Below are 57,671 nucleotides of genomic sequence, written 5' to 3' on the forward strand. Positions count from 1 at the left end.
AAAAAAAAAAAAAAAAGGATAAAGGGTATGCTGGTTCTAACAATCAGCAACCAAGAGTAACTAATGAAGTTGCCATGACGTTAATAGATTTGAATGCTAATTCAGAAGAAATAATGGCGATTCAAAGAGACAGAAAACCAGTCCGTTTGTTTTATTCTAAAACGTCTGCTATTAATAAAAAAGCACATATGGATGATCTTTATCGTTTGTATGAAGGTTTAAATTTTGAAGGAATTCCTTTAGGATTTATAACTGAAAATATCATTAAAAAACAGAATAATAAAAATTGGAATCTTGTTGCTGTGTATAATACTCCTTTTGTTACCAAAGATGAATTAAACGCCTTACAATCATATTTGAATAATGGAGGAACTATAATTATTGATGACATTAGTTTAGTGAAAAACGAATACGGAAACGAATTAATTGCTTTAACGAAAGGGAAGGGAACTATTATTAGATTGAATTCGGTTGCTAAAATTAGAAACGAAGTTTTATCACTCTTAAAAGAAAAAAATCTACTTTCTGATATTTCTATTGAAGAAACAAATACAGCAGATAGAAAAGGATGTATTTGGAGAGTTGTAAAAAATGAAAAAGGCAATAATGTGCTTTCTGTTGTAAATGTTGGTAAAACAGAAGCTTCTCTAAAAATTTCTTTAAAGGAGGATAAAAATATTATTTGTAAAGATTTAATAAAAGGAATAGCAGTTTCATCAACACCTATTTTAAAACCAAATGAGGTATATTTTGTTGAGGTAACACCCCAAAATTAATTTACTTTTTAGTGCACTCTTCCAAGGTTTTTTTTGACTTTGTAGATGTTTCTAAATACTTAAAAAGTGAACAAAAAGAACTTGAAAAAGAGAACAATACCTACAAGGTTTTTGAAACCTGGCAGGTAAAAAAAATAATTTTATGAAATTATCTAAAATCTTATCAGTAGTATTAATAACCGTATTTTTTTCTTGTAAAACAGTCTTAATTTCTCAAGAGAAGAAAGAAGTCCAAGTTGTTTTATTAGCAGGACAATCTAATATGGCAGGAGCAGGTAATTATGATAATTTGGATGCATCCATCAAAGTAAGAATTGAAAAAGTTGCAAATAGAGTTTTTATAAGTCAGTCTAATACAGACCAAACACCATTGTCTTGGTATAAAAATAAACCAAGTGAAAAATACGATTTTACAAAACGTTTTGGTCCGGAATTAATGATTGGTTTAACCTTGGCAGAAAAATATCCTAATAAAGAATTTTTGTTGATAAAACACGCCAAAGGAGGTACTGCTTTATATGGAGCTTGGAACCCAGATTGGACTTTAGATAAAGCGAAAGAAATAGAAAAAGGGGCAAAAAAACAAAGCTGGAATTTAGTTGAACAACACATCAATTTAATCAATGAGAATTTAGCCATTTTAAAGAAAAAAGGAAAGTCTTATAAAATTATTGGGTTTGCCTGGATGCAAGGAGAAAATGATGCTACTTTAGAAAAAGCAGCAAATAGTTACGCAAATAATTTAGAAAAATTAATAAAAAAGTACAGAATGACTTTTAATGTAGAAGAAATGCCGTTTGTTTTTGGTCAGATTAACTCTAGATACGGAATTAAAAACGGAGCAAAAATGGTTAGAGAACAGATGGAAAAAGTGCCATCAGAAGTAAAAAATGTGCGTTTAGTTAAAACAAGTACAGATACAAGTTGGTCAGATTTTCCTAAGCATACAGACAATGTGCATTACAATACAGAAGGGCAAAAAAGGTTAGGTGAACAATTGGCACAAGAATTAATAGATTTTCTAAAATAAGTTTATGAATAGGTTACTACTGAGTTTTTTGACTTGCCTTATGATTTCTTCGATAACTTTTTCTCAAGAAGAAATTCATGTTGTTTTGTTGGCAGGACAATCTAATATGGCAGGTCGTGGTGTTTCTAAAGAATTAGATGCTGCTCTTATAAAAAGAATTCAAGATGTTTCTGATAGAGTTTTAATCTCAACATCAGATATAGAAAAAAAGAAGCCAGAACCGTTATCCTCTTTTAAGAAGAATTTTGGTCCAGAATTAATGGTGGGGTTAACTTTAGCAGAAGCAAATCCAAAACAACATTATTTATTGATTAAAAAAGCTGTTGGTGGAACTTCTTTGTACGGTGCTTGGAGCACAGAATGGACAAAAGAAAAAGCAATGATTGCAGAACGAGGAGAAGAAAGACAAGCATTGCAATTATATGCTGCTCATATTAAAAATATTCATCAGAATTTAGAAGAATTAAAAGCAGAAAATAAAACCTTTAAAATCTTAGGTTTACTTTGGATGCAAGGAGAAAGTGATACCAATAAAGCCATTACAGCAACGTCTTATCAAAAGAATATTCAGAACTTGATAAATGGGTATAGAAGTGAATTAAAAATAAAAGATTTACCAATTGTAATAGGACAAGTAAATGTGCTGCCAAGAAAATATAAAATTGGCCCAACACAAGTTAGAAATGCAATGTTATCTGTAGCTAATTCTGACAAGAATATAGGAATTATAGAAACATCAACAGATGAAAATTGGTCAGATTTCCCGAAACATTCAGACAATTTACATTACAATACCATAGGGCAAAAAAGATTAGGCATTGCCTTTGCCAAAGAATTAATAAAACTTTCAAATAATTAACAAAATGAAAAAACAGTATTCTTATTTCGCAGTTAGAATTTTATGTGTTTTAATGTTAGCTACTGCTTTTGTAGCTTGTAATCAAAAAGAAAAAGCAACAAAACAAACAAAAGAAATAGTAAAAAAGCCTAATATTTTATGGGTTGTAGCAGAAGATTTATCCCCATTTATGGGTGCTTATGGAGATTCTATAAATAAAGGGCACACACCAGTAATCGATAAATTAGCATCAGAAGGCATTTTATTTAAAAGAGCCTATGCAACTGCACCAGTTTGTTCTGCAGCAAGATCTGCATTAATAACAGGTGTGTATCAAACCACAACAGGTACACATAATCATAGATCTAGTAGGTTTACAGATGGTGAAATTGTACCAGAAGAATTAAGAATACACTTGCCAGAAGGAATGAAAACGATTCCGGAATTGATGAAAGAAGCAGGGTATTTTACGTTTAATAGTGGTAAAGACGATTATAATTTTGATTACGATAGAAGAGCCTTGTATGATGTTGGAACCAAAGAAGATTATAAAGCAGGTATGAATGGTTGGCAAGGAAATCATGCTATAGACTTTATGACAGTAAAAGAGTATGTGTGGAATGCTAGAAAAGATAAAAATCAACCTTGGTTTGGACAAGTTCAAATTATGGGAGGTAAAAAAGATGCAAAATATGTAAGAGAAGGAGAAAAATTGGCTACTAATGATGTGCCTTTACCTCCGTATTTTCCAAATATAAAATCGCAAAGAGAAGCTTGGACAACACATTACAATGCAAACAGAGGTTCTGATGTTACTTTAGAAAAAGTGATAAAGCAATTAGAAGCAGATGGCGAGTTAGAGAATACCATCATCTTTTTCTTTTCAGACCATGGTAGTCCAACTTCGTTAAGACATAAACAATTTTGTTATGAAGGTGGATTGTTGGTGCCTTTAATTATTAAAGGTGATAATCCTGTTTTAAAAGCCGGAACTGTAAGAAACGATTTGGTTTCTTTGCTAGATGTTTCTGCAACTACATTAGCACTAGGTAATGCTAAAATGCCTTCTTATTTAGTGGGACAAGATTTATTTTCGAATGATTATCAAGAAAAAGAATATGTAATTGGAGCAAGAGATAGATGTGATTATACAATTGATAAAATAAGAACCGTAGTTTCTGAAGAGTACAGATATATTAAAAATTATTTTCCTGAAAGACCAATGATGCAAGCTGGTTATAGAGATAATAAAAAGATTGTAACAGATTTTAGAAAATTACATGAGGAAGGTAAATTAACACCATATCAAGAACAACATTGGTTTGGGGTTCGTCCTGTAGAAGAACTGTATGATTTGAAAAAAGATCCGAATCAAATGAATAATTTAGCATTGAATACTGAGTATTCAGAAGTTTTATTAAAACACAGAAATGTTTTAGAAAACTGGATTAAAGAAACAGGAGATAAAGGTCAGTTTCCTGAAGATGCTAAGCAACTAGAAGCAACGTACAATATGTGGAAAGACAGACCTCGCTTTAAAAATGCCAAAATAAACCCAGAATACGATCAGTTTAAAAAGTAGTAAAAACTACACATAAAGACATATTATAAACCTTAGAATACAAACAACCTATAAGTTTAAAGTTTCTTTGTTTAAAAATAAAAAAAAATGAAATCTATATTTATCAAAGGTGTAATAACGCTCTTTTTTGTTTCAATTACATTTTCAAGTTTTGCTCAAAATGATGCTTCTAAACCAAATGTACTATTCATTATGGTTGATGATTTAAATGATTGGGTGGGCGCTTTTGGAGGAAATCCGCAAACAAAAACACCAAATATAGATGCACTTGCAGATAAAAGCACCATTTTTAAAAATGCATATTGTTCTGCTCCTTTGTGTAATCCTTCTAGAGCAAGTATCATGTCTGGTTATAGACCTTCTACAACAGGTGTTTATGGTAATTCAGAGCATTTTAGAGATGTAAAAGGATTTGAGAATACAGTAACCATTCCTCAGTATTTCGAGAGAAATGGGTATAAAACAGCTGCTGCTGGAAAAATATTTCATAGTCCAAGAGGAAATGGGAAAAAACCAAGACCAGGTAGTGATCCTGGATCTTTTCAACAAGAAAGAAAAGGTGGTTTAGGAGGTGCTTTTCCGGATGATAAAGACAAACAATCTCATGGTTTAGATTTAAAAAGTTACGGAGTAAAAGGTTCTTTTTTACATTCTTTTGATTGGTTTCCTGTAGATGTAACCTTAGAAGAAAATAATGATTTTGAATCGGCGGATTATGCAGCTAAATTTTTAGAAGAAAAGCACGATAAACCTTTCTTTTTAGCTTGCGGAATTTTTAGACCGCATTTGCCTTGGTTTGCCCCGAAGGAATTTTTTGATATGTATAACCTAGAAGACATAAAGTTACCAGAAACGTTAAAAAATGATTTAGATGATGTTGGTAAAATGGGACAAAATATGGCTAAAAGAGGCGTTCATAAATCTGTTGTAGAACATGGAAAATGGAAAGAAGCGGTGAGAGCGTATATGGCTAATATTTCTTTTGCTGATGCTTGTGTAGGACATTTATTAAACGGATTAAAAGAAAGTAAATACGCAGATAATACCATTGTCGTTTTAATGGGAGATCATGGTTGGCATTTAGGCGAAAAAGAGCATTGGTCTAAAAATGTATTGTGGGAACGTTCTGCAAAAACACCTTTGTTAATTTTTGATCCAAGAGGAGATGGGAAACCAAAAGTAAGTACTTCTTTAGTTTCTTTATTAGATGTCTATCCAACGTTAGTGGAAATGGCAAACCTTCCTATAAATAAAGAATTAGAAGGGAAAAGTATCTATGATTTAGTAAAAAATCCTACGAACGTAGTTAAAGAATATGTATTAACTTCTAAAGACAAAGGAATTCATTCTTTAAGAAATAAAGATTATAGATATACCGTATATTCAGATGGTTTTGAGGAGTTGTATGATCATAGAATAGACCCGAACGAGTGGACAAACATTGCTAAAAACTCTTCTAATAAAGAGATTTTGAATGCATTTAGAAAAGAATTAAAAAGTATTTTAAAATAATATTTTAATTAAAAATAATATGACGTTTCGCTTAAAACACCTTTATGCATCAATAATCATAATTCCTTTTTTTATTTCATGCAATAGTGTAAAAAAAAAAGTTTCTAAGGATGTTAAAAAACCAAATATCATATTTGTTTTGGTGGATGATTTAGGCTACGCAGATGTTGGTTTTAATGGCTCAACCTATTTTGAAACTCCAAATATAGATGCGCTTGCAAAAGAAAGTTTGGTGTTAGACAATGCCTATATGTATCCTACATGTTCGCCTTCAAGAACTGCAATTTTTACTGGGAAACAATCATTTAGAACAGGTGTTTATACAGTTCCGGTTTTAGAAAAAGGAGATGATCAAGAAAATATTTTTTCTAGATGGACTGTGGGTAAAGAGCATCCTATTTATGCAGAACCTTTGGCTAAAGAAGGTTACAAATCTATCCATTTGGGTAAATGGCATATTGTTGGCCCTTATCCTAAGGAAGAATTGGCAATGGAATATCCGCTTAAAGAAAAATTAAAACAGCCAAATACAGGTGATTATTCTTGGGTAGCAGCTCATAAAAAGCCAGATATTCAACAATATTATCCGGAAGGAAGAGGTTTTGTAAAAAATGTTGGAGGAACTTTTAGAGGAGATCCTGCTTTAGAAGAAGGTGGTTATAAAAGTGCTGCAGGTGGTTATTGGGCTCCATTTAGCAATCCGTTTATAGAGAAAAAACCGACAGATAATTGGCTAACAGATCGTTTAACAGATGATGCTATTGAGTTTATGGCTGAACATAAAAACGAGCCTTTTTTAATCAATTTAAATTATTATGCGGTTCACAGACCTATAAAATATAGAAGTAAAGAATTGTATCAAAAATACTTTGATAAACGGGGTGATACTACTACCGGTCAAGGATTACATGCTAATAAAAAGAAGCACGAATATTTTGCAAGTTATGCAACGATGGTGGAATCTGTAGATGATAATATCAAAAGAATTACAGATTATTTAGACGCTAATAACTTAAGAGAAAATACGGTAATTATTTTCACGTCAGACAATGGTTATCATAGTATGGCAAGTGCTAATGATTTAATGCGTGGCTCAAAAGGGCATATTTACGAAGGCGGAATTAAAGTGCCGATGTTTGTAAACTGGCCCAATAAAGTAACGCCTAGAAGGAGTGAAGTTGCTGTAAGTGGTTTAGATGTTTTTCCTACGTTGATGAATTTAGCAAATATTACTGATTTTAAAGGAACTTTAGATGGAAATTCTATGACAGATTTATTTTCTTCGGATGATAAAAAGTTATCAGAAAGACCATTGTTTTGGCATTTAGCAAGTCGTTTTAAACACGGAACTTGTTCTGTTATAAGAAAAGGAGATTATAAGTTAATTCAGTTTTTGGCTGATGGAAAACTAGAATTATACAACTTAAAAACGGATCCTAAAGAATCTAAGGATTTATCGAATATAGAAGTAGAAACCACAGAAAGCTTATTAAATGAATTGGTTTCTTGGAGAAAAGACAACAAAGTTCCTTTACCACCAAATTCAATATTAGAGTTTTAAGTCCTTTTATTTTTAAGTCTAATTAATATTCTTTATCAATGAAAATAAATTCACTTTTTAGTTTCGCAATAAGTTTTTTGTTATCAACTCAATTGTTTGCTTTTCAGTCTAAGGATTTTTCAACAAAAACCAATAATATTAGAAATTCGGTTGTTGGAGAAATTAATCATAAACCCATTTTATTTGTATCAGAATTAAGTGAAAGTTTAGCTGCTTATTCTTTAGAAGGAAAAGAACTTTGGAACTATAAAATAGACCAACCTTCGGTGATTTTTGAAATTATTGCAGAAGATATTAATAATGATGGAAATGACGATTTATTAGCTGTTGCTGGTAACGGAATAGTCTATTGTATTGATAGTAATGGTAGCTTACTATGGCAATTTACTCCAAATCATAAAGTACGTTTGTCAGAAATTGCTGTGGTAAAAAATGATGGTAAAATTCAAATTTTTGCAGGTGGAAATGATTATCATTTGTATGAAATAGATACAAACGGTAAACAAGTTTCATCAACAAGAATTGAAGGAGTAGTTAGAAAAATTGAAAGAGGAGTTTTTACAGATTCCGGTAAACAATCACTTTTTTTAATGACGTATTTTCATGATAAATTCCGTTGGGAATTTATGGGAATTTTAGATGCTGATTCTAAACAAGTTTTAAAGGAAGTTAGTATTAAACAAAAAGAATTAAAGGCGTTAACCAAAACAATGGTTACAGATATTGCGATAGCCGACATCAATAATGATAAAAAAGATGATATTTTATTTTTTGCCGATAATAGTTTTAAACCTTTCTTTTCTGCTTTAGATGCTGACTTTAATGTTTTAGCAGAATATGCAGGTAATAAAAAGCAGGTGCAACGTTATGCACATTCTCAAGGAAGTTTTTTGGCAAGTAGAAACGAAATTATGTTTCAACACGGCGGTGTTTTAATTGTTTTAGATACAAAAGGAAAGTTATTAAATACAGGTGGAGAAAAATGCGGAAAGGGTGTTTATAGTGATTTTGTTTATGAACCTAAATCAAACCAATTAATAGGAACCGGAACTGTAGATGGTGGAAATAATGTAGATTTTTTTAACTTATCAAAAGATAACTGGTACAAAACTACGCATAAAAAACAAGGTAGAATGTTAGCTGTGGAGCAAAATCTAACAAAACTATACAACCAAATCTTAGAGTATAAAACACCTAGTTATCAGAAGAAATCTAACAAAGATTTTGTGATGATTACAAAAAAAGGAGCTTCTTCTAAGGTAGAAAAATTAGACGGAGGAAACGTGAAATTTGTGATTCAGAAATCTCCAAAAGAAGCTACAGACAGAACGTACTTAGTAAACAAAATTGGTGAATCGGCCTTAAAAAAAGACAAACGAGGAAAGTACCAAGATTCTAGAGAAGATATCATTCAAATGGCTAGAGATTACGAAGCAAAAGGGCAACCTTTTACTTTTTGGGCAGGTCATGGTAATGATCCTTTTTACATTCAAATAGAAACTTTAGAACAAATTTTAGAAGTTGCTCCAAACACTTGCTATGGCTTTGTATATGCAGAAATGGACGATGTAGAAGACCCAAGAGTACAATATTTTGTAAAAGATTATTTACCAAGATTGGCAAAAGCAATCAGAAAAAATAACAGAGCAAAACTCTATTTTAGATATAAAAATATGTTTTGGGCTGCAACGACACATTTACCACTTTGGAAAGATGTTTTTTTATCAGGAAAATACAGCGATTTTTTAGTACCTGCATCCGAAGATACCAGTAATAGAACTCAAGATTTAAACTTGGCGGGACGAATTGGAATGAAATCTGGCGGTTATATTAATGATTTTGCCATGCGTTTGATTGATGATAACCCTACAAGTTGGAGGCCTCTAACTCCTGGAGGTCAAAATTCAGTTTCGCCTTATTTAAGGCAAGGAGTTATGATGGCTGCTTACGGTGCGCGTTACGGAATTGTTTCTACTTCTGGTTTTGTAGAAGAACCGGGTTTAGATATTTTATTTGCAATGATGAAATCTGGCGTTTTACCAGTGGTAGAAAACGAAGATATTTTATCTATAGGTTCTTGGCATTTAATAAAAGATGTAGATGAAAAATTGATTCATACGGTAGATAATCATCATAATATAAAACAGTACAAAAAAGAGGATGAGAATGCTATTTTTTCTGTAGCACAAATGCATTGGGCAGGAACAAATATTCCAGATAATGATTTCTCTAAAATCGCTTTGGGTGTAAAATATAGATGGTTGAGCTATATGCCAGAAATTCCTAATGGAATGGTCGCAATTGCGCCGATAGAAAGTGCCAAAGAATTATCAGAAAAGAACATTCCTTTTAGTATCAGTAATGCAAAGCAAGGGCTTTCTAATAATGAATTTGTATCCGCTAAAAAATATGCTTCAGAATTAAAAAAGATTGTAGAAACGGGTGCAAAACGGTTACCTATTTTGGTAAAAGGTGCTGCTTGGTCTGCTATTAAAATTGATGAAAACCATACAAGAATCATTTTAATGGATTCCGGATATATTGAACCTCAAGAAAGGGATGTAACCATTGTATTTCAACATAGAAAACCAAAATCTGTACAAGATATTTTAAGTAAAGAAAATTTAATAGTTTCTAAAAGTCAAATGGATGTAAAAGTACCGGCGGGTTCTTTAAGGTTTATTGATGTAACGTATTAATTATTAAAAAAAGCAGCAACAGTATTTAACTAATAACAAAATCAAACGAATAACATGAAAATTAAAAGCCAATTACTGTTTTCTGTAGTTTGTGTTTTCTCTATAATGAGTTGCACAAGTCAGAAAAAAGTTGCCAATCAAGCTAAAGAGGAGGTTGTTTTAAATACAAATGAAAAACCAAATTTAATCATCATTCATACGGATGAACATAACTTTAGAACCATTAGTGCGTATCAAAAATTATTACCAGAAGCACAAGCTTTTGTTTGGGGAAAAGGAAACAACTCTAAAACTCCGTTTATAGATAAATTGGCAGAAGAAGGAGCTATTGCAACAAGCTATTATGCTGCTTCTCCAGTTTGTACACCGTCTAGAGCTTCTTTGGTTACAGGTTTGCATCCAGGTGCTACTGGTGCTCCAAAAAACGGAATGCATATTAGTGAAGATGTACCCACTTTTGCAACCATTTTAAGAGACCAAGGCTATGCAACTTCTTATGTTGGTAAATGGCATTTAGCGGGTCATGAAAAATATGCTTTTGGTATTAAATACAAAGCTGGTTTTGATGATAATCGATATATGATGAAAGGTGGACATGCACCTTATTTTCATATAAAAGGAGATAAATTTAAAGGGATTAATGAGAATAATGCAGCGAAACTTCCAAAAGAAGAAGTTGTTCATTCAACTGATTATTTTACGGATAAAACCTTAGAAATTTTAGAGCGTGATAAAAACAAACCTTTTGCGTTAATGCTTTCTATTCCAGATCCGCATACGCCAGATTACGCAAAGCCTCCATACAATACCATGTATGAGAATTTAAAAATTGAAGCTCCAAAAACAATGGCGCCAGAATACACTGCCATAAAGCCTTCTTGGGCTGGTGGTGGTAAACCAGACAATAACGAAGCTTTTGGTAAAAAGGCTTTTGAAAATGAAAAAAATGCGTTGAAACAGTATTTCGGAATGGTGAGTCATATTGATGATTCTGTAGGTAGAATTCTTCAGTTTTTAGAAGACAATGATCTTACAGAAAATACCATTGTAATATTTACTTCAGATCATGGAGATATGTTTTTTGAACACAACAGACGTAACAAAGGTGTACCTTATGAAGGTTCTGCAAGAATTCCTTTTTTAATCCGTTATCCAAACAAAATTCCTTCAGGGAAAGTAATCAATACAGCTTATACAAATGTAGATTTTACACCCACTATTTTAAGTTTGATGAATGTTAAAACAGATGCTAAATTTCAAGGTTTAGATACTTCAGACGATTTTACAAACAATAAAAAAGTAGTAAATAGTGATAGGATTACGTATTTTGCCAAGTCTGGCGGATGGTGGGTTTCTGCAGTAAGTGATAGATATAAATTGGTACTTGATAAAAAGGAAAAACCATATTTATTCGATTTACAAAAAGATCCGGATGAGTTGATTAATTTTTACCAAGATGCAGCATATGCAGGTATTGCAAAAATGATGCAAGCAGAATTGTTTAAGCAAATGAAAATGTATGATGAACCTGGTTTAAAATTAGGTCAGAAATATATTACGGAGTAATGCCGTTTTAAGATAAAATTAGATTGGATTTGGATAAAATGTTTAGGCGTATTTATTCAAATCCTTTTTATGTTTATAAGACCAAATAATTGCCTTTAAATGCATTTAGTATCGCTTATATATCCTAATGTAATTTTTTGATTAAGGTATGAATTACAGCTAAAAAGCACTCATTATTATGAATACAAAGTCTTCTATAGTTTTTTTATTAATCTTAATTTCTCAAATAACCTTTTCTCAAAACGATTGGGAAAACGAATTGATGTTTGAGCAAAACAAATTACGATCAAGAGTGCCGAGTTATTCTTTTACCAATCATGCGGATGCTTTAGAAGGAAATAGAGACAAGTCTAGAATGCAATCTTTAAACGGAACGTGGAAGTTTAATTTTGTAGAGAAATCTCAAAACAGACCAACAGATTTTATCAAGAATGATTTTAATGGAGAAAATTGGAGCGATATTGCTGTGCCATCAAATTGGGAATTGCAAGGTTTCGGACAACCAATTTATACCAATATAATTTATCCTTTTACTCCGGATATTAAAAATGGAGGAAAAAGAAATTTTAATTATATGGGACCACATCCACCTCAATTTCCATTTATAGAAAAGTATAGAGACAATCCTGTTGGAAGTTATTACAGAGATTTTACCATTCCGGATGATTGGAAAGAGCAATCTGTTATTTTACATTTTGGTGGTGTTTCATCAGCATTTTATGTATGGGTAAATGGCAAAAAAGTAGGATATAGCCAAGGAAGTAGATTGGCGGCAGAATTTGATATTACAGAATTTTTATCAGAAGGAAATAATAGAATTGCAATTCAGGTCTTTAGATGGAGTGATGGTAGTTATTTAGAAGACCAAGATATGTGGCGTTTAAGCGGAATTCATAGAGAAGTACTCCTTTTAGCACAACCTAAAATAGCTTTAAATGACTTTTTTGTAAGAACAAAGTTCGATGATAAATTGGAAAATGCAAAATTAGAAGTTCGTCCGCATTTATGGATGCAAGGAGATGAAGATAACTTAAAAGGGTATACCATTTCAGCTGATTTGTATGATGCTGAAAATAAAAAAGTAACCCAAAAAACAATGTCTTGTTCTATAGAAGATGTCTTTTTTGAAAGATGGCCACAAAGAGATATTACCAAGTTTGCTTTTTTAGAAGCAGACATTAAAAATCCAGTAAAATGGTCATCAGAAAACCCATATTTATACACATTGGTTTTTGATGTAAAAGATGCATCAGGTAAAATTTTAGAATCTAGAAGGCAGAAAGTTGGTTTTAGACAAATAGGTTTTAGTGCAGAAAACGAGCTGCTTATCAACGGTAAAGCAACAAAAATAAAAGGAGTTAACAGGCACGATCATCATCCTGTAAGAGGAAAAGCATTAACAAGAAAAGATTTAGAAGGTGATGTGAAGTTGTTGAAGAAATTCAATTTTAATGCCGTAAGAACATCTCACTATCCGAATGATCCTTATTTCTATGAATTGTGTGACAAATACGGAATTTATGTGATGGATGAAGCGAATGTAGAAACGCATCATTTAGGCAGTTACGCGCCACAACAACCTAGTTTGGCTATTCCTATTTTAAGTAGAATTATGAGAATGATTGATAGAGATAAAAATCATGCTTCCATAATTTCTTGGTCTATGGGTAATGAAGCAGGAACAGGACCTGCTTTTGCAGCAGCTGCAAGTTGGGCTAAAGATTATGATCCATCACGTTTTATACATTATGAAGGAGCGCAAGGAAACCCAAATCATCCAGATTATAAAGAAGGAGAAGAAGGGCAGAAGGTATTTAGAGGACCTACGCATGCAAATCCTGATGATCCTAAATATGTAGATGTCTTAAGTAGAATGTATCCAGAGATTTATCAACTAAAAGCAATGTCTGAAAGCAAATATATAGACAGACCCATTATAATGTGTGAATATGCGCATGCCATGGGGAATTCCATTGGTGGTTTAGGAGAGTATTGGGATTTAATAAACTCGAAAAAGAATTTAATAGGAGGTTTTATTTGGGATATGATAGACCAAGGTTTGATTAAAAAGGACAAAAACGGAAATGATTTTTACGCGTATGGTGGCGATTTTGAAGATTATCCGAATGATAAAAATTTCTGTATAAATGGCGTTTTTTCTGCGGATAGAAAACCAAATCCACATGCATGGGAAGTAAAATACATTCATCAACCATTTAATTTTAAGTCTGTTGCTATTGAAAGTGGAAAGATTTTAGCTATCAATCATTTAAATGAGACCAACTTAAATAAGTACAATGTAAAATGGACGTTGTCTGAAAACGGAAAAGAAATTCAGTCTGGGCTTTTAGAAAATGTTGATGTGAAAGCAAGTTCATCATCAGAAATAAACATTCCAATTAAAAAAGTGCGTTTTAAAGATGAAAATGAATATTGGTTAAAAATTTCAGTGCAAGAAAAAGCAGTTACTTTTTGGGCAGAAAAAGGATTTGAAGTTGCAAAAGAACAATTAGTAGTCAAAGAAAAATCATCAGAAAATAATTATAATTCAACATCAAACTCTAAATTAGAAGTCGTAGAAAATAATACTGAAATTTCTGTTTCAAGTAGAAAATATAAAGCTAAAGTTTCTAAAAAATCAGGAGAATTAACTTCATTCATCAAAAATGAAAAAGAACAAATTCTATCACCTTTAAAAGCTAACTTTTTTAGACCACCAATAGATAACGATTTACGTGGAGCAAGTAGTGGCGATTTTAAAAAATCTAGAAAATATTGGGAGTTTTTAAATGATAAATTAGAAACGAAATCTGTAAAAGTTATTTCTGATAAAACGAATGAAACAAAAGTTGTTGTTGAGAAAACTTACAAAGATGAGGTACAACTTAATTTGATTTATACTTTTTTAAGTGATGGTAGAATTGTTGTTAAGATGGATTTAGATGCAAAAGAAAGTTTACCGGGTTTGGTGAAATTCGGAATGACATTAGGTATTTCTAAAGACTATAAAACAACTACTTTCTACGGAAAAGGGCCTAATGAAAACTACATTGATAGAAAACGAGGTACAGAAGTAGATGAATTCACCTTTAAAACAGATGATTTATTTACAAACTATGTTTTTCCACAAGAAAACGGAAACCGTTCTGATGTAAGATGGTTGCAATTATCAGAAAATAAAAAGAACACTTTAAAGATAGAAGGTTCACCAAAATTCGGATTTTCAATTTGGCCGTATTCGCCAGAAAATATTCAGAATGCCAAACATCCTTATGATTTAATGAAACAAGGTTTTTATACCTTGAATTTACACTTAATTCAAATGAGTGTAAATGGAACGTTGTCTGAAACTTTACCAAAATATGTAGTTCCTTCAAAAAAGTATGAGTTTGAATTTATAATTAATACCAAAAATTAAAACATTTAAGAGAAAACAATTTAAGTATTGTTTTCTCTTAAATGTTTTATAAATAGAAGTTTATACTAAAGAATACAATCTTTATACGCATAAATACAGTATAAGAGCATTATGTGCTTAGGTTTACATAAGAAATTAAAATTATATTTTTATGAAGAACTTTTTCACTTTTATGTTTTTGTTATTTTTAGGATTCACTTCTAGTGCACAAAATGAAACCATAAATGTTGCAGATTTTGGTATTAAACCAGGTAAAGATGTTACGTTAGAGCTGTATCAATTAATAGACTCTTTAGAAGGAAAGAAAAACATCACGTTGTTTTTTCCAAAAGGGCAATATGAATTTTATCCAGAGAATGCTTTCGAGGTTTATAGAGCAGTTACAAACCACGATAATAGTTTAAAGAAAATAGCTTTTCCAATTTTTAATTTCGATGGTTTTACGTTAGATGGAAACGGTTCTACATTTATGTTTCATGGTAAAATTGTACCAATTACAGTAGAAGGTTCTAAAAATACAACACTAAAAAACTTTACAATTGATTGGGAAAAATCTTTTGTAAATGAGTTAACGGTAACAGAAAATAATAAAAAAGAAAATTCTTTTACAGTTGATGTTGCCAATGAAAAATTTGGTTTTGAGGTTAAGAATAACCAAATATTATTTAACCATTATGATTGGCAAGATGAAATTGGTCAGAATATGGCTTTTGACCCTGCTACAAGATCTCCTATTTGGCAGACAAAAAATTACTATTTAAAACCACAATCTCATAAAACAGCAAAGATTGTTAAGATTGATGATAAAACGGCAAAGTTTATCGATTATACTAAAAGTTTACCTCCAGTAGGAACTGTATTTGCAACGTATGGCAATAGTCCGGGAGCAAATAGATTTGCACCTGGTATTCATTTATCAAACTCTAAAGACAACGTTTTAAATAATATTACTGTTTTAGCAGCAGGAGGAATGGCCTTAATTGCAGAAAGGTGCGAAAACATTTCTTTGGACACATTTATAGTTACTTCTAGAGATAATAGAACAATTTCTACAAGAGCAGATGCTACTCATTTTTTAGGGTGTAAAGGAACCATTAAGTTAGAAAACTGTTTGTTAGAACACATGTTAGATGATGGAATAAATGTTCATGGAGCTTATGTAAAAGTTGAAAAATATTTGGGTAATAATACCTTTTTATGTGAAACAAGTCATGTGCAACAGTGGGGCTTTATTTTCGGTGAAAAAGGAGATGAGGTAATGATTATGTCAAGAGAAACAATTCTACCAATTTTTAAAACAGAAATAAAAAAAGTTAAAGTTTTAAATGAAAGAAGAATGTTAATTACCGTAGCAGAAGTTCCTGCAAAATTGCCAGAAGGAAAACTTTCTTTAGAAAACCTTACTTGGTATCCGGATCTGTACATGAATAAAAATATCATTAGAGAAAACAGAGCAAGAGGAGCATTAATTACTACAAAAGGAAAAGTGGTTATAGAAAATAATTATTTTTCATCTCAAATGCACGGTATTTTAATTGAAGGTGATAATAACAAATGGTATGAGTCTGGTGGTGTAGATGATGTTGTAATTAGAAACAATATTTTTAATACGATTGGTTTTGGAAATGGAGAATCTTATCCATTATTGGCTGCCCCATTATTTACAGAAGACCAAAGAATTGGTGAAGATAAATTTCATAGAAATATAGATTTTAGTAACAATATTATTAAAAGTTTTAATGGTCATTTAGTAGATGCTTTTTCTGTAAAAGGATTAAAAGTTACTGGTAATATTATCGAATTAAGTACAGATTATCCTATGGGATCTACTTTACCAGCAGTACATTTAGACTTTTGTGAAGATGTAATCATTGAAAAAAATCAATTTAAAAACTTCAATTTCCCTATTAAAATAGAAGTAAAAGAAAATGTTAATTCGATAAAAATAAAACGAAATAAAGGAGTCAAATAATTCTAAAATTGAATTTTATGAAAATTTCAAAAGATAGATTTTTATCTTGGTGCTGCTTTTTTTTTATAAGCTTTGTATTTGCTCAAAATCCTCTAGATAGAGCACTTCCAGCAGATAGTTATTTTTACAACCCTAGTATTAATACTGCAAATCAATTGAGTTTTCCTAATGGAGCTAGTTCAACCGCTGCTTTACAAAGTATGATAAATAGTTTGTCTAATGCTGGCGGAGGAGTTTTAACCATAAATGCGGGCACGTATACTTTGGGGCAAATTCATATAAAAACAGGAGTTCATATTCGTGTGCATCCAGATGTTGTTTTTAAAACAGCACCTATGAATGCACTGTTTAGAGCTGGATATGATAATAATTTTGAAAAGGTTTCTAATTGGAGTTTTCAAAGTACAAATGGAGAAAAATTTACATTTGATTTTTCAGACATGCAACCTAATGATGGTATAAGAGCTTTTCAATTAGGAAATACAACTAATTTTAGGTTAGCAGATTTTGTAGTTTTAGACAATTATACAAAATTTAATGCAGTTTCATCTGGAGCTGTTGGAAATACAAATGAACCAGCAAAGTTTGCCTCTTTTGGAATTATAGAAAATTTAGATATTAAAAAAGCACATTATGGTTATGGTTTAACCCAAAACCAAGTTATACAAAATACCTTATTTCGAGACCTATCAGGTGAAGGTGGTGTTACTTTACGCTTAGAGTCGGGCTTTTCTGGTCTAGCCGATTTATATGTAACAGATAAAACGCTTGTAATTAATAATGTTTACGGACGAAACATTTCTTGTACAAACGGAGCACATGCAGTTATGATGTCTCCACATACCATAACGCAAGGAATGGTAGATGTTAGAGATATTTTGGGAGTAAGTTGTGAAGCTGTGGTTTCTATTAATTTTGGTTTTTTATCAAAAGATAAAGGGCAATCGGATGCCGATGGAAATGCAATAAATGGGCATAGTGCAGGAACTTTTTCTGAAGAATCTGTCATTGCCAATGTTTCTGCCACGTATGGTGTAAATGCTCAGGTAAGAGCTGCACGTTTAAGACACGTTCCTTGTGCATTAAGAAACTACATTAGTTCGGATAAAAATTTAGACGATGAGTCTTATCAAGCGCCAGCTTTAGCACCTGTTTATTACTTGGCTTTAGAAGATTATATTTCTAAAGGAAATCCTGCAGGAAGGTATCAAATTGTTTTAGACAATGTAACGCATACTGGGTTTTCATCCGAAGTAAGAGCAGATGGTTTAATTACCGATGGAGGAGAAAACGATTTTGAAGGTTGTGATATTGATGGTTCTCCAATTTGGATTACTGGTGAAGATAAAAATACTCCAAACCCTTTACAAACATCTACAGTAGCAGAAACATTAAATACCCATAAAGAATTGATGAATGATGTTGTTATTTATCAATTAGAAAATCAACAAGTTTTAAGGGTGAAAAGTGATTTTAATGCGAAGATTAAGATCTATAATTTAATAGGTCAATTGGTTAAAAATGTTGTTAAAAATAACAATGAAATAAGTATAGATACTTCTCAATTATCAGAAAGTGTTTATATAATTCGTATTGAATCAGAAAATAAAATAATAACTAAAAAAATAATTATTAAATAAACTAAAAGATGAATTTATTTGTAAAACATAGTGCATTTATGGTTTCTGTATTTATTTCTTGTGCTTTATTATCTTGTAAAGTGAATAAGCAAAAGAATGCAGGAGAGCCTACAACTACAAACACATATAAAAAACCAAACATTGTTTTATTATTTGTTGATGATTATGGTTGGTCTGATATTGGATATCGAAATTCTACTTTTAATACGCCAAACTTAAATCAATTTAAAAAAGAAAGTTTAGATTTTACACGAGCATACATTCCAACACCTACTTGTAGTCCGAGTAGAGTTTCTTTGCTTACGGGTAAAGAATCTGCAAGGTTAGAAATGTCTAGACACGTACCGGAAGAAGAGTTGTTTATCAACGAGAAGTATAATTTATGGCCTACTGATCCTGTACAAAGACCTTCTATAAATTATTTACCTTTAGAAGAAGTTACCTATGCAGAAGAATTAAAAAAGCACGGATATTACAATTATTTTATTGGTAAATGGCATGTTGGTCATGTAGGGAGATATCCAATAGATCAAGGTTTTGATGCTGAGTTTGGTACAACAGATAACGGTCACCCTAAGAGTTATTACTTTCCTTTCTTTAAAAATGGAGATCCAAGAAATTTTATGAAGGATTATAAAGAAGGAGATTATTTAACGGATGTTTTAACGGATGGAGCGGTAGATTTTATTAAGAATTACGATAAAACAGCTCCTTTTATGTTGTCTTTCTGGTACTATTCTGTACACGGACCTTCTGTAGGAAGAAAAGATTTATTAAAAAAGTATCAAGATGCAGGTTTAGAAGGTAAATACGCACATCATGCAGCTATGGTAGAAGCCATGGATGCATCGGTAGGGCGTGTAAGAAAAGCAATCAAAGAAAAAGGAATTGAAGATAATACCGTAATTATTGTGTTGTCAGATCAAGGAGGTGCTTATACAAACGCACCGTTATCTGGAGGAAAAAAAGGAGGTAATACTTTAGGAGAAGGTGGCGCAAGAGTTCCGTTGTTAATTTCGTATCCAGGAGTTACCAAACCAAATACAGAAACCGATATTCCTGTGCAATCTATAGATATTTACCCAACATTAGTAGAGTTAGCTTCTGGTAAAAAGTACCAAAACGATGCGATACAGGGAGTTAGTTTACTACCTCTTTTAAAAGGGAATAAAATTGCAAAGCGTAACTTATATTTCTTGAGAAGTTATGAAGATCAATATGCTGCAGTAATTTCTGGTGATTGGAAATTGATCAAATACCACTCAGGTAAATTTCAATTATTTAATGTAACAGAAGACATTAGTGAGCAGCATGATTTAATTGGTACAGGTTTAAAAATTGAAGCTACTTTAAAGGAAGATATCCGAAATTGGGAACGTGATTTTGTACCTGCTTATAAGTAATTTGCCATTTAAAGTTAGTCTTAATTAATAAATATTTAACTTTTCATTTATTTAAGTTGTTGTTTTGTAGGTGTTTAGTTGGTTTTTGTATCTCGATTTACTAAGAAGCACATTTAATTTACTAACGTCTACAAATGAACTTCTTAAAAATATTAATTTTAATACGCAGTAAAGATTAACTATGATTTAAGAGATGTTTAACCTTTAATTAACAGTTCTGAAATTTCAATTCTAATGAAATAAAAAAGATAATTAAAAGTACAAAACACAAAAAACTAATTTGAATAAAAACGAATAAAACTCAACTTATGAAATTAAACTTTTTATTAAAAAACAAAATATTAGCATACAGCCTACTAAGCTTATTTGCTATTTTATGCTGTAGTTTTGATGCGTATGCACAAAAAGCAGCAGTAAAGGGTGTTATTACAGATCAATTTGGTACACCTTTGCCTGGTGTAAGTGTATTAGAGAAAGGTACCACAAACGGAACAACAACTGATTTTGATGGAGTTTATGCTATTTCTGTATCTGACCAAAAAGCTTTTTTAACTTTTTCTTATATAGGATACGCTACAAAAGAAGTTCAAGTAAACAATCAAACAAACATTAATGTTGCTTTAGAAGAAGAGGTAGGGCAATTAGATGAGATTGTTTTAGTTGGGTATGGTAGTGTAAAAAAATCTGATGTAACAGGTTCTGTATCTTCAGTAAGTGCAGAAGAGCTTACTAAAACTCAAAGTACTTCTATAGCACAAGCAATTCAGGGTAGAGCTCCAGGGGTTTCAGTAACCAAAAGTTCTGGACAACCAGGTTCTACACCAACGGTAAGAATTAGAGGTGTTGGTACAGTTAATAATGCAGACCCATTATATATTGTAGATGGAGTGCCTGTTAATGACATTACCAATGTAAATATGGATGATGCAGAAACGGTTCAAGTATTAAAAGATGCATCAGCAACTGCTATTTATGGTTCTAGAGGTGCTAACGGAGTAGTGTTAATTACTACAAAGGTAGGAAGTAAAAATAGATCTACGATTTCTTACAAAACCTACACAGGTATTGAAAATAGAATTGATAATCTAGACGTGATGAATGCAGAGCAATGGGCAACTCTTTACAACGAAGGAAAAGTAAATGATGGAGCTACTCCAGAAGCTGCTTTTGCAGATCCATCATCATTAGAGTCTTATAATTGGAAAGATGCTGTTTATAGAACAGGTACTATTGTAAGCCATCAATTATCTTTATCTGGTGGAGGAGAAAAAACATCTTATTATGTTTCTTTTGGTAAATTAAAACAGAAAGGAATTGTAAGCAATACGTCTTTTGATAGAACAAACTTTAGAGTAAATAGTACGTATCAAATAAAACCTCAAATTAGAGTAGGGCAAAATATACAGTATTCAAAATCAAGCTCTAATGCTGTAGCTTCTTTTGGGGGGAATTCTAATAATAAAACAGCTTTTATTGGATTTGTTGTAGACCCAGTCTCTCCAATTTACAATACAGATGGTTCACCTGCAAGACCTTTATATTCTACAGAGATTAGAAACCCTGTGGGTTTAACATTGTATGAACAAACACCTTTAACAAAAGAAAGTTTTTTAGGAAACGTTTTTGTAGAGGCTGATCTTATGAAAGGTTTAAAGTTTAAATCTAATTATGGTTTAGAAGTTAATAACAGAAAGATGGACAACTTTCAATCTGAATACTTCATCTCGGCAGAACAAAATAGACCAGAAAATATTTATAGTTTATTAAGATCAGAGAATAGAGTAAGTGTTTGGTCTAATACGTTAAGCTATAATACTACAATTAAAGAAAAGCATAGTATTAGCGCCTTGTTAGGACATGAAACTCAACAATTAGATTTTAATAATGTTTTAGCGAGTAGAAGTGCAATTCCAGAGGGAATCGAGAATCCTACATTGGGTTCAGGAGCTATAGATTCATCAACAAATAATGGTACTATTTCTAGCTCATCATTATTGTCTTATTTTGGTAGACTAAATTATAATTATGATGATCGATATTTATTTACAGGTACTTATAGGATTGATGGTTCTTCTAGATTTGGAGACAATAATAGATTTGCTCAATTTCCATCTCTAGCCTTAGCATGGAATATTCATAATGAAAAGTTTTATAATATTGATGTCATTAATCAATTCAAATTCCGTGTTGGTTGGGGAGAAACAGGAAACCAAAACATCCCTAATTCTGCAATATTTAGTACGTTAAGCACTAGTGAAAATTATTTATTAGGTAATGATGAAACAACGGTAGTTGGTTTAGCGCCATTAAGCCCTGGTAATCCAGATTTAAAATGGGAAACAACAACTACTTCAAACGTAGGTTTAGATTTAGGTTTGTTACATAATGCACTTACATTTACGGCAGATTATTTTATAAAAACAACTTCTAATATGTTGTTAGAATCTCCAATTTTACAGACTTCTGGTTATCAATCACCTCCAACAATAAATGCAGGAGAGATTGAAAATAAAGGACTAGAATTCTCATTAAATTATAAGAAAAGAATGAATGATTTTTTCTTTAGTGTGGGAGGTAATATTGCTTTTATAGACAATACAGTACTTAGTTTAGCAACAAAAGGGAGTGTTATTAGCACAGGAGCTACTGGTAACGGTTATACTGGTATTAGTAGAACTGAAGCAGGTAGACCTATCGCTTCTTTTTACGGATTAGAAGCAATTGGAATTTTTCAAAATCAAGATGAAATAGACAACAATGCTAGTTTAAATGGAAATAAACCTGGAGATGTTAGGTACAAAGATTTAAATGAGGATGGTTCAATTAACGATGATGATAGAACTTTTATAGGTTCTCCATTACCAGATTTTACTTACGGAATTAATCTTGATATGACATATAAGCAATTTGATATGACAATGTTTTTTCAAGGAGTACAAGGGAATAAAATTTTTAATGCTACCTCATATTTGCTTGATGGAAAGTTAGACTCTAATCTAAATACTGAATATTTAGGAAGATGGACTGGAGAAGGTACTACTAATTCTATACCTAGAGCTACATTTGATGGGTTTGCTAATAACAGCAAGCAGTCTAGTAGATTTGTTGAAGATGGATCTTACTTAAGACTTAAAAACGTACAAATAGGGTATAATTTTTCAAAAGACGTTTTAAGTAAAACATTTATTTCAAAAGCTAGAATTTACGTAGCGGGTCAAAATTTATTTACCATAACAGACTATAGTGGGTTAGATCCAGAACTGGGTGTAGATGAAACTCAAAACGATGGTAGTAGAACATCTTTAGATATAGGAATTGACAGAGGTAGATACCCATCTACAAGATCATTTTCTTTAGGACTAGATATTAACTTTTAAAAAGCATTCATTATGAAATTATATAATAATATTAAGACATATATAAAGTACAGTTTACTAGTTGTAATAATTACAATGGTTTCTTGTTCAGACAACTTAGATTCTAAATCTTTTGGAGAACCTGTTTTAGAAGATTTCTATACCAATCCAGTACAAGCAGAGCAAGCTTTAATAGCAACATACTCCTCTTTAAGAGAATTGTACGGTACTAATTTTTGGGCAGTAATGGGAACTGATATGGTTTTTGGAGAAATAGGTACAGACGACTTTATTAAAGGAGGACGTACTGCCGAAAATAATGCACCATTATTTGAAAGAGATAAATGGGCAATTTCTACAACAAACCCTATAATGGCTGAACTATGGAAAGTGAGCTATAAAGGTATTTTATATGCAAATTTGGTGATTGAAAATGTGCCCAATATTACTTTTGATGATACTGAAAGGAAAAAGGAAATTTTAGCAGAAGCTCATTTTTTACGTGCTTTCTATTATCTAAACTTAGTAAATTCTTTTGGAGGAGTACCAATTATAGATAGACCTTTAGGTATTGGAGAGTATAATGTACCAAGAGCAACAAAAGAAGCTTCTTACACTTTTATTGAAGATGATTTAAAAATTGCAATAGCAGATTTACCTTCAAGATTAAGTCAAGGTTCTGATTATACAGGTCGTGCAGATAAAGGAGCTGCTTTAGGAATGATGATGAGAGTTTCTTTATACCAAAATAAAATGAGCCAAGTAGAAACGTACGGAAATCAACTATTTGCTTTAGGTTTTGAATTAACACCAGATTATTCTACTATTTTTGAACCAGAAGGAGAGTGGAATTCTGGTTCTCTTTTTGAAATTAGCTTTCTTTCAGATGCAACTGCATCAGGTAGTGGAATACCGCAACGTGTAAGTCCAAACAGTAATAAAGGAGGTGGTTTTGTGCAAGCAAGAGATGGTTTAAGAAATGAGTATGAGGCAAACGATCCTAGATTAGATGCTACTTTATATTTTAGTGATGCTACTTACGGTACCGATTGGTATGTAAGAAAATATGCTTGGGCTCCTTATACTAAATATGAAATACCAACAACAAGTAGAAGTAAAAATAGCTCTAATAATGTTCGTATTATTAGACTTGCAGATGCGTATTTAATGTATGCAGAAGCTATTTATAGCACAAACCCTGCAGAGGCAATTAAGTATGTTAACAAAGTTAGAACTAGAGCAAGAGGTACTGCTTTACCTACTGTAGTTCCAGATTTACTAGGTACATTATCAGGTCAACCTTTATTAGATGCTATTTATCATGAAAGACGTGTAGAGTTGGCTGGAGAAGGTTTTCGTTTTCACGATTTAGTAAGAACTGGTAGAGCAGAAGCTTTATTAAGTCCTTATGGGTTTGTAGAAGGCAAGCACGAGGTAATGCCTTTACCTGTAGATCAGGTAACACTTTCTGAAGGAGTTTTAGAACAGAATAATTACTAGTTAGATGATCGTTTTTTTTATATGTTATTTTAAAATTAGGTTTTAAGTATGTCTCCTAAATTCTTTTCAATAATTATGATAAATAACAATAGTAAAAAGACAAAAATCAATTTGAATAAAAACGAATAAAAATCAACCCATGAAATTAAACTTTTTATTAAAAAACAAAATATTAGCATATAGCCTACTAAGCTTATTTGCTGTATTGTTCTGTAGTTTTGATGCCAGTGCACAAAGAACTACAATAAACGGTACCGTAACAGATAGTGCAGATAATACTCCTTTACCAGGAGTTTCTGTGGTCGTTAAAGGTACAAAGAGAGGTGTAAGCACAGATTTTGATGGTAATTTTACTGTTAAAGCTAAAATAGGCGAAACTTTAGTGTTTACTTATTTAGGTATGCTGAATAAAGAGGTAGAAATTACAAAAACACAATTAAATATTTCTTTAGATTCAGATACAGAATCTTTAGAAGAAATTGTGGTGGTTGGTTACGGAACTGTTAAGAAAAAAGAATTAACGGGAGCTGTAAATAGAGTGGTTACTGGAGATATAGATAAGTTTGTAACACCTGATGTTGCCTCTGCATTACAAGGGCAAGTTGCAGGTGTAAATGTTACAGCTAGTTCAGGAGAACCAGGTGAAGCAGCAAATATTCAAATTAGAGGGGTAACTTCATTAATTGGTTCAAATACACCATTATTTGTTGTAAATGGTATTCCTCAAATTGGTGATCCAGGATTAAGTCCTAATGAAATTGAAAGTATCGATATTTTAAAAGACGCTGCATCTACAGCTATATATGGTGCAAGAGGAGCTGCGGGGGTTATTTTAATAACTACCAAACAAGGAAAAGCAGGACAAATGAATGTTGGTTTTAATTATACTTTTGGTTTACAGACTGTTGGAGATGAGGCAACCCCTTTAATGAATACAGAAGGACAATTGTTTTATGAAGTAAATAGAAATGCATATACTGCCATTAGTTTTGATCATATTGTTGCGCGTTACCCAGAATGGATTAATAATGATAATAAATTTGATGACTATGTATTAAATAGATATGCAGAGGTTAAAAATTATGATTTTAGTGTTTCTGGTGGTGCAGAAAAATTTACATACAATGTTGTAGGTAGTTTATTTGATCAAGATGGTTCTATTGTAAATTCAAACTTTAAAAGATACAACGGTAGAGCAAGTACAACGTATAATACAGATAATTGGAAAATAGATGGAAGTTTATCTTTTACCATCGAAAAAAGGAAAAGGTCTAGTGCAGGTCTAATTGTGCAAGCAGGTAGATATAAACCATATTATCCAGCAATAGATCCTGATGAAGAATCTGTAGATGGTAGTGCAATTGGTGGTGTTAGAACTCCTTCTGTAGCCTTAAATCAAGCACTTAGACAATTAGATAATAGTAATAGAGATCGTATCAATGCAAGTTTAAGTGTAAATAGAAAATTATCAGAATCGTTAGACTTTATTACACGAGTAGGGGTTTCTGTTACGAATGATATCAGAAATATTTTTAAACCAAGTTTTTCTTTATATGATTTAGAAAATGATGAAGTAATAACTGATGACACAAGAAGTGGAGTTATTGCCATTGCTTCTAGAACGAATAAGTTTAGTTGGGATGCCAGTTTAAATTATAAAAAGAAATTTGGTAATCATAGTATTGGGGCTACAGTAGCATTGGCTTTAGAGGAAGATAATCATCAATCTTTTGACGCTTCTATTCAGGGAGTTTCTAATAATAATTTATTAGTGTTAGATGGAGGTACTATAAACCAATTAGTAAACAGTGGTTATAATCCAGATATTTCTGGAACTACTGATAATTACAATAAAAAAACGGTAGGTACTATTGGAAGGTTGCAGTATAATTATAAAGGAAAGTATTTAGTTTCTGCATTGGCAAGATACGATGGTTCTTCTAGGTTTGGATCTGAATATAGATGGGGGACTTTCCCTTCTATTTCTGCAGCATGGAATGTTTCCGATGAAGATTTTTGGGAGCCAATAAAAGCTACGGTTAATAGTCTTAAAGTAAGATTAAGTCATGGTACTGTTGGTAACGATAGTTTTGCAGATTATGAATATGCGAGTACAATTGCTCCTTTTGGAGATTATGTTTTTGATGAAGGAGATAGTGGAGAAGAATTTGGAACATCAATTATATCTTATGCAAATGCAGATGTAAAATGGGAAACTTCTGTATCTAATAACGTTGGTGTAGATCTTTCTTTTTTAAGAAATAAAATTACAGTTACTGCAGATTACTACAATACTAAAAAAAGAGACATGTTATTCCCTGTAACATTACCTGGTTCTGCAGGTGCATATTATGATAATATTTTAGTTTTAAATATTGGAGATATGGAAAACAAAGGGTTTGAATTTGCTACAAACTATAGAGGAAAAGTTGGTGAAAGTAATTTAAGATTGGGAGCTACTTTTACAACCAATAGCAACAAGATTACAAAAATGCAAGATGGCGTTACTATTGTGCCTAATAATGGTGTAAGATTGGTAAATGAAACAACCGAATCTACAGTGTCATTTATTGCAGTTGGTCGTGAGGCTGGTTCTTTCTTTTTATATGAAACCAACGGTGTGGTACAAACGGATGAACAGCTTGCAGCATATAGATCTTTAGAAGGAAGAGAAGATGCAGAAAAAGGAGACTTAATTTATGTTGATACTAACAATGATGGGAAAATAAACAATTCTGATAGGGTTTATAAAGGTAGTGGATTGCCAGATTTTGAATATGGTCTTAATTTAAACTGGAATTATAAAAGTTTCGATTTATCTATGAATTGGTATGGTACCGTTGGTGCAGAAGTATTAAATGGTAATAAAGCAGCTTCTTATAATTATGAGCGTCATCAAGATTTAAAGAATATGTGGACACCAAACAACCCAACTTCTCAAATACCAATCTTTAGAGGTGATGCTTCTGATCATTATAATTATTCTGGACTTACAGATTACTGGTTAGAAAATGGAGATTATTTAAGGTTGAAGCAAATCTCATTAGGGTATACGCTATCTGAAGAGGTTACTTCTAAAATTGGTCTAGATAAATTTAGATTTTATCTTACAGCACAAAATGCACTTACGTTTACAAAATATTCTGGTTATGACCCAGAAGTTGGCTCTAACAATGTTGCCAGAAGAGGTATAGATAACTCAAGATATCCGCTTGCAGCAATATATAGTTTCGGTTTAAATATTAATTTTTAAAAACACACAAAATGAAAACATATATAGCTAAAACAATTTCTTTAACGGTAATGTTTTTAACATTATTTTCATGTGATTCTTATTTAGAAGAAGTGAATCCGAATGAAATATCTGCAGACATTTATTGGTCTACTTTAGAAGAATCTGAAACTAATTTAATTTCGGTGTATGGTGCCATGTTAAATGAGTATATCGTAAATGCACGTGTAGAATCCTGGAGATCAGATGAAGGATATCCTGGTGGTCGTTTTAATGACAGGTCTCCAGCAGATGGTCAAGATGTATCTCTTTTTGCTAAGAATTGGTACGAACATAAGATAAACGAAAACACCAACGAATTACAACTAAGATGGAATGCTTTGTATCAAGTTATTTTTAGAGCAAATCAAGTAATAGAAGGTTTAAACGGGATGACTGATGATTTAAAAAGTCAAGAAAAATGGACTTTACAAATGGGACAAGCACGTTTTTTTAGAGGCTTAGCGCATTTCTATTTGCATTCAGTTTTTAAACAAGGAAAAATTATTATTAGAGATGTAAATCCGGTAAAACCTACCGATTTTGCAAAAGCAGCGTCAGAATCTGCAGAAGTAATCGCTTTTTTTAGAAAAGATTTAGAATATGCTTATACCAATTTACCTGGACAAATGTTGCCAAAAACAAAAGTAGATGCAGGTGCAGCCGGTACTATTTTAGGAATGAGTTATTTGTATGAAGGAGATTATGCCGTAGCCAAAGATTATTTTGATGATATTATTAATAATAAAAAGAAAGATTACGGATACGCTTTAGTACAAGATGCAAGTATCCTATTTACAAAAGCAGGTGATTTTAACTCAGAATCTATTTTTGAAATTAATTATAGTATGCATAAAGCAGAAGATAATTCTTTTAATGAAGACGATTTTATAACAAGAAGTGCAAGATATTCAGCGCCAAGAAGTGGTGGTGGGTCAAGTAATTTAGAAACTTTTACAGCTGCAGCATGGTTAATTCATGCTTATGCTAGTGATGAAATGGATCCTACTGATCCAAGAAATACGGTAACAGATAGAGCAGGTGTTGTAAGGCTAAGAAAAGTTTCTTTAAGAAATTCTGCTATGCTTGCTGTTGTAAATGATGAAGATACAGAGTATTATCAATCACCATCTGCTGCTATTTTACAAAATTTTAAGACCTCAGGTAAATATGGTTATTTTAAAAAGTACACCAATCATGATATTACTAATGATGAAAATACATTAGGTGTTAATAGTTGGCAATCTGGTAAAAATGTTGTTTTAAACCGTTTGTCTGGTGTTTATTTAATGATGGCAGAATGTTTAAATGAAACGGGAGATATTGCTGGTGCTTTGTCATATACCAATGCAGTACGTAAACGTTGGGGACTTTTAGCCTTAGAAGGTGCAGCGTATGATTCACAAGAAGAAGTAAGAACACGTTTACAATTATTTGAATATCCTATGGAATTATGTGTAGAAGGTTTTTCTACAAGAAATATTGATTTACGTAGATGGGGAATTGCTAAAGAGCGTTACACGGCATTAAGTGAAAGAAATTTTTATGCTACGGATTATGAGTATTTAAACGAAGAAGCTACAGGAACAGGAACAAGAACAGCTAGTTTGGTAAGGGAAGGTGTCAGTACAGTTGAAACCGATTTTCAAATAGTACCAGAATTTTTAGCAGCAGCAGAATTTTATACAGATGGGTATTTACCGTATCCTGCAAGTGAAACCATAAATAATCCAAAAATTTCTAACTAATCTAAAATGAAAAAAATGAAAAAAATAGGAATTATATTAATGTTGATACTGTCAGCATTTGGATGTAGTGAAAATGAATATGATGCACCTTATGGAGATTTCTCTAGTTTTACTTGGATAGCAACACAAAATACTACCACAGGAGATTATGTAGTGGCACTTAATCAATTTATAGGATTATATGATGTTTCTACGAATGCGGTAAGCCATAGCTGGAGTATACCAGAGGGTACTAGTTCTTTGTCTAAAGAGTTTTCTTCGGATAATTCAATCTATTCAGATTTTATAGAAGCTACTGGGCCAACAAGTTTAGAAGATCAGCAAATAAATGTGCTGTTTAATACACCAGGAATTAAAGAAATTGCACTTAAAAATGTTTTTAAAGATTCTGTAACTGAGTCTGTAAAACAAGCAGATGGTACTTGGTTGGTTGATAAAATATTTACGGTTAATGTTTATGATGATTTAAAACCAGTATTTCAGGTGCTTAAAGGTACAGAAGTTGTATTAAGTATTGGTGAAGAAGATATGCCAAGTATTGCTGATGTTGCTTCATGGAAAACAGTAAGCATAGAAGCCGGTGAACAACTTACGTATGTAGATATGACTACTTCAGGAGAACCAGACGCTAGAACATGGACATTTAAAGGAGGAGATAAAGATAAAAGCAGTGCAGGTTCTGTAGATGTTTTATATAATAGTTTAGGAGATTTTGTAGCAGGAGATATTACTTCTAGTAGAAAAGAACCAAAACCAAAAGGAGAAGTAATAAAATTAATTCCTTTAAAAATTAAAGTAATTCCATCTACAAAACCTTTTGTACTTAATGGAGGTTTAAAAGAAGATGCAACAGAAGTTATTTCTTTTAAGCTTACAGGAGAAATAGGTGTTTTAGCTACATCAGAAAAAGATAATTTTACTGTAAATGTAGCAAATACAACAGCAGGTTTCAATCAAAATATTGCGGTGCAATCAGTTGCAATTAATAGTGAAGATGCAACGCAGATAGATATAACATTAGCAGCACCAATTTATAATAGTGATGTGGTTACTGTTGCTTATACTTCGGGCGATATACAATCTGTAGATTCTAGAGTTTTAGAAAGCTTCGAGAACAAAAAAGTTGTTATGTATTTTGAAGGAGCTATGAATATACCAGGTTATACGGGCTATGAACAAGAATGGGGTGGTTCTGGTAATCAATTTAAAAAAGCAAATACAGAAGGGTATTTTGCACAACATAACAAAAATAATGAAGGTGGCCCATTATATTATTGGAGAGATGATGCTATGTCTTATCAAGGTAATAGTTCTATGAAGTTCGAAACTACAGCTAGCGGAATTCCTGCAATTGCAAGATTACAAGGAGCTGGTTTTACAACTTTAAGCCCTGTAACTGCAGGTACATATATTCCTTCTGTTTGGGTTTATATCGAAAATTCTACTGTTATGAGTTCTATTCAGTTTTCTTTTAATGCAGATTCTGATGCAACTTTTAATTTTGATATTTCAGCAACAGAAAAAGGGAAATGGGTAAAACTTACGTTACCAGAAATAACTTTAGGAGGTATTAATTCTGGTAGATTCGATCTTAATATCGAAAATACAGGTCAAGATGATGCTATCGTTCAAAAACTATGGTTAGATAATTTTGATTTATTAATTATCGAACCTAGATAATTTAAAATAGAATGATATTCCCATTTCAATTTGAGATGGGAGTATTTTTTTCCAATGAATAACTTTTATGTACAAAGGATAATATATAAAAACAAGATAATGAGAATCGTTAAATTAAATTTTTTATTAGTTTTTACTTTCGTTTTTGCAATTGGGTGTAAAAATCAACCAGAGAAAAAAGAAGTAAAAAAGACTGAACAGAAACCAAATATTGTAGTTATCTATTTAGATGATTTAGGCTATGGAGATATCAGTGCCTACGGAGCTACAGAACTACAAACGCCAAATATAGATGCATTAGCGTCTGGCGGAATTAAATTTACAAATGGGTATGCTTCTTCGGCAACGTGTACACCAAGTAGGTATGCTTTATTAACAGGTGTGTATCCTTGGCGAAATAAAGATGCAAAAATTTTACCAGGAACAGCGCCTTTGTTAATTACTACAGAGCAACAAACCTTACCAAAAATGTTGAAGAAACAAGGGTACCAAACAGCAATTGTTGGTAAATGGCACTTAGGTTTAGGAACCGGAGTTGTAAATTGGAACGAAAGAGTTTCTCCAGGACCAAATGAAGTTGGTTTTGAAAGTTCATATATTATGGCTGCTACGCAGGATAGAGTTCCTACCGTTTACATAAAAGACGGAAATGTTGTTGGTTTAGATAAAAATGATCCTATTGAAATAAGTTATAAAGAGAATTTTGAAGGAGAACCAACGGCAATTTCTAATCCAGAAATGACAACTATGAAATGGCATCATGGTCATAACAATAGTATTGTAAACGGAATTCCGAGAATAGGATTTATGAAAGGTGGTGATGCTGCAAAATGGACAGATACGGACATGGCAGATCATTTTTTAGCAAAGGCACAGAATTATGTTAAAACTCATAAAGACAAACCTTTCTTTTTATATTATGCAATGCAACAGCCACATGTACCAAGAACGCCACATCCAAGATTTGTAGGTAAATCTGGAATGGGACCAAGAGGAGATGTTATTTTAGAAGCAGATTGGGTGATTGGAGAATTTATGAATACTTTAAAAGAAGAAGGTATTTTAGAAAATACATTAGTTGTTTTTTCTAGTGATAATGGTCCAGTTTTAAATGATGGTTATTATGATGATGCCGTAGAAAAATTAGGGAAACACGACCCTAAAGGAGGATTTAGAGGTGGTAAATACAGTATTTTTGAAGCAGGTACAAGAGTTCCTTTTATTACGTATTGGAAAGGGAAAATACAACCTGCAGTTTCAGATGCTATTGTTTGTCAGATGGATTTATTAGCTTCTCTTGCAAACTTAACAGGTACTGCAGAAATGACTACAGATAGTAAAGATATATTAAACACCTTGTTAGGTAAAAGTGATACAGGAAGAGATAACTTAGTAATTGAAGCTACAGGAAAAACAGCTTTAAGACGTGGAGATTGGGTATATATACCAGATTATAAAGGAAAAAACTTTAGAGAAAAAGTAAGTATCGAAGTTGGTAACTTTCCTTATGAGCAACTCTATAATGTAAAAGAAGACAAAGGGCAACAAAATAATTTAGCAGCATCTAATCCAGAAAAATTAGCAGAAATGAAAGCTGTTTTTGTGAAGTTAAGAGGTGTCGATTTTACAAATGGAGTTAAAGAAGTACAATTTAGATAACTGAAAAGTTGTATTAAACTTTTGTAATAGTTTTTATTAATAACAATTAGAAAGACATTTAATATCTCCTAGAGTTGTTAAATGTCTTTTCTTTTTTAATCTATAAATCATTAGTGTCCGATTGTTTTATTTTGATAAATCTTTTAAAAATAAGTGGTTTTACGTGTTTTTTGATGATCCCCTTGCTTTTTTAAAGTAAAATTTTTGAGAAAAGGCAGACTAATTTAAGTTACATCTCTTTGTTACGGAGTTAGAGTCAAGTCTTGGTTCTTGATTTTAAAAGTGAAGCGGTCTTATGTCTTTTATCGGACAATAATGTCTATAAATGAAAAAACACCAATTAAACGGTTTAAATTATGAAGATTAAATTAATTTTATGGGGTGCCTTTGTTTTTACAATTGCAATTTCTTGTGCACAAGAAAAAGAGAGTAAGAAAGTTTTGGTAAAACAGAAGCAACCAAATATCATTTATATTTTGGCAGATGATATGGGTATTGGAGATTTAGGATCTTATGGTCAAACAAAAATTCATACACCAAACCTAGACCTTTTAGCGACGCGAGGAATGAAATTTACCCAGCACTATAGTGGTTCTGCAGTTTGTGCACCTTCTCGTTCAACTTTAATGACAGGTCAACATACAGGACATACGCCTATTAGAGGAAATAGACAGTTGGTAGAAGACGAAGAAGGTCAAGTTCCCTTGCCAAAAAACTCGGTAACCATTGCAGAAATTTTAAAAGAAGCAGGGTATGTAACTGGTATGTTTGGTAAATGGGGATTAGGTTTTGGAGAAGGAGATCCAAACAATCAAGGTTTTGATGAGTTTTATGGTTATAATGATCAAAAGTTAGCGCATCGTTATTATCCTCCTTATTTAAATCACAATCAAAAAATAGATTCTTTAGAGGGGAATGATTGGACACATAAAGTTACGTATTCTCCAGATAAAATTAGAGACCACAGACTTCAGTTTTTAGAAGATAATAAAGACAAACCGTTTTTTGCATATATTCCTTTAGTACTGCCACATGTAGAACTTATTTCTCCAAACGATTCTATTTTTAAAATGTATGATGGTAAATTTAAAGAAACACCTTATACCGCAGACAATAAATATACTTCAGATTATGGTCCAAATATTGTTACTTATGAATATTCACCTTGTGATAAACCAAAAGCAACCTATGCTTCTATGGTAACAAGAATAGATGCCTATGTTGGTGAAATTATAGCAAAAATAGAAGAATTAGGGCTTACAAATAACACTATTATAATGTTTGCTAGTGATAATGGTCCATCTCCTGAAGGAGGAACGAATCCCGATTTTTTTGACAGTAATAGTAAGTTTAGAGGTTACAAAAGAGATTTATATGAAGGCGGAATTAGAGCACCATTTATAGCTGTTTGGCCAACTAAAATTGCTGCAGGAAGTGTAACAGACCACGTTTCTACTTTTTGGGATGTTTTACCTACAATTACAGAAATTACGAATACTAAAAACCCGAAAGAAATTGATGGTATTTCTTTTTTGCCAACGTTATTAAATAAAAAGAATCAAGAAGAACATGCGCATTTATATTGGGAGTTTAATATAAGAGGCGGTAGAAAAGCAATTAGAAAAGGAAATTGGAAAGGTGTTTGGAATAAGATGAATTTAAAAGGCGATAAAAAAGGTGCTTTTGAATTATATGATTTATCTAAAGATGTTTCTGAAACTACAAATATTGCAAGTTTACACCCAAAAATTGTTGTAGAGTTAAAAGGATTAATGTTAAGTTCAAGAACTACATCAGAATTTTTTCCTTTTAATTAAACCATTAGGTCTTCAAATAGTCTAAAAAATATGTTTTCAACCAAAATAAATTTTAAAATAGGAGCATTGTTAATGTTCCTATTTTGTTTTTCAATAAGTATTCAGAGTCAATCATCAGGTATAAAAGGTGTAATTACAGATGAAACAAATGTTCCTTTAGAAATGGTGTCTGTAGCATTATTAAGCCCTAAAGACAATACCTTTTTAAGTTATACAACCACAGATGAAAAAGGAATGTTTTTACTAAATGATATTCCGAAAGATACCATTGTTTTACAATTAGATTTATTGGGTTTTAAAACGTTTTCTAAAAAACTGATTTACAACAAAAAGTTAATCGATTTAAAAAACATTATTTTAAAAGAAGACATTGGTCAATTAGATGAAATTGTTATTACCGCGGTTGTGCCTATTCAAATTAAAAAAGATACGGTTAGTTTTAATGCAGATTCTTTTAAAGTTAATTTTGATGACAATATTGATGGTTTATTAAATAAGCTTCCAGGTATTGAAATGGAAGAAGGTAAGATAGTAGCACAAGGAACTACGGTTACTAAAATTTTTGTAGATGGAAAAGAATTTTTTGGAGGAGATCCATCCATCTTTTTAAAAAATATTTCTGCAGATGCAATTGCCAAAATTGAGGTAATCGACAAAAATAGTGATGAAGCAGAGTTAACAGGTATTAATGATGGTAATAAAGAAGTTGTTATTAATTTTACACTAAAAAAGTCGAAAAAAAATAGAGGTTTTGGTAAGGTTGCAGCGGGTTTAGGTTTAGATAATCGATACTTTAGCAATCTAAATTACAATCAATTTAATTCTAAATCGCAATTATCCGTCATTGGGAAGTTTAATAATATTAATGTTACGGGTTCTAATATTCAAGGATTTCTAGAAAATGCAGATGGTATTGCAGATGATTCTAGTGATGATTCTGAAGACGATTTTATAAATCCTCAAAAAAGTTTAAGTGGCTTTTTAAAAACGGTTGTTACAGGTATTAATTACGGAAAAGAACTTCGGAAAAAGGAATCTTTTAACGTAGATTATTTTTATAACCTTTCTGAAAATAATGGTGTTTCAGATACAAAAAGAGTGTTCTTTTCTAATACCAATAACTTTAACTATACTTCTAAAAACAAGTATTTGAATATTTCAGATAACCATAATTTGAATTTTAATTATGAGAACAAATCGAATAAAAAAAGTAGTTTACGTGTTAAAGGAAAGTTTTTTTCAGACAAAATAAATTCTGATTTAATTAGAGATGGTTTATTTTTTGACACAATGGATGAGTTGGTGACAACAAATACCAATACATCATCAAATTCAAATCTTAAAAAATATGGAAATCTAAATGTAGATTTTTACCGTAAATTACCAAAAAAGGGAAGAAGTTACAGCACAAGTTTTAAAGCTGTAATTAATAATTATACTAAAAATAATAATCAGAATACATTTATTGAAAGAAACCTTAATAAAACGAATCCGTCTACCACAAATTTTGAAATTTTAAGAGACGAAGATTTGAGTTCTGCAGATATTTTGGTGAAAGTAAAATATACAGAGCCTTTAGGAGGAAATCATTATTTTAATACAGAAGCATCTTCAGAAATTTTAACAGGAACAGAAAACACCAATCAGAATAGAAAAACAATAAAAACCACTACAGTAGAAGATGCCATAGAATATTATTACAAATATTCTGAAAATAGTTTTAAAACAAAATTTTCTCATAGCTATAATAAATCTGTTTTAAATATATCTACAGGTTTAGAGCTACAAACATTACATCGAAGCTTTGGAGAAGTTGATGAAATTCAATTTATCAGAGAAAAATTCTATCTAAACCCATCTTTATTTTTTCAATACAAACCCAAAAGAGGTCAGAAATTTAGATTTACATATCGAAAATATATAAAAGCACCGAGAGCAAATCAAGCAAATCCGTTTTATAATGATATAAATCCGTATGCAATTAATACAGGAAACCCAGATTTAAAAAACGAAAAAACGAACTCCATATCTGCCACAGCAAATGTGTATGATTTTAATTCGTCATTTAATTTTAATGGTAAAATTCAGTATTCAAATTCTACGGATGCAATTATTAGAAATGTAACTATAGATGATGAATATATTAGAACAATTAGTTATCAAAATAGTGGTGAAAAGATTCGTTTTAATGCCTTGTTAAACATTACTAAAAAAATAAATAGTTTAGGAGTAAGTTTGAGTCTTAAAAATAAATTTTCTAATAATGCTGCAAATTCAATTGTGAATTATGAATTAAATAATGTGGTTTCTAAAGATTATTTAACAAGTTTAATCCTTCAAAATAATAGTAAAAGAAAAGTAGATTTAAAAGCAGGTGCAACGTACGTTGTTAATAATACTAGTTTTTCTATAGAGAATAATTTAGATAGAAAATTTACCACCCAAAAATATTTTGGTATGGTAGATTTCGATTTTTCTAAAAGATTAAACGTAAACACACAATTCGATTATTTGGTGTATACAGATAATAAGTTTTTAATACAACAAGAAATACCTATTTGGAATGCTGCAATATCATACGCTTTAACACCTAAAAACAATATTATTAAATTGGTTTTAATAGATCTTTTAGATAAAAATATAGATGTTTATAGAAGAAGTACTTTAAATTATTTTGAAGAAACCAATTTGCAAAGCCTAGGACGTTACGTGGTGTTAAGTTATACTTTTAAGATAAATAGTGGTAAAAAGAAGATAAATAAGAGTCTAAAAACCTAGTTTAGAGTACTTAATTTACGCTAAAATACATTTTCTGCATCTGCAAAAACAAATGTGTTTCTTTTTTTGTTCAATTTTACATAGAAATCATAAAGTAATATTTAACACGAAAAGAATATTTATGAAGTTATTAAAATATGTAACCGTTTTGCTGGGATGCTTATGTGTATTTACAAGTTGTAATAATTTAGAAAAAAAAGAGGATACGGTAAATTCTAAAGAAAGCTATAAAGGAAAAAAACCGAATATTATTTTTCTTTTAACAGATGATTTGGGCTATGGAGAATTAGGTTCTTTCGGACAAAAAGAAATTAGAACTCCTTTTTTAGATTCTTTGGCTTCTGTAGGAAAACGATTTACAGATTTTTATGCAGGTACTTCTGTTTGTTCACCTTCTAGAGCTGTTTTAATGACTGGTTTGCATACTGGTCATGTTAATATTCGAGGAAATAAAGGAGATATTAATGGAAAGTGGGATAGAATTGCTTTAAAGAAATCAGAAAAAACAATCGGAGAAATGTTGCAAAATACAGGGTATCAAACAGCAATGATTGGTAAGTGGCATTTAGGTGTGCCAGAAGATACTTCTACCTGGGCAAAAGGACGTGGTTTTGATTATGCGGTGCAAGAGCAATGGGGAAAAGATGTTAATGGAAGAGAGATTGATGAACGTGTACATTGGGTAAACAATAATCAAGATTCTATTTTTTACAATTATAATAAACACAAATGTTTAGATGAGTTTAGAACAAATTTTGCATTAGATTATTTAGATAAAAAATCGAATGAGAAACCTTTTTTCTTATACATGTCTTATAGAACACCGCATGCACATGAGTTGTTTTTAAGTGAAACAGATTTGTATGCCGATAGAATAGAAGAATGGCCAGAAATAGAAAGAAGACATGCTGCAAGAATTACCATGTTAGATGCACAAATTAAAAGATTGTTTTATAAATTAAAAGCAAGTGGTGAATTAGAAAATACCTTAATTGTTTTTTCTAGTGATAATGGTCCAACGGGTGAAAATCATCATGATTATAAATTTTTTAATAGTTCTGGAGATTTAAAAGGATATAAAAGAGATGTATATGAAGGTGGGGTAAGAGTGCCAATGTTTGCTTATTGGAAAAATAAAATTGCAGAGGGAACAACAACAAATCATCCAGCAACTTTTTATGATATCATACCAACATTTGCAGAAGTTGCAGAAACAACATCACCTAACAAAACAGACGGAATTTCTATTTTACCAGAATTATTAGACCAAGGAAGTCAACAAAAACATGATTTTCTGTATTTCGAAATTCAGGAAGGAAGAAGTGTAAAAGGATTTAAACAAGCTACTCGTTTTGGAAATTGGAAAGCAGTAAGAATGGGCGATAATTACCACACAGAATTATATGATTTATCTGTAGATTTATATGAAAAGAATGATGTTTCTAAACAACACCCAAAATTGGTGGAAAAAGCAAATGAAATTCTAAAAACAGAAAGTGTGAAAAATCCACATTTCCCATATTCTGGAGGAGTATTTAAATAACGTAAAAATGTGTAAACGTGTAATTGTTTAACCGAGTCTAGTCAATTACACAGTTAAACTTTTAAACAATTACACAAATAATAAAATATATGAAATCAATTAAATTAATCACACTAACTACTTGTATTATTCTTACAATATCAGCCTGTAAAAAGAATACAGAAAAAGTTGCTCAAGTTGAAGTGAAAAAAGAGCGTCCAAATATTATTTGGATCATGGCAGAAGACATGAGTACAGATTTAGAAACGTACGGAATGCCAAATGTAAAAACACCTCATTTAAACAAAATGGCAAACCAAGGAATTCGTTTTGATAATGCTTTTGTAACCAACCCAATTTGCTCACCAAGTAGGTCAGCAATGATGATTGGTACACATCAAGTAAAAACAAATTCGCACAATCACAGAAGTAACAGAGATGTGCCTTTAGATAGTCAATTTAAGCCATTTACAAAATTATTAAGAGATGCAGGATACACTACTATTTTAGGTAATCATGCTGTAATGAAAAAAGGTAGAAAAATTGATGTAAACTTTAAACACGATCCAATTGGTAATTGGGATGGTAAAACAGAATTTGGTTTGTTTGATAAGTATGATACTTTCGAAAAAGAAGACCAACCTTTTTTTGCGCAAATTCAGTTGGTAGTTACACACAGAGGAGATTGGTGGGATGAAGTAAGAGAAAAATCGGAACATCCAGTAGATCCAAAAACCTTGACATTGCCACCTTATATGGCAGATGATGCTGCAATTCGTTTAGATTGGGCTAAATATTTAGACCAAATCGAGTACATGGATAATGAAGTGGGAATGATTTTTAAAGAATTGGAAGATAAGGGAATGGCAGACAATACTGTTGTTATTTTTATAGGTGATAATGGTCGTTGTAATATTAGAGGAAAAGGATATTTACAAGATCCAGGATTAAGAATTCCTTTTATTATCTATTATCCAAAACAATTTAAAGGAGGAGAAGTAAGAAAAGATGTGGTTTCTGCAACAGATATAACTGCTTCAATTGTAGATTTTGCAGGAATCGATGTTCCAAACTACATGACAGGGAAACCAATTTTCAATAATAATTTTGATAGAAAATATGTATATGGAGCAAGAGATTTATGGGATGAAATTGAAGAAAAATCAAGAGCTGTAACTTCTGGAGATTGGTCTTATATTAGAAATGACAAACCAGAAGTTCCTTATGATGCAGAACAAGCGTATTTAGAGTTTTATAGACCTGCAGTACATATTATGAGAAAATTGTACAAAGAAGGAAAATTGAATGAAAACCAAAAATCATTTTTTGAGTCTACAAAACCAAACGAAGAATTGTACAATTTAAAAGAAGACCCATTTCAACTACATAATTTAGCTACAAACGAAAAATATAAAGACGTATTAGAAGAATTAAGAGCAGAAACGGTTCAGTTTGATAAAGAAATGACGCCGGTAAGTGACACTTACAATCCGGTTGATGTTCCTGGACAACCTTTTGTAAAATGGTTTCGAAAAGAACACCCAAAAGCGTATCAAGATATGCAAAATGGAGTAGAAGTTGGTTATAAAAAGTATAGCCAGTTGTATAAAAAATCATTAAAAAAATAAGACAAAGAAGTATACTTTCTTACTGAAAAACCTTCGCGAACTTTGCGTTTAAATTAAAACAAAACCTATGAAGATCAATTTTATAAACACATTAAAATATTCATTTTTACTGATCATTGCCATCAGTTTAACTTCTTGTAAAGAAGAAGCTAATTATGAAGCAAAAGTTAATTTTAATAAAGGTTGGCAGTTTACCAAATTAGCTAAAACCACAGATTCAGATGCTTCTTTTAGTCAACCAAATTTCGATGCAACTTCTTGGGAGTCGGTAAGCTTACCACACACCACAAACATAGAACCACAAGTTGTAAATGACCAATGGCAAGGAATTGCATGGTACAGAAAAAGTTTTAATGTTCCTGTAAATCCATCTAAAAAGAAAGTGTTTTTAGAATTGGAAGCAGCTATGAATTTTTCTAAAATTTGGATAAACGGAACTTTAGTTTCAGAACATCATGGAGGTTATTTACCTGTAAAAGTAGATATTACAAACTATGTAGAAAAAGGAGATGCTAACATAATTGCTGTAAGATTAGACAATACAGACAACGATATTACAGGACCAAAACCATTAAAAAGGTTAGATTTTAATATGTATGGTGGTTTGTATAGAAATGCTTGGTTGCATTTTTCTGACAAAGTATATATTTCAGATCCTGTTTTGGCGAATAAAGTTGCTGGGGGTGGAATTTTTATTACCTATCCGAAAGTTTCTAAAGCTGTTTCTGAAGTTGCTGTAAAAACGCATGTGATCAACGAAGAAAAAGAAGAAAAAGAAGTTAAAATTGTTCAAAGTATTTTTTATGATGGAAGTTTGGTAAAAGAACAATCATCAACCAAAAAAATAGCAGCAGTAAGTGATATAGAAATCAAAGAATTATTCACTTTAAATGATGCAAAATTATGGTCGCCTAAAGATCCTAATTTATATCAGTTAGAAACGAAGATTTTTATTGATGAGAATGAAATTGATGCAGAAGTAACAAATTTCGGAATTAGAGTTTTTACTTTTGATAAAGAAAATCAACTAGAAATTAATGGCGTAAAAACATTTTTAAGAGGTGTAAATCGCCATCAAGATTACCCTTTTATTGGGTATGCTTTGTCTGATAATGCACAGTATAGAGATGCTAAAAAGATTAAAGATGGTGGTTTCGATTATATCAGATTATCACATTACCCGCAATCTCCAGCTTTTTTAGATGCTTGTGACGAATTGGGTATAGTAGTGGTAGATGCTATTATGGGATGGCAATATTATAATGATACCGATGCTTTTAGAGAATATTGCTACAGATCTGCATCAGAATTAATTAGAAGAGATAGAAACAGACCTTCTGTTTTAGCTTGGGAAGTTTCTTTAAATGAAACTAAAGAAATGACAGTTCCTTTTATGACAGAATTAAATAGAATTACGCATGCAGAATATCCTGGAGAGAATGTGTATTCTTGTGGATGGATGGATGATGTATATGACATATATTTTCAAGCACGCCAACATAGAATTTTACATCCACATCCTTTAAAAGAGGGACAACCATATTCTGTTTCTGAGTATGGAGATTGGGAATATCATTCTAAAAATGCAGGTTTAAATCAAGATAATTTACCAAACTCTATGAGAGCGGAACTAAGCAGCCGTCAATCTAGAGCCAATGGAGAGGAAAGATTGTTAAACATGGCTTTCAATTTACAAGAATCGCATAATGATAATTTACACACGGTAGCATTTTCAGATAGTTATTGGGTAATGTATGATTATAACAGAGGATATCATCCAGATATTGAGTATTCTGGTGTGATGGATCTTTTTAGATTGCCAAAATTTGGATATTATTTTTATCAGAGTCAACAAGATACAGATGCTGCACATATTTTAAAGTTAGCTACTTTTTGGAATGAAAAATCGCCTTTAGATGTAAGAGTTTTTGCTAATGCAGATGAGGTTCAATTGTTTTTGAATGATAAATTAATTGCGACTCAAAAACCAGATCAAAATAAAAATACAGATAAATTAAATCATCCACCATTTACATTTAAAGTACCTTCTTATGAAGCAGGAACTTTAAAAGCGGTAGGTTTTATCAACGGAAAAAAAGTATCTGAAGATAGTATTACAACTGCTAAAAAACCAACTAAATTAAAAATTTGGATTGATGAAAGCGGAAAGCAACCACAAGCAGGAGTTAACGATGTGGTGTTTTGCTATATTGCTGCCGTTGATGAAAACGGAACAATTAATACTGCATATTCAGAAGAGATAAACGTTACTTTAACAGGTGATTTAGAAATTATGAATCCGGATGTTATTAAAGCAGAAGCAGGTATTGCAACTGCATTAATAAGAGTAGGGAATTCTTTAAACGGAACTGTTTCTGCGGAAGCAAAAGATTTAAAATCTAACAATTATAGCTTTTAAGAAAAGTAATTTTTAAGTCAATTTACAAAAAACGGAAAAGGTGTTCTTTATAATTTAAAGAATGCCTTTTTTGTTTTATTTTTTTTATTCATCACTTAAAGGTTAACTAAACTTTAATTAACGGATAAATTATAATCATAAGTGGGTAATTTTAAATAAAGGGTGTACGTTAATTTTATTTTTCTTTGTAAGATTAAGTTTTAAAGCTTAATTTTTAAAAAAGAATAAAATGATCATAAAAAGAATATTATTTCTTAGTATCCCTCTTTTACTGCTAGCTTGTGGTAATCAAAAGAATGTTACAAAAGATGGCTATGTTAAACAGAAGGCTAAAGTTTTTCCTTTATCAGATCCAACAAATACAGGTAATTGGGTTTTAAATACGGATGCTTCTGATGAATTTGAAGATGATACAATAGACGAGGATAAATGGTATATAGTTGGGAAGTTTAAAGACGGAAAACCTTTTTACAAACATCCAGATTTGCCAAACAAAAAAGTTTGGAAAGGACGTGCTCCATCTCAATTTTCAGGAAGAAATTACCGTTTAGAAGATGGCAAACTAATTTTAGAAACGCGTTGGGAACCAGATTTTCCTTTTTCTGATGATGTGCAAAAACCTTGGGGTAAAAAAGAAGGTGAAGTTGCTAAATTCGAAAACTTAACAACAGCTTGTTTTATTGGTCGTAAATTCTTTAAATATGGCTATATGGAAATAAAAAGTAAAGCTGCAGACGCAGAAATTACAAGTGCTTTTTGGGCGATAGGAAATAAAACTGAATTAGATATTTTTGAACAATTTGGAGATCATAGACAACCTGTTAAAGAAGCAAATGGTAAAGACAGAGAGCTTTGGTGGTCTATACACGATTGGTCTAAAGAAGGGAAAGGTAAAAGTGTGTATACAGAGCATTTAGATTATGGTTTTAGAGTAGCAGATGATTTTCATATATATGGAATTGAATGGAATGAAAACGGACTAAAATTATATGTAGATGGAATATACAAAACCGGTGCAACAAAAGAACAAGTAGATGCGTATGCTAAAGAAAAAGGCTATCCTAACGGTTGGGTTATGGACGGAGCAATTTCTATTTGGTTAGATCAAGAAACGTTTCCTTGGCACGGAGTTCCAGATAGTAAAGAAGACTTAGAATTAAATAGTCCAGAGGGAGAAAAAGAGGACGGAGTTGTAGACTTCGAAATTGAGTATGTAAGAATTTGGCAAAAAAAATAATAAAAAATAGCAGTAATTAACCATTAACCTTAAAATTAAATATCATGAAAAAAATCATTTTAACATTATTATTAGTAGTATCATTTTCTGCTATCTATGGACAAAATAAATTTCAAGAAAGACAAAATAAATACTTTGTAGAAGCTGCTGCTAAAGAATATAATTTAAACGAAGCACAACAAAAAGAGCTTACAGAATTAAGAACTGCTATGGTTATAGCTTATGGAGAGTCTCAAAAAGAGGCAAAAGCAGGTACAATTACCAAAGAAGAAAAGAAAGCTAAAAACGGTGAAGCAAGTAAAACATTTAACAATGGTGTTATTAAGTTAACAGGAAAAAATTACAAAGAATTGGCTCCGTTTTTTAAGAGAATGAGAGAAGAATTAAAAGAGGTTAAATAACTTTTTTTAGAACAAAAAAGAAGGTTGCTTTCTAATTAATGATAGAAGGTAACCTTTTCTTAGTTTACAGCATCAATTTTATTATTAATAATACCATCAAATGAAAAAAATAGTAACTATTATTTCTGCCTTTTTTTTATTAGCTACAATTAGTTGTACTTCTACTAAAGATAAGAGCAATTCTAAAACAGTAGCAAAAGCAACTTCAACCATTGAAACTCCTGCAAGACCAAATATTTTATTTATTTTATGTGATGATTTGGGATATTCAGATGTCGGTTTTAACGGGTCTAAAGACATACCAACACCCAATTTAGATGCTTTGGCAAATAACGGAACTATTTTTACTTCTGCTTATGTAGCACATCCTTTTTGTGGACCAAGTAGAGCAGCATTAATGACGGGTAGATATCCACATGAAATTGGAGCTCAATTTAACCTACCTCCAAATAGTGGAGAAACCATTAAGAAAGGAATCTCTTTAGAAGAAACTTTTATTAGTAAAGTGTTAGATGAAGCAGGTTATAATACTGGTGCAATTGGTAAATGGCATTTAGGTTCTAATCCAGAATTTCATCCAAATGTAAGAGGTTTTGATGATTTCTTTGGTTTTTTAGGAGGAGGACATAATTATTTTCCAGAACAATATAGAAAAGCGTATGCACAACAAGAAGCTAATGGAAATAAATTAATTTGGGATTATTTGCATCCGTTAGAACACAATGGTAAACAAATAAAAGAAACAGAATATTTAACAGATGCTTTCTCTAGAGAAGCAGTTCGTTTTATTACAGATGCAGGTAAAACCGAAGATCCTTTTTTCTTATATCTTGCATATAATGCACCACATACCCCTTTAGAAGCAAAAGAAGAAGATCTTAAATTATTTACTCATATAAAAGATAAAAAAAGAAGAACCTACGCTGCTATGGTATATGCTGTAGATCGTGGAGTTAAAAGAATTTTACAATCATTAAAAGATTCTAATCAGTTAGAAAATACCTTAATTATCTTTTTAAGTGATAACGGAGGAAAAACGACTTCTGGAGCAACAAACTTTCCTTTAAAAGAAGGAAAAGGAAGTGCGTATGAAGGCGGTTATAGAGTACCCATGTTTTTCAATTGGCCAAATGTTGTACCAGCAGGTAAAACGTTTAATGCACCCATTTCTGCTTTAGATTTTTATCCAACTTTAGCAAAATTAGCAGGAGCAGAAATTCCTACAGGAAAAAAACTAGATGGTAAAAATATTTGGGATAACTTTTTAATGAATAAAGATTCTTATAAAGACGATAATATTTTTGTGATGCGTCACAGAAATGGTTTTAGTGATGTTGGTGTTCGAAAAAATGATTGGAAAGCTGTAAAAGCATACAAACAAAAATGGAAATTGTTCAATATTACAAATGATATTGAAGAGAAAAATGATGTTAAAAATCAACATCCAGAAATCTTACAAGATTTAGTAAAAGACGCAGAAGATTGGAGTAAATTACATATTCAACCATTTTGGTGGCATGATGTAAAAACGGGTATAGAATGGAAAAAAGATAATATGCCAAAGTTTAATGAAACTTTTAAATTAGATTAAAGGTTTATTCTGTTTTTTTATCAATGTTTATTGAAGTAGTGAGTTAAAAATAGGAATTCAATTTCAAAAAATATTTTATTATATTTGTTAGCAATGAAACTCGTATTAAAAAAATCTGATACCCCTGTAAATAAAAAACTAGACATTCATACAAGAGATGTTCCTTGTTTAGATGCTGCGTGGCATTATCATAAAGAATTCGAATTACTGTATATTTCTAAAAGTAACGGAATTCGTTTTGTGGGTGATAGTGTTGCTCCTTTTTTTGCTGGAGATTTAGTTTTGGTGGGGTCTTATCTACCACATTTATGGAGGAATGATCCTTCTTATTACGAAGAAGAAAGTACTAAAGAAGTAAAGACTATTGTAACTAAATTTACAGACGATTTTTTAGGGAATGAGATTCTTCAAATGCCAGATTTTTACAACGTAAAAAAAATATTAGAAGAGTGTAAGTTTGGTTTGTCTTTTGGAGAAAATGTGAGTAAGTTTTTACATAACGATATTATGTCACTTCCAAGATTGTCATCAACAGAAAAACACATTAAAGTTTTAAGTATTTTACATAAATTATCTTTGGTTGATAAAAAAGATAAAACAGTTTTATCATCCTCAGACATGAGGCAGACAACAACCACCGAAAGTTCTGAGCGTATAGATACGGTTTTAAAATTTATATCAGATAACTATGCTTCTAGTATTAGTTTAGACGATATTTCTAATGTTGCTTGCATGACAACAAATTCATTTTGTAGGTTTTTTAAAAAAATGACGAATAAATCATTTACCCAGTTTTTAAATGAAATTCGTATTAGAAATGCTTCTAGAATCTTAGTGCAAGAAAATTTACCAGTTTCAGAAATCTGTTATATTGTTGGTTTTAATTCAATTACTAATTTTAATAAACAATTTAAACAGATAATGGGTTCTACTCCAAAGAAGTTTAGAGAAGATATCTAGTCTCTTATTTCTTTTTTATTTAAGTACAATAACAGTTTTCCTTTATTTTATAAAGAGTATATTTTTTATCAATCACAAAATGGTAGCTTATGATAATAAGCTACCATTTGTGGTTAATATTAGCTTAATTCTATGCTAATTTATCATGTAGTTTTGGAGTTAAACTAAAATATACATGTATTTAACAAAACTGCATTTTCCGACAACTTTTAAATATAGTGTTGCTTTCATGATGATATCATTATGGGGTTTTACTATAAATGGACAAACATTGCCATTCTCTGATCCTCAAAATACAGGAGATTGGATTTTAAACACTGATATTTCAGACGAATTTGAAGCAGCTACTATAAATGAAGATCAATGGTTAATTCAGGGTAGAAATGGAAAATATCAATCTAATTTTATAGGTAGAGTTCCTGCTCAGTTTTCTACAGATAATGCAATTTTAGAAGATGGAAAGTTGAAAATTCTTACAAAATGGGAGCCAGATTATCCATTTACAAAAGATAATAGTGGCAATCAATTAGGTGTGTATAATGGAGTGTCTAAACCAATAACTACTGCTGCGGTAATTAGTAAAAAACAATTTCAATATGGATATATGGAAATTAAATCTAAAGCAGCAAATGCAGAAATAACAAGTGCTTTTTGGACCACAGGTCCAGGACCAGGAAAACCAGGTGGAGCAGCGGAATTAGACATGTTCGAAATGTTTGGAGGTCATAAAACCAATGATGCTTGGAAAAAAAGGTTAAAGCTTAATATTATCAGTTGGGATCCAAGCAATGAAATTTTTAAAGAACAAAAAGAACTTGGTAAAATAGGTACAACGCATACTAGAAATATACAAGCAGCAAATAATACTGCAGACGATTTTCATGTATATGGTTTTGAGTGGACTGCAGAATATATAAAAGTTTATATTGATGGTGTTTTACATCCAGATGGTACAATTTTAAAATCTGTTTTAACAAAAAACGGAGCAGAACCAGATAGATGGGTAACAGATGTTCCTTCTTGGATTTGGTTTGATTCTGAAACTTTTCCTTGGTTAGGTTTACCAGATGCTTCAGATTTGCAGACTCCAGCAGAATATCAAATAGAATATATTAGAGTTTGGCAAAAACAAACAGGTAAAATATCTATAATTGGCACTACTGATGCTATTGAAGGAACTACTGATGGAAGTTTTAAAGTGGCGTTACCGAATGGAGAGATTGCTACAGAAGATATTAATGTTACCTATTTAGTGGATGGAAGTGCAACGGAAGGAACAGATTATACTTCAATACCAAGAACAGTTACTATTGCTAGCGGAACCAATTCATCTGAAATAATTATTGATGCTGTTGAAGACGGAATTGAAGAAGATTTAGAAACAGTTACCATTACTTTACAATCTTCTAGTTCTAAAACAGTAGATACAACTGTAACGAGTATTTCTATATCAGATTTTGTTGCATCTACAACGTTAACGGCAGGAGACATTGCAATATTAGGTTGGAAATCTGTAAGCGGAAAGCTTGCGTTTATGCTTTTAAAAGATATTAGTGCAACAACAAAATTATCAATTTCTAATAGGTCTTGGAGCAATGCTTCTAATGGATTTATAGGAGATTTTACGGTTGATGATATTTGGACCTGGACTGCAGGAAGTGAGTATAAAACTGGAGATATTTTGATGTTAGATTCAGACGGACAAATTAAACAAGTTGTTGGTAATACTGAAGTTGTCGTAGGTACAACTGCTCATGATTATACAGGAAAAGTAGATCAAACAAGTGATGGCGATTTTGATATTTCGGTAAACGGAGAAGGAATCTTGATTTTTCAGGCAGATCCTTTTGCATTACCAACAAACGGAAATTCGACAGCGTGGATAACGGGTATAAATACTTCCCAAGGTTGGGGAGTTGGTGGAGGGAATTCCTATAGCGAATTACCAACTGCCTTAACAAACGGTATAAATGCAAATAGTGTTGGAGAGAAACACGATTTTGGAGTCTATAAAGGTGCTTTATCTGGTATACCTGCGCAATTAAGAGCAAGTATTAATGATGCAAGTAGTTGGATTTTCTCTGAAGATACAACCTACAATTTGTGGTCATTTAACAAAACGGTTAGCAATACTGCAGGAGATATTGGTGTTGCTGGTACTTTGCTTGTATCAACGCAATCTACAGATCAATTTACTATTTTTCCTAATCCTGTAAATGATGAACTTTCTATCAATTTTAGAGAAATACAGCAGCAATTAGAAATAGAGATTTTTGCGGCCTTAGGGAAATCAGTAAAAAAAGTAAAGGAAAGTAATGTTCTTAACTCTAAGTTAAGTGTTTCTAACCTATCATCAGGAATCTACTTTTTATCAATTACATCAGAAAATACGAAGCAAACTAAAAAAATCATTATTAAATAGAAACTGAAACTATGAAAAACAATTACTTTAAATATTATATATTCTTTTTTACAGTCCTAATTTCGGGGAGTAATTATGCCCAAACGCAAGGCACAAAGCCAAACATCATTGTAATTTTAGCGGATGATTTAGGCTATGGAGATGTCGGTTTTAACAGAGATGGAAGTTTTCCCGAAGATAGAGGTGTAATTCCAACTCCTAATATAGATGCTTTGGCAAATAACGGAGTTGTCTTAAAAAATGCGCATGTTGCTCATCCTTTTTGCGGACCAAGTAGGGTTGCCATCTTAACAGGTATGATGCCGCACAGAATTGGTGCACAATATAATTTACCTAATGATATTACATCCACTTTAGGTGTGCCAACTAATGAAACTTATTTTTCTACAGTACTTAAAACTGCGAATTATAATACAGCTGCTTTTGGTAAATGGCATTTAGGGTTTAAAGATGGAGCATATCAACCTTTAGATAGAGGCTTTGATTATTTCTTTGGTTTTTTAGGAGGTGGAAAAAATTACTTCGAAAGTGTTTATGAAGATGGTTTTTATAACAGATTAGGAGGTAGCAATCCTGTTACAAACGAATATCAAGATCCTATTTGGAGAGATAGAGGTTATGTTGCAGAAAGTGAATTCAGTGATGCTGAAAATGAAGACTACTTAACAGATTTGCTTACAGATGAAGCAATTCAGTATCAAAATAGTGTAAGTGGTTCTACAGAACCGTATTTTATGTATTTATCTTACAATGCACCACACACTCCTTTACAAGCTCCGGCAGCAGAAGAAGCTCAGTTTAAATTAGACAATCCTAATTTTGAAAGCTTAATTAGAAATAGTCCATACATTACAGAATCTACACCTGTAAACAAGGAATCTGATCCTGTTAAGAAAGCAGAATTGATAGAAAAGTTTGTGCAAGCTCGTATTACGTATGCTACAATGGTAACCAATATGGATACTAATATAGGGAAACTTGTTACAGAACTTAAAAAAGACATGACTAAATTTAACAATACGGTTATTATATTTTTAAGTGATAATGGTGGTTATACACACAGTAAAGGTGCTGTAAACTGGCCATTAGATGCAGGAAAAGGAAGTGTAAAAGAAGGAGGTCATAAAGTACCAATGTTTGTGCATTGGCCAGATAAAATTACAGGTAGTGCTACGTATAATCATCAAATTAGCTCTTTAGATTTGTATCCAACGTTAGTTGGTTTAGCAGGAGCAACTGTACCCACAGAAAAAACAATTGATGGGGTAGATTTTATGGATAAATTAATTGCAGGACAAGATGCAAGACCAGATGATGGTATATTGTTGATGAGACCACAAAATGGGTTCCATAATGGCGGAATTGCTTATGACAAATGGAAAATTGTAAAAACAGCAAATGGTGGTCAGTGGAATTTATTTGACATTTCTACAGATCCGGGAGAAGAAACAAACGTTAGAAATAGCGTGCCAAATGGAGATGAAATTGTGCAAACTATTTTAGACAATGCAATTGCAAAAGTGGTTGATTTTAAAGATGTAAAACCAGCTTGGTATGATAATGATAATGAAGACGTAGATGGAGATGGAGTAGGAGACGGTCATGTACATAGTTTTCTTTGGGAAGACGGAACTTTACCTGGTTATGACAGACTTTTTGAAACTCCATTATTAAAACTAGAAGGAGAATTGAGTGAAATTACAATAGCTAAAACTACAGATGCTATAGAAGGAGGAGTAAATGGTGTTTTTACAATTAGTTTACCAGAAGGGGTAAATGCTACCGAAAATATAGACATTACGTATACTGTAAGTGGCGTTGCAACTGACGGTACAGACTACACATCATTATCTGGAACAACTACTATTTCTAATGGAACAAATTCTGCACAAATAATTATTGCTGCTGCAGAAGATGGAATAGAAGAAATAAGTGAAACGGTTATTATTACATTAACATCAACAACTTTTGGTAGTATAAAGAATGCAACTTCAGAAATTAATATTTTTGATGTAATAGAATCTACTGTTTTAACTGCTGGAGATATTGCAATTGTAGGTTGGAAATCTGGTAAGGGTAAACTAGCATTTATGCTATTAAAAGACATTAGCGCAACCACCAAGCTATCAATTTCTAATAGAACTTGGAGTAATACTGCCAATGAATTTACAGGAGATTATAGTGTAGATGATATTTGGACTTGGGCTGCAGGTGCTGCTTTTAGTACTGGTGATATTTTTATTTTAGATGATGATGGCCTGGTTAAACATGTAGTAAATAATGCAGAAGAGGTTGTAGGTTCAACTACTCATGATTATACAAGGAAAGTTGCGGAAGCAAGTGACGGAGATTTCGATTTTTCTGTAAATGGAGAAGGTATCTTAATTTTTCAAGCAGATCCTTTTGCGCTTCCAGCGGATGCAAATTCAGCTGTATGGATAACAGGAATAAATACTGCTCTAGGATGGGGTAAAGGAGGAGGAAACTCTGCTTGTGAATTACCAACTGCTTTAACCAATGGAATAAATGCTAATACTGTAGGAGAAAAACATGATTTCGGAGTTTATACAGGTGCTTTATCGGGTACGTCATCGCAATTAAGAGCAAGTATTAATAATGTTAGTAATTGGTCATTTTCTGAAGATACAGCATACAACTTGTGGAGTTTTGATAAAACATCTAGCAATACTTTAGGTAATATTGGTAAGGCAGGTACTTTAAGTACGACAGACCAACTTTTAAAAAAATTAAGCATTTTTCCAAATCCTTCTGGCGATTTTTTTAATGTAAATTATAGTGGGAATTTAAGTGAATTAGAAGTCGAGATTTTTACAGCGTCTGGTAAGTCGGTTAAAAAAGTAAAAGAAACCAATGCAAATAACCCAAGAATAGATGTTTCTAATTTATCGTCCGGAATCTATATTATAAAAATTAAATCCGACGAAAACCTTCTCATTAAAAAGATTATTAAATTATAATTAAGAGATTTTTTTTTTCAACTAACGACTCGCAATATTTATTGCGAGTTTTTTTTGTAAATAAACCTTGCATCAACTTGTAGTTGTAAAAAAAAAACAAGTTTTACGTGGTTAATTTAACATATAATTAAGGTAAATTAGTGTTAATGAGAGGTAAGATTCATAAAAATAAGGTGGTTTATTTTTTGGAAATTTGAATAATGAATTGATTTTTTATCAAATTCATAATTTATAATAATTCAAAAAACCAAATAATTATGAGAAAAAAACTATTTTTTGATAATAGTTCGTACGTATCCTTTATAAAACAATTTAGGGTAATCGGACTATTATCAATTTGTTTAATCACATTTCCAGTGTTTGCAAATGCAAGCTCATTAGAGGTAGATGATAACAATATTAATGAAGCTAGCTTTCAGCAAAATATTACTGGAACAGTTTCAGACGAAAGCGGACCAATCCCTGGGGTTAGTGTTCAGGTAAAAGGAAGTACTACAGGTACTGTAACAGATTTTGATGGTAACTACTCTTTAGCAGCAAAAGATACAAATGCTATTTTAATATTTTCTTACATAGGTTATAAAACACAAGAAGTACCTGCAAATGGTAAGGCTACTTTAGATATAACTTTAGTTGCAGATGTGGCAAATTTAGATGAAGTAGTTATTGTTGGTTATACCTCTAAAAAACGAGGGGAATTAACCGGTTCTGTAAGTACTTTAAAAGCTGCAGATATAGAAAACACTTCTAATAGAGAGATTGCTAAATCTCTTTCTGGTAAAGTAACAGGTGTAATTATTTCTGATAGAGGTGGTTATCCTGGTTCAGATGGAGATGTTTCGCTGTTAATTAGAGGTCAATCTACACTTAATAATAATGCGCCTTTAATCTTAATAGATGGTGTGCAAACAGGTATCGGTACATTTAATCAATTAGCACCACAAGATATTGCTAATTTAAGTGTGTTAAAAGATGGAGCCGCAGCAATCTATGGTAATAGAGCAGCAAACGGTGTTATTATTGTAACTACTAAAAGAGGAACATCTGGTAAACCAAAAGTAAAGTTATCTACTTCTTATAGTGTTTCTTCATTTTCTGCATTTCCAGACTTAATGTCTTCAGAACAATATGCAATTTATGAAAATGAAATTGCAGAAAGAAAAGGATTAGCACTACCTAATTCACAAGCAGATATAGATAAATATGCAGCAGGAAATGATCTGCTAAATTACCCAAATACAAACTGGGCAGATTTAACATTTGCAAAAACAGCTCCAGAAACTAGAAATTCTATTTCTATTTCAGGTGGAAGTGAAAATGTAAAATATTTTGTAAGTGGAGATTTAATGAGTAGAGAAGGGATGTTTGCTTCTGGAGATTTAGATTTTAATCAGAGTCAATTGCGTTCTAATTTAGATATTAAATTAACAGACGATATAAAGTTAAGTGTAGATCTATCTGGTCGTTTTTCAGAAAACAAACAACCAGGTGTAAATGCAGGTTTTATTTACAAGCACATATATGCAAACTTACCTACAGAAGTAGGTGTTTATCCAAACGGTTTACCTGCTTGGGGAGGAGAAAATGGTGCAAATCCATTAGTAATGTCTAGCAATCAGTCTGGCTTTACAAAACAAAATAATAACGATTTAAGAGGTCGTTTTGCTATCGATTGGAAATTAGATAAAATAACAAAAGGCTTAAGCTTTAATAGTTATGTAGGGGTTAGAAAAATGAATTACGATCAGAAGTCATTTTATACTCCATGGACAATCTATAAACTAGACCAAACTAGTGGAGACTATAACCCAGAAACAGGTTTTTCTCAAGACGGGCAACAAAATATTTTAAGAGATACTTTTTGGAAGTTTGATGAAACATTAATCAATGCTACGCTTAGATACAATACAACAATTAATGATGTACATTCTATAAATGGTTTTATTGGTTACGAACAACAAACTTCAGAAACAAATAGTTTTTTTGCTCAGAGTGGTAATTTACCATCAAAAGATCTACCTTATTTATTTGCAGGAGATCCAAGTTCTCAACTTACAAACGGAACAGCAAGTGAAACTGCTTCTTTAAGTTATTTAGGTTCTTTATCTTACGATTATGATAAAAAATACTTTTTAGATTTAACGTTACGTAGAGATGGTTCTAGTAGATTCAGTTCAGACAATAGGTTTGGTACTTTTTATAGTGTTGGAGGTTCTTGGGCTATAGGTAAAGAAAGCTTTTTAGAAAACGTTTCTTGGTTAAACGCACTTAATTTAAGAAGTAGTTATGCGGTAATGGGAAATGATAGAATAGCTGGGTTCCAGTATTTATCTCAATATTCTTATGGAGGTGATTTTAGTAACAATAATACCAATGTAAGACCAAATTATTATGCTTTTGGAGAAAATGGAGTAGTAGAAAATGGGTATAGAACCGGTGTTGCACCAAATCCTAATGTAACTTGGGAAACTGCTATTATGAAAAACTTTGCAGTAACATTTCAAATGTTTGACAGCAGATTATCTGGAGAAGTAAATTATTTTTATCAAAACAGAAAAGATATTTTAGTAGACAATGGTGGTGAAGTTCCAGAATTTACAGGAGTACAATTACCAGATGAAAATTTAGGACAAGTAGATAGTTATGGTGTAGAGGTTACTTTAGGTTGGGCAGATAAAATAGGAGAAGTAGGTTATAACCTAGGTTTTAATTTAACGCAAGCTAAAAACAAAGTTATTTATTTACCACAACCAGTAAACACTCCAGCTGCTTTAAGACAAGAAGGGATGCCAATTGGTTCTTATGTCGTAGCGCCAACAGCAGGAATTTTTAGAGATCAGGCACAAGTAGATGCAACTGCTGTTAAAAAAGCAGGAACGGTAGAAGGTGAACCAATTTATTTAGATACCAATGAAGATGGTAAAATAGATGATGGAGATTTTATTAGAATAAGTAGTTCTAACGTACCAGAAATACAATACGGTATTACGGGTGGGGTAAATTATAAAGATTTTAGTTTAAGTTTTTTATTACAAGGACAGGCAAAAGCAAAAGCATTGGTGTTTTTCGACCAAGACGGAGGTAAACCTAGTCATGTTTTTAATGACAGATGGACGCCAGACAATAGAGATGCAAGATACCCAAGAGCTTTTGGTTTAAATGATGAATACAGTAGTATTCAAAACGGACAACCAGATAATTTTATTGGTGCAGATTTGTGGTTACATGATGCTTCTTTCTTAAGATTAAAAGAAGTGGAATTAGCATATACAATAACAAAAGAAAAAGCAAAGTTTGCAGACATTAGAGTCTTTGCAAGAGGTTTTAACCTGTTAACAATGTTTTCAGATATTGAAAAGTTAGGTTTAGATCCAGAAGCTGCTGGGTATAATAACTTTAGAGGATCTACATATCCTTCTTTAACGATGTACACAGTTGGTTTAAATTTTACTTTTTAATATAAAAATAGAAATAATGAAAAAAATAAAATTAATATACTTATTTGCAGCAATCGGGTTTTTCTCAATGACGAGTTGTGAAGATGTTTTAGATACAGATTCTTTAGGTTCATACCCTAATGATTTAATTTTTAGTGATCCGGCACAGTTAGAAAAGGTAGTGTATTCTGCTTATAATAGTACTGAAAGTTGGGGTTTAAATAAATCTATTTGGTGGGCGAGAAGGTTTAATGTTGAAGTGGGGTCTTTTGAAGCTAAATTTAATTTTAATGATTTAGATAGACTTAGAATTAGAGGAAATGGATGGACTGCTCTAAATCCGGGAGATTTTAATAATAAATGGAGAGACTATTTTTTGTTTATCAATGAAATTAATCAATTTTTAGACAATGTAGATGAAAGTGAAGCAATGAAAATAGATGCAGATCAGGTAAATATTTTAAAAGCTGAAATGCAATTTTTAAGAGCGAATCTTTATGCGAAGATGATTAAGATGTTTGGTAGCTTACCTATTTTTGATACGGCTTTTGGCTTAGGTTCAGAATTTAATCTGCCAAGAAATTCTTATGAGGAATGTGTTGCTTTTATTGTTAAGGAATTAGATGAAGCAGCAGCTGTTTTACCTGTAACAAGACCGGCGTCAGAATTTGGTAGAGCTACAAAATTAGCAGCATTAGCAGTAAAGTCTCGTACTTTATTATTTGCAGCTAGTAAGTTACACGATCCTGCTACATTGCCTAACGGTCCGTTTTACGACTATGCAAAAGTAACAAAATGGCAGGATGCAGCCAATGCAGCCAAAGCTGTAATTGACTTAGTTGGTGGTAGAGATTTAATTGCGACTCCAGATGCAGAAGCGTATCAAAAATTGTTTTTATCTGCAAACCAAGACATTCTTTTTGCTAGACCTTACGGAGAAACTTTATATGATTTTGGTTTAGATGTAAACTCATTACCAGATCAAACACAATCGCCAAGTGGTTATGGAGGATGGGGTTTATCGTCTCCAACACACAATTTTGCTTTAGAGTTTAATATGGCAGATGGTTCTACTACAAGTGGTGTTTCTTTTGATGCTGCAGATCCAAATGCAAATAGAGAAATGAGATATTATGCAGACTTAAATTATCAAGGAGCTACGTTTAGAGGTAGAACTGTAGATTATTCATTGTCAGATTCTATAGGGGTTGCACCTAATAGAGTACCGGCCTTTCCTCATGGATTGGATTCTTCAGAAGGATTAGGGAAT

30 protein-coding genes and 1 pseudogene (1 of these 31 only partly in view) are annotated in these 57,671 nt (G+C 31.7%); all 31 read left to right on the plus strand.

What is annotated here, in order from left to right; translation table 11 throughout:
* Positions 1–776 (plus strand): annotated as a pseudogene (locus GQS58_RS03065) (hypothetical protein); the annotation flags it as partial.
* 142 nt (positions 777–918) lie between these two features.
* On the plus strand, positions 919–1,806 hold the full coding sequence (locus GQS58_RS03070) for a sialate O-acetylesterase (protein WP_166382720.1): 888 nt from the start codon (positions 919–921) through the stop codon (positions 1,804–1,806).
* Between the two features lie 40 nt (positions 1,807–1,846).
* The gene (locus GQS58_RS03075; protein WP_166382722.1) at positions 1,847–2,665 is read left to right on the plus strand and encodes a sialate O-acetylesterase; all 819 of its coding nucleotides are present in this window, start codon (positions 1,847–1,849) and stop codon (positions 2,663–2,665) included.
* A 4-nt stretch (positions 2,666–2,669) separates the two neighbouring features.
* Positions 2,670–4,226, plus strand: coding sequence for a sulfatase (locus tag GQS58_RS03080; protein ID WP_205860370.1), 1,557 nt, complete (start codon positions 2,670–2,672; stop codon positions 4,224–4,226).
* Between the two features lie 87 nt (positions 4,227–4,313).
* Positions 4,314–5,738, plus strand: coding sequence for a sulfatase (locus tag GQS58_RS03085; RefSeq protein ID WP_166382724.1), 1,425 nt, complete (start codon positions 4,314–4,316; stop codon positions 5,736–5,738).
* A gap of 19 nt (positions 5,739–5,757) precedes the next feature.
* The gene (locus GQS58_RS03090; protein ID WP_166382726.1) at positions 5,758–7,299 is read left to right on the plus strand and encodes a sulfatase; all 1,542 of its coding nucleotides are present in this window, start codon (positions 5,758–5,760) and stop codon (positions 7,297–7,299) included.
* A 38-nt stretch (positions 7,300–7,337) separates the two neighbouring features.
* On the plus strand, positions 7,338–9,998 hold the full coding sequence (locus GQS58_RS03095; protein ID WP_166382729.1) for a PQQ-like beta-propeller repeat protein: 2,661 nt from the start codon (positions 7,338–7,340) through the stop codon (positions 9,996–9,998).
* A gap of 54 nt (positions 9,999–10,052) precedes the next feature.
* The gene (locus tag GQS58_RS03100; protein WP_166382731.1) at positions 10,053–11,564 is read left to right on the plus strand and encodes a sulfatase; all 1,512 of its coding nucleotides are present in this window, start codon (positions 10,053–10,055) and stop codon (positions 11,562–11,564) included.
* Positions 11,565–11,742: 178 nt separating this feature from the next.
* Positions 11,743–14,982 (plus strand): glycoside hydrolase family 2 TIM barrel-domain containing protein, encoded by a 3,240-nt coding sequence (locus GQS58_RS03105; protein ID WP_166382734.1) that lies wholly within the window; start codon positions 11,743–11,745, stop codon positions 14,980–14,982.
* Between the two features lie 151 nt (positions 14,983–15,133).
* Positions 15,134–16,954, plus strand: coding sequence for a right-handed parallel beta-helix repeat-containing protein (locus GQS58_RS03110; RefSeq protein WP_240914552.1), 1,821 nt, complete (start codon positions 15,134–15,136; stop codon positions 16,952–16,954).
* Between the two features lie 17 nt (positions 16,955–16,971).
* Complete coding sequence (locus GQS58_RS03115; RefSeq protein WP_166382736.1) at positions 16,972–18,594, plus strand: T9SS type A sorting domain-containing protein; 1,623 nt, start codon at positions 16,972–16,974, stop codon at positions 18,592–18,594.
* Positions 18,595–18,602: 8 nt separating this feature from the next.
* A complete protein-coding gene (locus GQS58_RS03120) occupies positions 18,603–19,997 on the plus strand; it encodes a sulfatase (protein ID WP_240914553.1) in 1,395 nt (464 codons plus the stop codon).
* A 308-nt stretch (positions 19,998–20,305) separates the two neighbouring features.
* The gene (locus GQS58_RS03125) at positions 20,306–23,374 is read left to right on the plus strand and encodes a SusC/RagA family TonB-linked outer membrane protein (RefSeq protein WP_166382738.1); all 3,069 of its coding nucleotides are present in this window, start codon (positions 20,306–20,308) and stop codon (positions 23,372–23,374) included.
* A gap of 12 nt (positions 23,375–23,386) precedes the next feature.
* The gene (locus GQS58_RS03130; protein WP_166382740.1) at positions 23,387–24,853 is read left to right on the plus strand and encodes a RagB/SusD family nutrient uptake outer membrane protein; all 1,467 of its coding nucleotides are present in this window, start codon (positions 23,387–23,389) and stop codon (positions 24,851–24,853) included.
* A gap of 139 nt (positions 24,854–24,992) precedes the next feature.
* Complete coding sequence (locus tag GQS58_RS03135) at positions 24,993–28,106, plus strand: SusC/RagA family TonB-linked outer membrane protein (protein ID WP_166382742.1); 3,114 nt, start codon at positions 24,993–24,995, stop codon at positions 28,104–28,106.
* An 11-nt stretch (positions 28,107–28,117) separates the two neighbouring features.
* A complete protein-coding gene (locus GQS58_RS03140; RefSeq protein ID WP_166382744.1) occupies positions 28,118–29,872 on the plus strand; it encodes a RagB/SusD family nutrient uptake outer membrane protein in 1,755 nt (584 codons plus the stop codon).
* A gap of 15 nt (positions 29,873–29,887) precedes the next feature.
* Positions 29,888–31,552: a SwmB domain-containing protein gene (locus GQS58_RS03145; protein WP_166382746.1), complete on the plus strand. Its 1,665-nt coding sequence runs from the start codon at positions 29,888–29,890 to the stop codon at positions 31,550–31,552.
* 99 nt (positions 31,553–31,651) lie between these two features.
* The gene (locus tag GQS58_RS03150) at positions 31,652–33,211 is read left to right on the plus strand and encodes a sulfatase family protein (RefSeq protein WP_166382748.1); all 1,560 of its coding nucleotides are present in this window, start codon (positions 31,652–31,654) and stop codon (positions 33,209–33,211) included.
* A 356-nt stretch (positions 33,212–33,567) separates the two neighbouring features.
* Complete coding sequence (locus GQS58_RS03155) at positions 33,568–35,028, plus strand: arylsulfatase (RefSeq protein WP_166382750.1); 1,461 nt, start codon at positions 33,568–33,570, stop codon at positions 35,026–35,028.
* A gap of 30 nt (positions 35,029–35,058) precedes the next feature.
* Complete coding sequence (locus GQS58_RS03160) at positions 35,059–37,806, plus strand: outer membrane beta-barrel protein (protein ID WP_166382752.1); 2,748 nt, start codon at positions 35,059–35,061, stop codon at positions 37,804–37,806.
* 121 nt (positions 37,807–37,927) lie between these two features.
* Positions 37,928–39,349 carry a sulfatase-like hydrolase/transferase gene (locus tag GQS58_RS03165; RefSeq protein WP_166382754.1) on the plus strand — a complete coding sequence of 474 codons (1,422 nt, stop codon included), beginning with the start codon at positions 37,928–37,930 and terminating at the stop codon, positions 39,347–39,349.
* An 89-nt stretch (positions 39,350–39,438) separates the two neighbouring features.
* Positions 39,439–40,956, plus strand: a complete 1,518-nt coding sequence (locus GQS58_RS03170; RefSeq protein ID WP_166382756.1) for a sulfatase — start codon at positions 39,439–39,441, stop codon at positions 40,954–40,956.
* Between the two features lie 67 nt (positions 40,957–41,023).
* On the plus strand, positions 41,024–43,375 hold the full coding sequence (locus GQS58_RS03175) for a glycoside hydrolase family 2 TIM barrel-domain containing protein (RefSeq protein ID WP_166382758.1): 2,352 nt from the start codon (positions 41,024–41,026) through the stop codon (positions 43,373–43,375).
* A 229-nt stretch (positions 43,376–43,604) separates the two neighbouring features.
* Positions 43,605–44,612 (plus strand): family 16 glycosylhydrolase, encoded by a 1,008-nt coding sequence (locus GQS58_RS03180; protein WP_166382760.1) that lies wholly within the window; start codon positions 43,605–43,607, stop codon positions 44,610–44,612.
* A gap of 44 nt (positions 44,613–44,656) precedes the next feature.
* Positions 44,657–45,013: a hypothetical protein gene (locus GQS58_RS03185; protein WP_166382762.1), complete on the plus strand. Its 357-nt coding sequence runs from the start codon at positions 44,657–44,659 to the stop codon at positions 45,011–45,013.
* Positions 45,014–45,113: 100 nt separating this feature from the next.
* Entirely contained in the window at positions 45,114–46,604 is a 1,491-nt protein-coding gene (locus GQS58_RS03190) for a sulfatase-like hydrolase/transferase (RefSeq protein ID WP_166382764.1), read from the plus strand.
* Positions 46,605–46,697: 93 nt separating this feature from the next.
* On the plus strand, positions 46,698–47,564 hold the full coding sequence (locus GQS58_RS03195) for an AraC family transcriptional regulator (RefSeq protein WP_166382766.1): 867 nt from the start codon (positions 46,698–46,700) through the stop codon (positions 47,562–47,564).
* Between the two features lie 229 nt (positions 47,565–47,793).
* Positions 47,794–49,986 (plus strand): T9SS type A sorting domain-containing protein, encoded by a 2,193-nt coding sequence (locus tag GQS58_RS03200; RefSeq protein ID WP_166382768.1) that lies wholly within the window; start codon positions 47,794–47,796, stop codon positions 49,984–49,986.
* Between the two features lie 11 nt (positions 49,987–49,997).
* On the plus strand, positions 49,998–52,964 hold the full coding sequence (locus GQS58_RS03205; protein WP_166382770.1) for a sulfatase-like hydrolase/transferase: 2,967 nt from the start codon (positions 49,998–50,000) through the stop codon (positions 52,962–52,964).
* Between the two features lie 257 nt (positions 52,965–53,221).
* Complete coding sequence (locus tag GQS58_RS03210) at positions 53,222–56,422, plus strand: SusC/RagA family TonB-linked outer membrane protein (RefSeq protein WP_166382772.1); 3,201 nt, start codon at positions 53,222–53,224, stop codon at positions 56,420–56,422.
* A 16-nt stretch (positions 56,423–56,438) separates the two neighbouring features.
* Positions 56,439–57,671, plus strand: partial view of a RagB/SusD family nutrient uptake outer membrane protein gene (locus GQS58_RS03215; RefSeq protein WP_166382774.1) — the 5' portion only. Its footprint extends 498 nt past the window's final position; only the first 1,233 of its 1,731 coding nucleotides appear in the window; the start codon lies at positions 56,439–56,441; its stop codon lies beyond the right edge, outside the window.

It is taken from the genome of Polaribacter sp. 11A2H (assembly GCF_011379025.1).
Classification (GTDB): domain Bacteria; phylum Bacteroidota; class Bacteroidia; order Flavobacteriales; family Flavobacteriaceae; genus Polaribacter.

Excerpts from the sequence above, each read along its gene's own strand:
- GQS58_RS03160 (WP_166382752.1), top strand. The coding sequence starts at position 35,059 with ATGTTTTCAACCAAAATAAATTTTAAAATAGGAGCATTGTTAATGTTC.
- GQS58_RS03145 (WP_166382746.1), top strand. The coding sequence starts at position 29,888 with ATGAAAAAAATAGGAATTATATTAATGTTGATACTGTCAGCATTTGGA.
- GQS58_RS03190 (WP_166382764.1), top strand. The coding sequence starts at position 45,114 with ATGAAAAAAATAGTAACTATTATTTCTGCCTTTTTTTTATTAGCTACA.
- GQS58_RS03075 (WP_166382722.1), top strand. The coding sequence starts at position 1,847 with ATGATTTCTTCGATAACTTTTTCTCAAGAAGAAATTCATGTTGTTTTG.
- GQS58_RS03200 (WP_166382768.1), top strand. The coding sequence starts at position 47,794 with ATGATGATATCATTATGGGGTTTTACTATAAATGGACAAACATTGCCA.
- GQS58_RS03135 (WP_166382742.1), top strand. The coding sequence starts at position 24,993 with ATGAAATTAAACTTTTTATTAAAAAACAAAATATTAGCATATAGCCTA.
- GQS58_RS03095 (WP_166382729.1), top strand. The coding sequence starts at position 7,338 with ATGAAAATAAATTCACTTTTTAGTTTCGCAATAAGTTTTTTGTTATCA.
- GQS58_RS03105 (WP_166382734.1), top strand. The coding sequence starts at position 11,743 with ATGAATACAAAGTCTTCTATAGTTTTTTTATTAATCTTAATTTCTCAA.
- GQS58_RS03125 (WP_166382738.1), top strand. The coding sequence starts at position 20,306 with ATGAAATTAAACTTTTTATTAAAAAACAAAATATTAGCATACAGCCTA.
- GQS58_RS03150 (WP_166382748.1), top strand. The coding sequence starts at position 31,652 with ATGAGAATCGTTAAATTAAATTTTTTATTAGTTTTTACTTTCGTTTTT.
- GQS58_RS03085 (WP_166382724.1), top strand. The coding sequence starts at position 4,314 with ATGAAATCTATATTTATCAAAGGTGTAATAACGCTCTTTTTTGTTTCA.
- GQS58_RS03110 (WP_240914552.1), top strand. The coding sequence starts at position 15,134 with ATGAAGAACTTTTTCACTTTTATGTTTTTGTTATTTTTAGGATTCACT.
- GQS58_RS03175 (WP_166382758.1), top strand. The coding sequence starts at position 41,024 with ATGAAGATCAATTTTATAAACACATTAAAATATTCATTTTTACTGATC.
- GQS58_RS03080 (WP_205860370.1), top strand. The coding sequence starts at position 2,670 with ATGAAAAAACAGTATTCTTATTTCGCAGTTAGAATTTTATGTGTTTTA.
- GQS58_RS03205 (WP_166382770.1), top strand. The coding sequence starts at position 49,998 with ATGAAAAACAATTACTTTAAATATTATATATTCTTTTTTACAGTCCTA.
- GQS58_RS03115 (WP_166382736.1), top strand. The coding sequence starts at position 16,972 with ATGAAAATTTCAAAAGATAGATTTTTATCTTGGTGCTGCTTTTTTTTT.
- GQS58_RS03100 (WP_166382731.1), top strand. The coding sequence starts at position 10,053 with ATGAAAATTAAAAGCCAATTACTGTTTTCTGTAGTTTGTGTTTTCTCT.
- GQS58_RS03120 (WP_240914553.1), top strand. The coding sequence starts at position 18,603 with ATGAATTTATTTGTAAAACATAGTGCATTTATGGTTTCTGTATTTATT.
- GQS58_RS03180 (WP_166382760.1), top strand. The coding sequence starts at position 43,605 with ATGATCATAAAAAGAATATTATTTCTTAGTATCCCTCTTTTACTGCTA.
- GQS58_RS03165 (WP_166382754.1), top strand. The coding sequence starts at position 37,928 with ATGAAGTTATTAAAATATGTAACCGTTTTGCTGGGATGCTTATGTGTA.
- GQS58_RS03130 (WP_166382740.1), top strand. The coding sequence starts at position 23,387 with ATGAAATTATATAATAATATTAAGACATATATAAAGTACAGTTTACTA.
- GQS58_RS03090 (WP_166382726.1), top strand. The coding sequence starts at position 5,758 with ATGACGTTTCGCTTAAAACACCTTTATGCATCAATAATCATAATTCCT.
- GQS58_RS03195 (WP_166382766.1), top strand. The coding sequence starts at position 46,698 with ATGAAACTCGTATTAAAAAAATCTGATACCCCTGTAAATAAAAAACTA.
- GQS58_RS03140 (WP_166382744.1), top strand. The coding sequence starts at position 28,118 with ATGAAAACATATATAGCTAAAACAATTTCTTTAACGGTAATGTTTTTA.
- GQS58_RS03070 (WP_166382720.1), top strand. The coding sequence starts at position 919 with ATGAAATTATCTAAAATCTTATCAGTAGTATTAATAACCGTATTTTTT.
- GQS58_RS03210 (WP_166382772.1), top strand. The coding sequence starts at position 53,222 with ATGAGAAAAAAACTATTTTTTGATAATAGTTCGTACGTATCCTTTATA.
- GQS58_RS03155 (WP_166382750.1), top strand. The coding sequence starts at position 33,568 with ATGAAGATTAAATTAATTTTATGGGGTGCCTTTGTTTTTACAATTGCA.
- GQS58_RS03185 (WP_166382762.1), top strand. The coding sequence starts at position 44,657 with ATGAAAAAAATCATTTTAACATTATTATTAGTAGTATCATTTTCTGCT.
- GQS58_RS03170 (WP_166382756.1), top strand. The coding sequence starts at position 39,439 with ATGAAATCAATTAAATTAATCACACTAACTACTTGTATTATTCTTACA.